Annotated in this window: 48 protein-coding genes and 3 pseudogenes (1 of these 51 running past the window's edge); 31 read left to right on the top strand and 20 right to left on the bottom strand. The window is 43.8% G+C overall.

Features of this window, described 5'->3' with window-relative positions; genetic code table 11:
• From C8R11_RS05985 to C8R11_RS05965, 5 genes and pseudogenes are all read left to right on the top strand, one after another.
• A protein-coding gene (locus C8R11_RS05985) for a PilW family protein (protein WP_181258179.1) crosses the window boundary here: on the top strand, positions 1-225 show its final stretch. 819 nt of this gene lie to the left of the window's left edge; the window shows 225 of its 1,044 coding nt (coding positions 820-1,044); its start codon lies beyond the left edge, outside the window; its stop codon occupies positions 223-225.
• Complete coding sequence (locus C8R11_RS05980) at positions 222-722, top strand: pilus assembly PilX family protein (RefSeq protein ID WP_107794911.1); 501 nt, start codon at positions 222-224, stop codon at positions 720-722. Before C8R11_RS05985 ends, C8R11_RS05980 begins: the two co-directional genes overlap by 4 nt.
• A gap of 50 nt (positions 723-772) precedes the next feature.
• Positions 773-3,862: a pilus assembly protein gene (locus tag C8R11_RS05975; protein ID WP_107795018.1), complete on the top strand. Its 3,090-nt coding sequence runs from the start codon at positions 773-775 to the stop codon at positions 3,860-3,862.
• Entirely contained in the window at positions 3,859-4,413 is a 555-nt protein-coding gene (locus tag C8R11_RS05970; protein WP_107794910.1) for a GspH/FimT family pseudopilin, read from the top strand. Before C8R11_RS05975 ends, C8R11_RS05970 begins: the two co-directional genes overlap by 4 nt.
• 340 nt (positions 4,414-4,753) lie before the next feature.
• A pseudogene (locus C8R11_RS05965) lies at positions 4,754-5,076 on the top strand (transposase); the annotation flags it as partial.
• A gap of 57 nt (positions 5,077-5,133) precedes the next feature.
• Here the strand turns inward: C8R11_RS05965 and C8R11_RS05960 are convergent.
• Entirely contained in the window at positions 5,134-6,018 is an 885-nt protein-coding gene (locus tag C8R11_RS05960; protein ID WP_107794908.1) for an HDOD domain-containing protein, read from the bottom strand.
• 604 nt (positions 6,019-6,622) lie between these two features.
• Here C8R11_RS05960 and C8R11_RS05955 point away from each other — a divergent pair.
• From C8R11_RS05955 to C8R11_RS05930, 6 genes are all read left to right on the top strand, one after another.
• Positions 6,623-7,153, top strand: coding sequence for a GspH/FimT family pseudopilin (locus C8R11_RS05955; RefSeq protein WP_107794907.1), 531 nt, complete (start codon positions 6,623-6,625; stop codon positions 7,151-7,153).
• Positions 7,144-7,656, top strand: a complete 513-nt coding sequence (gene pilV / locus C8R11_RS05950; protein WP_107794906.1) for a type IV pilus modification protein PilV — start codon at positions 7,144-7,146, stop codon at positions 7,654-7,656. Before C8R11_RS05955 ends, pilV begins: the two co-directional genes overlap by 10 nt.
• Positions 7,653-8,468, top strand: coding sequence for a PilW family protein (locus tag C8R11_RS05945; protein WP_244531950.1), 816 nt, complete (start codon positions 7,653-7,655; stop codon positions 8,466-8,468). The genes pilV and C8R11_RS05945 overlap by 4 nt, the downstream gene beginning before the upstream one ends.
• A gap of 2 nt (positions 8,469-8,470) precedes the next feature.
• Complete coding sequence (locus tag C8R11_RS05940; RefSeq protein WP_244907567.1) at positions 8,471-9,058, top strand: pilus assembly PilX family protein; 588 nt, start codon at positions 8,471-8,473, stop codon at positions 9,056-9,058.
• Positions 9,059-9,096: 38 nt separating this feature from the next.
• On the top strand, positions 9,097-12,606 hold the full coding sequence (locus C8R11_RS05935) for a pilus assembly protein (protein WP_244907566.1): 3,510 nt from the start codon (positions 9,097-9,099) through the stop codon (positions 12,604-12,606).
• 114 nt (positions 12,607-12,720) lie between these two features.
• Entirely contained in the window at positions 12,721-13,140 is a 420-nt protein-coding gene (locus C8R11_RS05930; protein WP_170841706.1) for a type IV pilin protein, read from the top strand.
• Positions 13,141-13,171: 31 nt separating this feature from the next.
• Here the strand turns inward: C8R11_RS05930 and phoU are convergent, their stop codons facing one another.
• Both phoU and rpiA read right to left on the bottom strand, forming a co-directional pair.
• Positions 13,172-13,879 (bottom strand): phosphate signaling complex protein PhoU, encoded by a 708-nt coding sequence (gene phoU / locus C8R11_RS05925; RefSeq protein ID WP_090702234.1) that lies wholly within the window; start codon positions 13,877-13,879, stop codon positions 13,172-13,174.
• 66 nt (positions 13,880-13,945) lie between these two features.
• Positions 13,946-14,605: a ribose-5-phosphate isomerase RpiA gene (gene rpiA, locus C8R11_RS05920; protein WP_107794903.1), complete on the bottom strand. Its 660-nt coding sequence runs from the start codon at positions 14,603-14,605 to the stop codon at positions 13,946-13,948.
• 79 nt (positions 14,606-14,684) lie between these two features.
• Here rpiA and mutL point away from each other — a divergent pair, with 79 nt between their 5' ends.
• The gene (gene mutL / locus C8R11_RS05915; RefSeq protein ID WP_107794902.1) at positions 14,685-16,487 is read left to right on the top strand and encodes a DNA mismatch repair endonuclease MutL; all 1,803 of its coding nucleotides are present in this window, start codon (positions 14,685-14,687) and stop codon (positions 16,485-16,487) included.
• Positions 16,488-16,493: 6 nt separating this feature from the next.
• Here mutL and C8R11_RS05910 read toward each other — a convergent pair whose 3' ends face one another.
• From C8R11_RS05910 to aat, 5 genes are all read right to left on the bottom strand, one after another.
• Positions 16,494-21,659 (bottom strand): hybrid sensor histidine kinase/response regulator, encoded by a 5,166-nt coding sequence (locus tag C8R11_RS05910; protein ID WP_107794901.1) that lies wholly within the window; start codon positions 21,657-21,659, stop codon positions 16,494-16,496.
• Between the two features lie 41 nt (positions 21,660-21,700).
• The gene (locus C8R11_RS05905) at positions 21,701-23,797 is read right to left on the bottom strand and encodes a methyl-accepting chemotaxis protein (RefSeq protein ID WP_181258176.1); all 2,097 of its coding nucleotides are present in this window, start codon (positions 23,795-23,797) and stop codon (positions 21,701-21,703) included.
• A gap of 180 nt (positions 23,798-23,977) precedes the next feature.
• Entirely contained in the window at positions 23,978-24,997 is a 1,020-nt protein-coding gene (locus tag C8R11_RS05900) for a quinone-dependent dihydroorotate dehydrogenase (protein ID WP_107794899.1), read from the bottom strand.
• Positions 24,998-25,048: 51 nt separating this feature from the next.
• A complete protein-coding gene (locus tag C8R11_RS05895; RefSeq protein WP_244907565.1) occupies positions 25,049-25,765 on the bottom strand; it encodes an arginyltransferase in 717 nt (238 codons plus the stop codon).
• Entirely contained in the window at positions 25,752-26,465 is a 714-nt protein-coding gene (gene aat / locus C8R11_RS05890; protein WP_107794897.1) for a leucyl/phenylalanyl-tRNA--protein transferase, read from the bottom strand. The genes C8R11_RS05895 and aat overlap by 14 nt, the downstream gene beginning before the upstream one ends.
• 322 nt (positions 26,466-26,787) lie before the next feature.
• Between aat and C8R11_RS05885 the strand changes: the two genes are divergently transcribed.
• Positions 26,788-27,699, top strand: coding sequence for a hypothetical protein (locus tag C8R11_RS05885; RefSeq protein ID WP_107794896.1), 912 nt, complete (start codon positions 26,788-26,790; stop codon positions 27,697-27,699).
• Between the two features lie 207 nt (positions 27,700-27,906).
• Here C8R11_RS05885 and C8R11_RS05880 read toward each other — a convergent pair whose 3' ends face one another.
• The gene (locus C8R11_RS05880; protein WP_107795017.1) at positions 27,907-28,743 is read right to left on the bottom strand and encodes an SDR family oxidoreductase; all 837 of its coding nucleotides are present in this window, start codon (positions 28,741-28,743) and stop codon (positions 27,907-27,909) included.
• A gap of 128 nt (positions 28,744-28,871) precedes the next feature.
• Here C8R11_RS05880 and C8R11_RS05875 point away from each other — a divergent pair, with 128 nt between their 5' ends.
• The 3 genes from C8R11_RS05875 to C8R11_RS05865 all read left to right on the top strand — a co-directional run bounded on the left by C8R11_RS05875 (position 28,872) and on the right by C8R11_RS05865 (position 30,403).
• A complete protein-coding gene (locus C8R11_RS05875) occupies positions 28,872-29,249 on the top strand; it encodes a DUF6164 family protein (protein ID WP_107794895.1) in 378 nt (125 codons plus the stop codon).
• A 70-nt stretch (positions 29,250-29,319) separates the two neighbouring features.
• Positions 29,320-29,844 (top strand): cytochrome P460 family protein, encoded by a 525-nt coding sequence (locus C8R11_RS05870; RefSeq protein WP_107794894.1) that lies wholly within the window; start codon positions 29,320-29,322, stop codon positions 29,842-29,844.
• Between the two features lie 241 nt (positions 29,845-30,085).
• A complete protein-coding gene (locus C8R11_RS05865) occupies positions 30,086-30,403 on the top strand; it encodes a cupin domain-containing protein (protein ID WP_107794893.1) in 318 nt (105 codons plus the stop codon).
• A 167-nt stretch (positions 30,404-30,570) separates the two neighbouring features.
• Here C8R11_RS05865 and rpmE read toward each other — a convergent pair whose 3' ends face one another.
• Positions 30,571-30,819: a 50S ribosomal protein L31 gene (gene rpmE / locus C8R11_RS05860; protein WP_090702544.1), complete on the bottom strand. Its 249-nt coding sequence runs from the start codon at positions 30,817-30,819 to the stop codon at positions 30,571-30,573.
• Between the two features lie 302 nt (positions 30,820-31,121).
• Here rpmE and dksA point away from each other — a divergent pair, with 302 nt between their 5' ends.
• Positions 31,122-31,547 (top strand): RNA polymerase-binding protein DksA, encoded by a 426-nt coding sequence (gene dksA, locus C8R11_RS05855; protein ID WP_090702542.1) that lies wholly within the window; start codon positions 31,122-31,124, stop codon positions 31,545-31,547.
• A 149-nt stretch (positions 31,548-31,696) separates the two neighbouring features.
• Here dksA and C8R11_RS05850 read toward each other — a convergent pair whose 3' ends face one another.
• The 5 genes from C8R11_RS05850 to C8R11_RS05830 form a co-directional block, all read right to left on the bottom strand.
• Positions 31,697-32,482: an HAD family hydrolase gene (locus tag C8R11_RS05850; RefSeq protein WP_107794892.1), complete on the bottom strand. Its 786-nt coding sequence runs from the start codon at positions 32,480-32,482 to the stop codon at positions 31,697-31,699.
• On the bottom strand, positions 32,479-33,504 hold the full coding sequence (locus C8R11_RS05845; RefSeq protein ID WP_244907564.1) for an L-threonylcarbamoyladenylate synthase: 1,026 nt from the start codon (positions 33,502-33,504) through the stop codon (positions 32,479-32,481). The genes C8R11_RS05850 and C8R11_RS05845 overlap by 4 nt, the downstream gene beginning before the upstream one ends.
• A 6-nt stretch (positions 33,505-33,510) precedes the next feature.
• Positions 33,511-34,698, bottom strand: a complete 1,188-nt coding sequence (gene clsB / locus C8R11_RS05840) for a cardiolipin synthase ClsB (protein ID WP_107794891.1) — start codon at positions 34,696-34,698, stop codon at positions 33,511-33,513.
• On the bottom strand, positions 34,695-35,447 hold the full coding sequence (locus tag C8R11_RS05835; protein WP_107794890.1) for an endonuclease/exonuclease/phosphatase family protein: 753 nt from the start codon (positions 35,445-35,447) through the stop codon (positions 34,695-34,697). Before C8R11_RS05835 ends, clsB begins: the two co-directional genes overlap by 4 nt.
• Before the next feature lie 368 nt (positions 35,448-35,815).
• A complete protein-coding gene (locus C8R11_RS05830) occupies positions 35,816-36,079 on the bottom strand; it encodes a DUF4156 domain-containing protein (protein WP_146159083.1) in 264 nt (87 codons plus the stop codon).
• Positions 36,080-36,669: 590 nt separating this feature from the next.
• Here C8R11_RS05830 and C8R11_RS05825 point away from each other — a divergent pair.
• Positions 36,670-36,912: a BolA family protein gene (locus tag C8R11_RS05825; RefSeq protein ID WP_090702527.1), complete on the top strand. Its 243-nt coding sequence runs from the start codon at positions 36,670-36,672 to the stop codon at positions 36,910-36,912.
• A gap of 115 nt (positions 36,913-37,027) precedes the next feature.
• Here the strand turns inward: C8R11_RS05825 and prsT are convergent, their stop codons facing one another.
• The gene (gene prsT, locus C8R11_RS05820; protein WP_107794888.1) at positions 37,028-39,829 is read right to left on the bottom strand and encodes an XrtA/PEP-CTERM system TPR-repeat protein PrsT; all 2,802 of its coding nucleotides are present in this window, start codon (positions 39,827-39,829) and stop codon (positions 37,028-37,030) included.
• 301 nt (positions 39,830-40,130) lie between these two features.
• Between prsT and C8R11_RS05815 the strand changes: the two genes are divergently transcribed.
• The 5 genes from C8R11_RS05815 (at position 40,131) to hrpA (ending at position 47,785) form a co-directional block, all read left to right on the top strand.
• On the top strand, positions 40,131-41,411 hold the full coding sequence (locus C8R11_RS05815) for a nucleotide sugar dehydrogenase (RefSeq protein ID WP_107794887.1): 1,281 nt from the start codon (positions 40,131-40,133) through the stop codon (positions 41,409-41,411).
• Between the two features lie 26 nt (positions 41,412-41,437).
• Positions 41,438-42,484, top strand: coding sequence for an NAD-dependent epimerase/dehydratase family protein (locus C8R11_RS05810; protein WP_107794886.1), 1,047 nt, complete (start codon positions 41,438-41,440; stop codon positions 42,482-42,484).
• Between the two features lie 103 nt (positions 42,485-42,587).
• A complete protein-coding gene (djlA, locus tag C8R11_RS05805) occupies positions 42,588-43,376 on the top strand; it encodes a co-chaperone DjlA (RefSeq protein ID WP_107794885.1) in 789 nt (262 codons plus the stop codon).
• A 20-nt stretch (positions 43,377-43,396) separates the two neighbouring features.
• Positions 43,397-43,996: a glutathione S-transferase gene (locus tag C8R11_RS05800; protein ID WP_107794884.1), complete on the top strand. Its 600-nt coding sequence runs from the start codon at positions 43,397-43,399 to the stop codon at positions 43,994-43,996.
• Between the two features lie 15 nt (positions 43,997-44,011).
• Positions 44,012-47,785, top strand: coding sequence for an ATP-dependent RNA helicase HrpA (gene hrpA / locus C8R11_RS05795; protein ID WP_107794883.1), 3,774 nt, complete (start codon positions 44,012-44,014; stop codon positions 47,783-47,785).
• 79 nt (positions 47,786-47,864) lie between these two features.
• Here the strand turns inward: hrpA and C8R11_RS05790 are convergent, their stop codons facing one another.
• Positions 47,865-48,119, bottom strand: a complete 255-nt coding sequence (locus tag C8R11_RS05790) for a replication endonuclease (protein ID WP_244907563.1) — start codon at positions 48,117-48,119, stop codon at positions 47,865-47,867.
• Positions 48,120-48,461: 342 nt separating this feature from the next.
• On the opposite strand from C8R11_RS05790, the gene C8R11_RS05785 reads away from it, so the two are divergent.
• From C8R11_RS05785 to C8R11_RS05770, 4 genes are all read left to right on the top strand, one after another.
• Complete coding sequence (locus C8R11_RS05785) at positions 48,462-48,890, top strand: tetratricopeptide repeat protein (RefSeq protein ID WP_107794881.1); 429 nt, start codon at positions 48,462-48,464, stop codon at positions 48,888-48,890.
• A gap of 81 nt (positions 48,891-48,971) precedes the next feature.
• On the top strand, positions 48,972-49,097 hold the full coding sequence (locus tag C8R11_RS16910) for a hypothetical protein (RefSeq protein WP_280523871.1): 126 nt from the start codon (positions 48,972-48,974) through the stop codon (positions 49,095-49,097).
• 645 nt (positions 49,098-49,742) lie between these two features.
• On the top strand, positions 49,743-50,105 hold the full coding sequence (locus C8R11_RS05775; RefSeq protein WP_107795015.1) for a Kazal-type serine protease inhibitor family protein: 363 nt from the start codon (positions 49,743-49,745) through the stop codon (positions 50,103-50,105).
• Positions 50,106-50,279: 174 nt separating this feature from the next.
• A complete protein-coding gene (locus C8R11_RS05770) occupies positions 50,280-53,213 on the top strand; it encodes a galactose oxidase-like domain-containing protein (protein ID WP_107794880.1) in 2,934 nt (977 codons plus the stop codon).
• Between the two features lie 15 nt (positions 53,214-53,228).
• On the opposite strand, the gene C8R11_RS05765 is transcribed toward C8R11_RS05770, so the two are convergent.
• Positions 53,229-54,161, bottom strand: coding sequence for a LysR family transcriptional regulator (locus C8R11_RS05765; protein WP_107794879.1), 933 nt, complete (start codon positions 54,159-54,161; stop codon positions 53,229-53,231).
• A gap of 118 nt (positions 54,162-54,279) precedes the next feature.
• On the opposite strand from C8R11_RS05765, the gene C8R11_RS05760 reads away from it, so the two are divergent.
• Genes C8R11_RS05760 through C8R11_RS05750 form a run of 3 tightly spaced genes read left to right on the top strand, consistent with a single transcriptional unit; the run spans position 54,280 to position 56,529 of the window.
• Complete coding sequence (locus C8R11_RS05760; RefSeq protein WP_107794878.1) at positions 54,280-54,669, top strand: DoxX family protein; 390 nt, start codon at positions 54,280-54,282, stop codon at positions 54,667-54,669.
• A gap of 35 nt (positions 54,670-54,704) precedes the next feature.
• Positions 54,705-55,556 (top strand): pirin family protein, encoded by an 852-nt coding sequence (locus C8R11_RS05755; RefSeq protein WP_107794877.1) that lies wholly within the window; start codon positions 54,705-54,707, stop codon positions 55,554-55,556.
• A gap of 1 nt (position 55,557) precedes the next feature.
• Positions 55,558-56,529 (top strand): glutathione S-transferase family protein, encoded by a 972-nt coding sequence (locus tag C8R11_RS05750; protein ID WP_107794876.1) that lies wholly within the window; start codon positions 55,558-55,560, stop codon positions 56,527-56,529.
• A gap of 2 nt (positions 56,530-56,531) precedes the next feature.
• On the opposite strand, the pseudogene C8R11_RS05745 reads toward C8R11_RS05750, so the two are convergent.
• Positions 56,532-56,732 (bottom strand): annotated as a pseudogene (locus C8R11_RS05745) (helix-turn-helix domain-containing protein); the annotation flags it as partial.
• A 218-nt stretch (positions 56,733-56,950) separates the two neighbouring features.
• On the opposite strand from C8R11_RS05745, the pseudogene C8R11_RS05740 reads away from it, so the two are divergent.
• Positions 56,951-57,158, top strand: a pseudogene (locus tag C8R11_RS05740) (integrase core domain-containing protein); the annotation flags it as partial.
• A gap of 144 nt (positions 57,159-57,302) precedes the next feature.
• On the opposite strand, the gene C8R11_RS05735 reads toward C8R11_RS05740, so the two are convergent.
• A partial coding sequence (locus C8R11_RS05735; RefSeq protein ID WP_146159082.1) for an efflux RND transporter permease subunit occupies positions 57,303-57,671 on the bottom strand: 369 nt, incomplete at its 5' end.

Raw genomic sequence — 57,671 nt, 5'->3', positions numbered from 1 at the left:
TACGATGATTGCACCGGGTGTACTGCGCTGGATTGGGCCAATGTCGTGTCGGTAAACATGTATGTATTGGCGCGGAACCTGGAAGTCACGAGTGGTTATACTGAGGATAAAACTTATGTTTTGGGGTCAACGACACTGGGCCCTTTTCACGATAGTTTTAAGCGGCATGTTTATAGCAGTTATGTGCGCTTGATTAATGTCTCGGGAAGAAGAGAGCAACCATGATGAATATGAAAATCTGTTCTAACCAAAAGGGTGCAACATTAGTTGTAGGACTTATTATGCTTGCCATGATTACTTTATTAACGGTTTCTGGTTTTACATTAAGTAGCAATAATCTAAAAGTTGTGGGAAACATGCAGTATAGAAATGAATCGATTGCTGCAGCAAATCTGGCAATAGAGCAGACTATTAATCTCAATTACTCCGCAATTGATCCAGCGAATTATCCGACTTTTGTTAACGTGGATATTGATCAGGATAATTTGATCGACTATATCGTCAGTATTCCGGCACCTGTTTGTATTAGTGCTAAACCCGCGCCAGCAGATCTATTATCACTAAGCGGAGTGAATTCCAATATTGAGAATTCTAATGATTTTATAGTGTTATGGGAAATCAGGGCTGATGCGACAAGTGTTTCAACCGGGGCATCTGCGATAGCCAGGCAAGGGATTAATAAGCGATTAACGTTAAGCGAATTTATTGCATCATCATGTTAACAAACACGTGCTGGAAATTCATGGATGGAGCAAATAAGATGTTGATTAAAATGAATAAAATAATTTTTTCTATTTGGTTGCTTACTGTAAGCTCAGTTGTCTGGTCAGAGGATATTGATTTGTTTACCGGATTAACTCTCCCCGGCGCAGCAAATATTCCGAATGTTTTGTTTGTAATTGACAATACGGCAAACTGGAATAGTGCATTTAATAACGAGATGAATGCGTTAAGAACCGTTCTAAATGATATTGAACCAAATAAATTCAAGTTTGGATTTATGATGTTTACTGAATCTGGGGGTGCTGATGGTAATCCTAACGGTGCTTATGTGCGTGCTGCACTCAGATTAATGGATAGCGCGAATAAACAACTTTATCTAAACCTTTTAAATAGTTTTGATAAAAACACAGATAAATCGAGTGGTGGAAAAATTGGCGTTTCAATGGCCGAAGCTTATTATTATTTATCAGGCGGTCAAGCTTACGCTGGTCACAATAAGGTTAAACGGGATCATGCCGGTAATATATCTGGTACAGTTGCATCTAATGCTGTTTATGCGTTGCCTGGTAACGCATTTAGTTCATCTTTAGATAGTAACTATACGAGCCCTTTAGATTTTGCATGTCAAAAGAATTTTATTATTTATATCAGTAACGGTCCAGCGCAAGACAATTCTTCAGATAAAGCGAGTGCTAATTCACAATTAGCTGCGCTGGGGGGTAACACATCAGAAATCAGCCTTTCTCCGAGCGGATCACAATCCAATCCGGGTGATGAATGGGCTCGTTATATGGCTAAGGATGCACCGATAACGGTTAGAACGTATACCATTGATGTTAATCCAGTCGCTACGGGTCAAGGTCCCGGATTTACTGCTTTATTAAAAAGTATGGCGGCATATGGCAAGGGAAAATATTTTTCAGTTAATTCCTCTATTGATAACGGTGCTCAAATAACAGATGCCATCAAGAGAATTCTATCTGAAATTCAGGCTGTAAATACTGTTTTTGCTTCAGCGAGCTTACCGGTGAGTGTCAATACGCAGGGTACTCATCTTAATCAGATTTTCGTGGGTATGTTCCGCCCGGATATTAGTGCGTTGCCACGTTGGCATGGTAATTTGAAACAATACCAGTTTAAAGCAAGTTTGACCGGCGAAGGCATTGCGCTAAATTTGGTGGATGCTGATGAAGCACTTGCGATCAATAAAAATACCGGGTTTATTGCTCAATGCTCACGTACCTTCTGGACACCGAATACAACAAATTTAGACACATACTGGTCCTTTAAACCGGATGGCTCATGTCTGGCTATTGCAAATTCCGATATCTCCAATACGCCGGATGGAGAGGTTGTAGAGAAGGGAGCAGCAGGTTATCAATTACGGTCGATTACACCAGATTCTCGCATTATTAAAACTTGCAACCCTGCAGGTTGTTCAGGTTTGGCAGATTTTAATGTTGCGAATAATGCAATTACGCAATCTTTATTGGGCGTTTCCGGCAGTGCTGCACGAACTAAGCTTATCAATTGGGCGCGTGGTCAGGATACTCTGGATGAAAATGGAAATAGTAATACCATCGAAATGAGGCCTTCTGCGCATGGGGATGTGGTTCATTCACGGCCTGTTGCAGTTGACTACGGCGGTAGCACAGGTGTAGTAGTTTTTTATGGTGCCAATGACGGATTCTTGCACGCAATTAATGGTAATCAAACATCTGGAATAGGCTCGTTTCACGCAGGCAGTGAACTATGGTCATTCATCGCGCCAGAGCATTATGGCAAATTAAAACGGTTGTATGATAATACACTTGGTATTACGTTGCCGACTGTTAATGATGGAACGCAAAAACCTTATTTTTTTGATGGACCGATTACAGCCCATAAAAGCGCCAGTGTAACATGGCTTTACGCGACTCAAAGGCGTGGTGGGCGCATGATTTATGCTTTTGATGTAACTTCGCCAACTAATCCCGCGCTGAAATGGCGGCAGGGCTGTCCAAATCAGAACAATGATACAGACTGTACCAACGCGGGTATTGTCGATATTGGGCAGACATGGTCGGCCGCTCAAGTGTTTAAATCGTCTGGTTACGAGGTGGCTGGTACGCCTCAACCCATGTTGATTATTGGTGGTGGTTATGATACCTGTGAAGATGGGACTATTTTAAGTGATCTGAATACTTGTACAGGAGCATTAAAAGGTAACAAGATATATATCTTGGATGCTGATAGCGGTGCGTTATTAAAAACTTTTACTACAGCGCGAAGTGTCGCAGCTACTGTAACTGTAGTGCCGAATAAAATAACTGGTTTGGCTGATTATGCTTATGCAGTGGACACCGGTGGCAATATTTATCGGGTTACTATGGGTGCAGATCTCCCGGCAAACTGGTCTATGGTGAAAATCGCTTCATTGGGATGTGATACGTCTATATGCCCCGGTGGTGTTGCCAATCGCAAACTTTTATTCGCGCCAGAGGTGGTTGTGACACCCAATTTTAATGCTATTTTGGTGGGTTCAGGCGACCGCGAACATCCTCTGCTTACCCATTTTACGACAACAAGTGTAGATAATGCATTTTTTATGATCAAAGATAATCCTGCAGATCCGACTTGGTGGTTGTCTGAAGTGCCAATTTGTAATGGTCAGGCACTGGCCTGTATGACTTCATTGTTACCAATTGATCCGGATGATATGAATATACCTTCCGAAACTGATTTGGCAGCAAAGAAGGGGTGGTATTTAGCATTTGGCAGTGGGGATCATGATAAAGAACAGGTGGTGACATCAGCGGTTGTGGCGATGGGTACTGTGACTTTTAGTACCAATGGGCCAATACTTCCTGACCCAAGCTTATGTGGAACAAATTTGGGAAAAGCGCGTGTTTACAATATGGGATTTCTGGATGCGAGGCCCATTGGCGGCACCCGGTATGGTGTAATTACTGGTGGTGGTTTGCCGCCGTCTCCAGTTGCGGGTATGGTCACTGTTGTCCACCCTGCGACGGGCGGTAATATAACTGTTCCATTTATTATTGGCGCGAATCCCGACTCGCCACTGGAGGGTGCCTCACCTAAAGCGGCTGCGACGCCAGCCAGTGTGAAAAGGCGCGCTTATTGGTATTTACAGCAATGATCTGGTTTTTTTTCAATAAAAATCGTGGTGTTACATTAATTGAATTATTGGTGGTATTGTCTGTTCTAGGGATCCTGCTATCGATTGGCGTGCCATCTTTTAGTCAATTTGCGACAAATAATCGTTTAAATAGTTACATCAATTCAATGTATTCAAATTTTGCATTGGCGCGATCAGAAGCAATAAAGCGGAACAGACGGGTTGTTATGTGCAAAAGTTCGGATGGTACAAATTGTAATAATTCCGGTGGTTGGGATCAAGGATGGATTGTTTTTGTTGATTTAGATAATAATGGCACTATTGGTGGTGGGGAAGAAATTGTATTGACCATGTTACCGTTGCAAGCTGGCTATAATTTTACCGGGAACGGGAATGTTGATAACTATATTTCGTTTGATGCACAGGGTAGGACAAAACTAACCAGCGGTGCTATACAAGCAGGTACATTTACCCTGTGTCCAGCGGCACCTGCTGTAGACGGACTGGGTCGACAATTGATACTGAGCGGGAGTGGTAGATCAAGAGTTGAGAAAATTACATCATGCTCATAGTTTCTTCACTTAAAAGTGATATGTAAAATTATAGGTTATTGATATGGATGGAGTAAGCTTGAATCTTGGAATTTTGGAAATTCTGTTCATTCCCTCGTGATTAAATCTCGAAGGAGTGACAGATGAGCAGGACTCAACCAGATTGAAGCAGCGCTGTCAGCGTTAAAGACTGGCCATGATCTGCATGGCAAGAATGGCATGTTAACACCGCTGATCAAACAGCTTACAGAAGCTGCATTGTCGGCAGAACTTGATCAGCATATTGAGTCTGGTCATGTATCGAACCGCAAGAATGGATAAACGCCCAAAACTGTGAAATCGACCTCTGGCTTGTTTCCAGCTGAATGCGTTGGAAGCCAAATGGGGAAAACAGTATCCCAGTGTGATCAAATCCTGGCGAAACAAATGGGAGAATTTATCGGCTTCTTTAAATACCCTGAGCCGATACGCCGTGTTATGTATACGACAAATACCATAGAGGCGATCCATCGTCAGTTTCGCAAACTTACAAAAACCAAAGGCGGATTTCCGAACCAGAACAGTTTGCTTAAGCTGCTGTATGTCGGCATTAAAAACGCCAGCAGAAAATGGACAATGACCTTCCCAGACTGGAATTTGACATTATCGCAGCTAATGCTTCGCAGTGTTATATTTGTGCGATGAACTTCTGAATAAGCGCTGGCTAAGACAACTGCGGTGGCCGCGGTGACTGAGTGTACCTTAAGCCGCCAGATCAGTAGCGAGTGTGTCAAAATCATCCAGACAGCTATCGATCATTTGCAGCGCGGCTTCAGCATCCGGGCCAGGTATCTGCAGACATTCCAGCAATGCTGCCGTTTCTATATGATCGCATGCATCGGAAATACCCTCATTTTGTAATAAGCGATTGGCAACTGCAACCAGCTTGACATAGTGAGCATGTTGTCCTTCATAATCCGGAAAGTGATGTTCGGCAACAGCCGTTACAATTTCACCAGGTAATTGCCACGCTTCGATTAAATAGGCCCCGGCAAAATCGTGGGTAATACCGAAAACCTGGAGTTCCAGGTGTCTTGTTTCTTTTGCCGGATAGTACAGGCACAGATCGTTCAAAAAAGTATATTGTTGCGGGAGCAGGTGGCCAAAGAGTAAATATCCAAAGTTATGGAACAAACCGCATAAATATGCAAGGCCGGAATCTACGGATTGCTTCTGTTCCATCGTTTTGGCTAACTCACGGCATAGCGCTGCGCACTTGAGGGCGTGATGCCAGATACGAATGCGTCCCAGCGGCCCACGATTGGTAATTTTGAGACATCCGGCTGAAGCGACGCCAGTGGCCATATTCAACGCACTATTGAAACCGAGTGCTAATGATATGGCGTGCCATACCGAAGTGATCCGCTCCCCATAACCAAAGATTGCCATGCGCGCGTATTTCATTATGAAACTGGCCAACCCGGGGTCTTTTTCGATGATGGTGACGAGCTCATCCAAATTTGCGTTAGGGTTGTTGCGCAACAGGATGAGTGCCTGTGCCGTTTCTGGCAATGGGGGGAGTTTTTCTGGGTGCAGAAGCATTTGTTGCAGATTAGTTTTCGCTGCTTCGTTATTTCTGTTTTCCACGAGGTATGTCTCTCTATGTTTCTGTAAACAGTTTTTCGGTAGGTTTTCGGTCGCAAAGCCTGAATCAATAACACATGAATAAGATGGTTCCGATAAATTGTGATGCAGCTGCGATCGTTACTGCCTTGTAATGTGACGTGATTAAAAGTAATACGGTTGTTCAGATAGCGACAAAATAGCGATATTCTTTAACAGATAGTCAAAGAAATCAAAAGTGCGTACTTACCTGATAAAAAAATGCCCAGTAGCAGGGCTCACACAGTCTCGGCTTTATGCTTCAAGGCTGCCAGTAAACGGAGTCTGTTGTAGAAAACGATGATTACATCGTAATCGACTGATTCAATTTCTGTAATACCAGCAGCGGATCTTTTGCCTGAGTAATCGGTCTGCCAATAATCAGATTAAAATACTGGGTAACTTATTGTATAAAAATCTGTTATTACCTTTATTTAAATGAATGCCTGTTTATCTGTTTGATCTGAAGGATGGAATATAGTCAAAAATGAAAATAATGAATCGATATTAATAATAAGTAAAGTAATTTTGATTATTGACCGTAATCACACAGATAGATATTTCTAATTGCTGTCGATAAAAAAGACAAATGGAGAAAGTAAAAGACTTCACGGTGAGTGCTGGCCTCACATTAATAGAATTGCTAGTTACGTTAAGTGTGGCAAGTATTTTGCTCGCTGTTGCTGCACCTGGTTATCGAGTATTTGTGCAAGACAGTCAATTGATTACACAGATCAATCATTTCTCATCAGCAATGATGCTTGCAAAAAACGAAGCTATCATAAGAAACGGTCCCACTAGTATTTGCCCGAGTACAAATGGGACAGGCTGTACCGGTGGAACTGTCTGGTCGAATGGCTGGATAGTTTTTGCGGATGCGGATGGTGATGGCATTGTAGGTGCTGGTGAGGAGATTATTCAGGTCGGTTCTGCATTAACGGGAGGTAATACGCTGGCATCTAATGGTGCGCGGGTCACGTTTTCGGCAAGTGGCTTTTCACTTGGTTTTAATGCTACTTTTTCTTTATGCGACAGTCGTGGTGTGGCCGCCTCAAAGGTATTGGTCCTGAGTAATCAAGGCCGTGTGCGCCATGAAACAGGAACAGGCGCATGTTCATAAATAATAGACTCAACCTTGTCGGACCGAATAAGCAGCAAGGTGTCAGCATGCTTGAGGTTCTCGTAACAATTTTGGTACTTTCTTTTGGGTTGCTGGGAATGGCTGGTCTCGTGACAACCGGTATGAAAAGTAATAACACGGCGCATTATCGTTCTATTGCTGTTCAGCAAACACATGATATTGCAGATCGTATGCGCGCGAATTTGGCCGGTGTGCGTATAGGATCATATGATGCGCTATCAACAGCTATTCCTGCGAGCAATGATTGTGTTGCCGCAGAATGTGATGCTGCTCAGGTAGCGGCATATGATCACGCGCAGTGGAACGCGGCCAATTCTGTACTCTTGCCTAACGGAGTTGGAACGGTAACAGGAAATTTGGTGAATGGTTTTGTAATTGCTGTAATGTGGGCCGAAAAGGAAATGGGCGGAGGAGCTGATCCAGGGTGCCCTGGTGGTGCGCCAGCAGGAACGCGATGCTTCTTAACGAGGGTTTCTCCATGAAGATGATTAATATGAAACCAGCTCTAGCTTCAAAAAAATGCATTATCAGAAATCTGGAAAAACAGCGTGGCTTTACTTTGGTTGAGCTAATGATCGCTTCGACAATAAGTTTAGTCTTGCTACTTGTCATAGGAACGGTTTTTGTTAGCAGTCGCCAGGCTTTCCGTGTGCAGGAGGACAATGCACGTATTCAAGAAAGTGGTCGTTTCGCCTTAGAAATTCTTGGTCGCAGTATTAAGCAAGCAGGGCATGCGTACATTCCATTTGGTGGCTTCAAGGTGGCTTTCTCTGGAATAGCCATCAATGGTACAGACGGAGGAGCAGGTGTTGCAGATACTTTAACGGTTCAGTACGACGGCGCGGTAAATGACAGAGATTGTGAAGGCACTGCGGTGACACTGGCTGATGTAACTGGCGACAATAACATCATTCAAAATTATTTTAATCTCGATGCCGCCAATGCGCAGTTACGATGTCAGGGCATAATCCAGGCCGCACCGGCCGTTCCAGGTGCACCACCCTCGGGTTCAGTTTTAGTAGAAAATATAGAGGATCTTCAGATTCTTTATGGGATTGATACAAGCAGCGACCAATCTGCAAACCAATATGTTGCTGTACCAGTCGATTGGAATCAGGTGGTGACCGCCCGTGTATGTGTTTTGATTCGCTCTGACAAAACTAATATAGTTTCTGCGGGAAATAATTATCTGGATTGTAATGGTGTTGCTGCAGCTGTTCCTGCTGATAGACGTTTGAGACGTGCTTTCTCTGCCACTTTCAATTTGCGTAATCGGGTCAATATATTGCCATGATCATGAAATTCTGTTCTCGACAAGAACAGTTGGGCGCGGCTTTTGTTACCGGTCTGATTTTTTTGGTCGTGTTGACTCTGTTCGGTATTTCAGCGTTAAAAACGGCTAATATGGAGGAGCGCATGTCTGGCAATTTGCGAGACCGTAATCTCGCACTGCAGGCTGCAGAAATGACGTTACGATATGCAGAACAGCATATTCGTGATAACGATCCTGCAACAAATACCCCTAACCCAATTGACGGCGTGATCGGTTTCGATGCGACTTGTACATCTGGGTTATGCTACTACGGCGCGGGCGTTCCGGCGCCCAGTGAGCCTGGTAATCCGGGTGATCCGGCTTGGGTAACCTATTGTACACCGAACTGCCCTATTAACTATGTGCCAGGGAATGTATTCAGCGTGGATGGTGTGATTTTTACTGCGCCAGCATTACCTGCAGGTTTACTGGCGGCACCAACTTACATTATCGAAGGGATAAGGAAAACACCGCCAGGCAGTGGTGAGCGTTATTACTACCGCATTACTGTACGTGCGCAGGGCGCAAGACAAGGAACAGAAGTTCAATTGCAGGAAATTTTCAGGCCGTAGTAAACGGTCTACGGGTAATTTAGAAGGATTTTGAAATTATGAAAGAAAGTTTGATTCGTCCGCTGGTGCTTGTTTGTTTTTTCTTTATCCCTGTTTTTTTTGCAAGCCAGGCCCGTGCTTTGTCACCACTATCAAACGGTCCTCTATTTTTAGGCGGGAATATTTCGCCGAATGTCATGTTTACGCTGGACGATTCAGGATCCATGCATTTTGAAATCATGCCGGATGAATTGATTCTTCAGTCTGTACGCTACATGTTTCCTCGCGCGGATGACGTTTATGGCCCTAGCGATTACTCTAATTATGTTGTTGATTTTGATCCGTCTAATAAATACGCGGCTACTTTACGTTCCAGTAATGTTAACAGGATTTACTATAATCCCACTATAAGGTACTTGCCTTGGAGTAATGCTGACGGGTCTTTGATGAGTAATGCCAGCCCTGCCTGTGCGCCACACAACCCCATGAATACAGGCGCGGGCTGCCGCAATCTTACTGTCAACAATACACAAAGTGCGCGTTGGCTAAATGATAATGGAAGCCGCTCTTCCACTCAATCAAGAACTTTTTACCCCGCAGTGTATTTCAAATATAACGGCGGTAATGTTAATTCTGCCAGCAGTTACACGCAGATTCAAATTAAATCTTCAACGTCTTCTTACGTGGGTGGGTCAGGTCGTCTGGATTGCGTTGCAGCACCCACCTGCACTTATAATGAAGAGATTCAGAATTTTGCGAATTGGTATACTTATTATCGTTCTCGCATATTATTGGCACGTGCGGGTATCGGCAGAGCATTCGCTACGCAGGGGAATACCATGCGTGTAGGCTTCGCAGCTATTAACAAAAATTCTTCAACGATTGATGGTGTGTCGACAGCAGTAATAAAAAGTGGAGTAAGGCAATTTACGGGTGCAGACAGAACGAATTTTTTTAATAATCTTTATGACCATGATATTCCTGCTGCTGGCACACCTTTGCGGGAGGCGATGATCAGCGTGGGGGAATATTTCAAAAGAACTGATGATAAAGGTCCCTGGGGACAATCGCCAGGTTCGAATGGAGGAACACAACACGCATGCCGTCAAAACTATAACATCCTTATGACGGACGGCTACTGGACCGAGGGCTCCGTATCAGGTCTTGATAATTCTGATAATCAGTCCGGTTCGAGTATCACAAATCATTCTTCACCGGCAGTTCCGGCAACTTATACTTATACGCCGTCTCTCCCTTATGCGGATGCTTATAGTGACACATTAGCGGATGCTGCAATGAAATATTGGAAGAATGATTTGCGCACAGATTTGCCCAACAATGTGCCGACTAATCCTTCAGACCCTGCATTCTGGCAGCATATGGTTACTTTTACAGTGGGATTAGGGGTTAGCGGATCGCTGAATGCGCTGCCATCAGGGTCGGAGTCATGGCCAAATCCAACTGCAAGTGATGCGGCTAAGATAGATGACCTGTGGCATGCTGCCGTTAATAGTCGCGGGGACTTTTTCAGCGCGGCTGATCCTAACACATTTGCAGATGCGTTATCTAATACGCTTTCTACTATAATTGCAAGGACAGGTTCAGCATCAGCGGTGGCAGCCAATTCCAATTCACTGATGACGAACGGACGTATTTACCAGGCAAAATTTAACAGTGGCGACTGGAGTGGGCAGTTATTGTCCGTTCCGATTGATGCTAATGGTACTCTGGGTGCTACCGAATGGGAAGCCGGTTCGGTTTCACTTGCGCCCGCTTCTGTTAATCCTGTAACGCGTGTTGTGCTTACCAAAGGTAATACTGATGGTGTTGCATTTGAATATGCCAATCTGACGACCGCTCAAAAAAACCTGCTTGATAAAAATGCTGCGGGTAGTGTCGATAATTGCGGCCCGGAAAGAATTGCTTTTTTACGTGGTGGCAGCACGCATGAGGGGGCGGGTGGAACATTCAGTTGTGCGAGCGCGTCTACCGTGAATAAATTCCGGACGCGTACTACGAGTAAGCTTGGAGATATTGTTAACTCAGGGCCTTTCTATGTGGGTAAACCCAGTGCTGGCTACTCCGATGTAGACCATCCTGGCTATGCTGCCTTCAGTGTTGCATTTAAAAATCGTCTTCCGATTGTTTATGTTGGTGCCAATGACGGCGTTTTGCATGGTTTTAATGCTTGTATTCCCGGTGTTACACCGGGTTGCAGTGCCGCGGATGCCGGCAAAGAATTGATAACGTATATTCCCAGTATGGTTTATGATAATTTAAGCCGATTGACTGACAAGGATTATCATTCTGGACACCGTTACTTTGTTGATGGCTCTCCCATGGTGGCTGATGCATATATCGGTGTTACAGCAAGTTGGAAAAGCGTGCTCATCGGCAGTCTAAACGGTGGTGGCAAGGGTTTTTATGCGCTAGATGTTACTAATCCGTCGGATGCATCGCAATCAGCGCCTACTTTTACTGCTGCTAATGCTGCTAATTTGGTTCTTTGGGAATTCTCAGATGCCGATGATGTTGACATGGGCTACAGCTACAACCAACCGCCTGTAAATCCATTTACAGGTCAGGCCAAACAAATTGTGAAAATGAAAAATGGTCAATGGGCAGCCGTTGTCGGGAATGGATATAACAGTAATAATGGTAAGGCGGTGCTTTATATTCTTTTCCTGACAGGCGGAGAAGACGGTAGCTGGACACTCGGCACAGATTATATCAAGCTTGTAGCCAGTACAGGCTCTGGTAATGGTCTTTCAACACCGATGCCATTCGACTCAGATGGGGACGGTTCAGTCGATGTCATTTATGCGGGTGACATCAAGGGTAATGTATGGAAATTTGATGTGAGTTCTGCTGCACCTTCGAGTTGGAATGTGGCGATCGGTGGTCTGCCGTTATTTACTTCAGGAACTGGTAAACCCATTATTGCGCCGCCAGTAATCAGTCTGCATCCAAATGGCGGCCAGTTGGTTTTATTTGGTACAGGTAAGTATTTAGAGACGGGCGACACTACAAGCACTGACGTCCAAACTATTTATGCAGTTTGGGATCATAATACTTCAACAACAGTCAATGTCGGAGAATTGGTGCAGCAAGTAATTACAGATGCTTCGGTCAGAACAGCTACACAGAATCCAGTATCTTATTCAGCAACGACAAAAGGTTGGTACTTTGATTTGCCTGTGAGTGGTGAGCGATTGACAGGGATTCCCGGTTTAGAAGATGGCCTTTTTACTTTCGCAACGATTATTCCTTCCACATCTCCATGCGACTTTGGTGGAAGAGGGTTTGTGAATACAGTTGATTTCTTAACTGGTGGAATGCTTCCCTTTCCTGCATTTGATATTAACAGAAATGGCATTATTGGATTTAATGATGGCTTATCAGCAGGTGTGGAGATAGGTTTTTCTGTAGGTGGTGTCACAAGGATTAGAGGGCACCTGGATGATGTTTTGATATCTTCAAGGGCCGATGGTACGTTAGTCAAGACACCTGCCACAAAAGGGCCTGCGGGACTTCGCGGACGAATTACCTGGCGAGAGCTCATACAATAGCAAGCGAAGGATACAGGATGTATCTGCAGTGCATTATCTATATCAAGTAACGCCGTTGGCAGAACAATCAATGGAAATTAGACAAAATTAAGGTGAATTGATATGAGATTGAGTATGAAATCAAACAGATTAACGGGTTTCTCCCTGATAGAGCTGATGATAGCTATAGCTATTATAGGCATTATTGCCGCTGTCGCTTTACCTTCTTACCAGAACTATGTAAGACAGTCGAACCGGGCTGTGGCCAAAACAATACTTCACGAAAACGCGCAGTTTATGGAGCAGTTTTATACAGAGAACAATCGGTACGATCAAAATTTGGCTGGTAATGCCGTGGCACTGCCAATTACCCAGTCACCCAGAACGGGCGCTGTTCAATACAACGTTACTCTTCAGGCCGTCGGTAACGCAACATTTACGCTACAGGCAGTGCCGGCCGGCACCATGGCAGGTGACGTCTGTGGAACGCTTACACTGACAAATACAGGGTTGCAGGGTGCCGGAGGTAATGTTGCGGATTGCTGGAATCGATAATTTTCTTATACATCTGAATGTGATAATTTGATTATTCCCGTATTTTTCGTTCAATTTCTTCTGCTGTGACATGGCGTACATCTTTTCCTTTTACCATATATACAACATATTCAGACATATTCTTTGCATGATCGCCAATTCTCTCAATTGCTTTGGCAACAAATAAAATTTCTATCGATGTGGATATTTTACGCGGATCTTCCATCATAAATGTAATCAGCTGACGCATAATTGAACGGAATTCTTCATCGACGAATTCATCCTGACGTACTATTTGGGCGGCTGAATTTGGGTCTAGTCGCGCGAAGGAATCAAGGGCTTTTTTTACCATATCCATGGCGATGCTGGCGACATGCTTGATCTCAGTAAAACGGGGTGTCTGCAATCGGTCTTTCGTATAAATCAGTCTTGCCATTCTTGCAATTTTTTGCGCCTCATCCCCGATACGTTCGAGATCTGTAATGGTTTTGATAATCATCACGATCATGCGTAAATCAATCGCGGTCGGTTGTCTGCGAACAATAATCTGGCTACAGATTTCATCAATTGCCACTTCCATTGCATTGACGCGGTGATCATATTCAATGACCTGGTCAATCAATTCGTCATTGCCGGTCGTAAGTGCTTCCATGGCGCGTTCTATCTGTTCTTCTACAAAACCACCCATCTGTAAAACACGTGTGCGTGCTTCTTCAAGGTCGGCGTCAAATTGTTTGGAAAAGTGTTCTTTGTTAACCATGGGTTGCCTTTCTTAGATATTAAGTATATCTAAAGTGTGATGTGTGAAATGTTCAAAACGTCATTTTTAGTAAGATATTGTTTTGACGCCTTCGACTGTCCCTAATAATAAAATATCAGCGGCGCGTTGTGCAAAAAGACCGTTTGTTACAATCCCGGTTATCTGGTTAAGTTTTGTTTCCAACTCAACAGGGTTTAGTATCTGTAAGTTGTGCACATCCAGAATGATATTGCCGTTGTCAGTAATAAAATTCTGTCGCAATGCAGGCTGACCACCTAATAACGTAATTTCGCGCGCCACATAGCTGCGTGCCATTGGAATTACCTCTATGGGTAGTGGAAAGTTGCCGAGTATATTCACGAGCTTGGTTTCATCGGTGATGCAGATAAACTTCTTAGCAACGGCCGCTACAATTTTTTCGCGAGTGAGTGCGCCACCGCCACCTTTAATCATATGTAAATGCTCCGTAATTTCATCTGCACCATCTACATAAACTGGCAGGTCGTCGACATTATTTAAGTCAATGACTTCAATGCCATGGGATTTAAGGCGTTTGGCCGTAGCATCTGAACTTGCCACAGCCCCATCTATTTTATGTTTTATTTTGGCTAGTTCATCTATAAAATAATTTGCGGTCGAACCGGTTCCTACACCAATAATGCATCCGATTGGGACATGCTTGATAGCAGCCTCAGCAGCTGCCCGTTTTTGTTCATCTTGTGTCATTGTTTATAATTATCAACTAAAAATTAATATAATGCGTGTAGATCATTATAATGTTTATGTTTTGTAATTGTACAATTTTATGGCGACTATTAAGCCCCTTCCGGAATTATTAATTAATCAAATCGCGGCTGGTGAGGTTGTTGAGCGTCCGGCTTCAGCACTCAAGGAAATTATAGAAAACAGCATTGATGCTGATGCAACCAGGATTGCTGTGCAACTTTTGCAAGGTGGCATCAAACAGATGCGTATTGCCGATAACGGTGTCGGGATTGCCAAAGATGAGTTAATGGCCGCATTAACGCGTCACAGTACAAGCAAGATCAGTACCTTAGAAGACCTGCAGAATATCACGAGCTTAGGGTTCCGGGGCGAAGCACTGGCCAGTATTTCAGCTATCTCAACTTTGACATTAACAAGTCAAAAAGCAGATCAGGTTCATGCATGGCAAGTACAGGTCGATGGCAGGTCAATTACGCAGCCTCAGCCAGCTTCTTTAACCAAAGGAACGGTGGTGGATGCATGTGATTTATATTCAAATATTCCCGCAAGACGAAAATTCCTGAAAACTGAAGCTACCGAATATGCGCACTGTGAAGAAGTAGTTAAGCGTATGGCTTTGGTACGGCCAGATATTGAATTTTCTTTACATCATAATGGGAAGCTTCGCTATCAATTTCGTGTCGCGGATATATTACAGCGCATTGAATCGGTGTTGGGCGATGAATTTGTACAGTCAGTTTCGTCCATAGATGAGCGGGCTGCTGATATACATATTCATGGCGTTGTTGCTTTACCAGCTTATTCACGCGCATCACGTGACAAACAATATTTCTTCGTAAATAATCGGTTTGTGCGCGATAAGCTGATATCGCATGCAATACGAGAAGCTTATCGGGATGTGCTGCATTTGGATCGTTATCCCAGTTTTGTCTTATTTCTGGAAATAAATCCTGCAGATGTGGATGTTAACGTGCATCCGACAAAAACCGAAATCAGGTTTCGCGATCCACGCGCTTTGCATCAATTCATTTTTCACTCCATCAATAAATCATTATCTGCGTCATCCAGAGAAGTGCAAGCTGGTTTGACTGATACCATTATCACTAAATCTATACCACATTATCCAAAGCATCATTCGATTAACACGGAGAAAATCGCGCAATCGACGGGATTCTATCAATCTTTATTGGGTGCTGCAGACAAGGATTTCAATATTTCTGGTGCAGACATAGAAACGGAAACGTCCCTTAAGCGTGAAACATCAGAACTGACTTCAATAGCCAATGAAAAACAGAATTTTCCACCACTTGGCTTCGCATTGGGGCAATTGCATGGTGTATATATACTGGCGCAAAACAATAATGGTTTAATTATTGTGGATATGCATGCTGCGCATGAACGCATTATGTATGAAAAACTGAAGACAGCGATGGATGGTCATGCTTGGGCATCGCAACCACTTTTGATCCCGGTTACCTTTGAAACGGATCGTACGGATGTTGTATTTGTTGAAGAAAATCTGGGGGTGTTTGAACAAATCGGATTTGAGCTCGCAGTGCTGTCTCCTACAACATTAGCAGTTCGCGCGGTGCCGGCAATATTGCAAAAAGCTGATGTCGTCAAACTAATCCATGACTTGCTGGGTGAAATGCGTGATTATGGCGCCAGTCAGGTTTTGACGGCCAAGCGTAATGAAATGCTTGCAACAATGGCTTGTCATGGTGCGGTTCGGGCTAACAGAGTGCTGACAATTGCTGAAATGAATGCATTGTTGCGCGAAATGGAGGCAACTGAGCGTGCTGATCAATGCAATCATGGGAGGCCAACCTGGTTTGAAATGAGTATGGCAGGTCTGGATAAAATGTTTATGCGTGGAAAGTGAATACTGTTATGTCTGTTTTGAGACATAGCGTAAGATGTGGCTCAAGAGATCACCTTCTTTATAAGGCTTGCCAAGGAATTCGTTAGCGCCCAGTTGCTTGGCCATTTGGCGGTGTTTATCCGCTGTACGCGAAGTAATAATGATGATGGGTATATGAGCTGTCTCAGGGTTGTTACGAATGTTTTGGATGAGCTCAAAACCGTTCATTTTGGGCATCTCAAGGTCCGATAAAATGATGTCTGGCTTGATTAGTGAGATTATTTCAACGGCCTCCTGACCTTGTTTTGCGGTAAAGACCTCATAACCCTCTTGTTCCAGTAATCGGCTGGTTACTTTGCGCACCGTTAATGAATCATCGACAACAAGAATCGTTGCCGTAGATTCTTGTTTTTCGGGTGATGTGGTGATGATTTCGGAAACAGGAGTTTTAAGAATTTGCTGTACATCGGGGCGTTGTAACAGTTTAAGTAAATTCAGAATAAGCACTGGTTTGCCTTCTCCGGTTACGGTTGCGCCTTCAACGCCTGGCGCATGCATAATCTGAGGGCCGGTGTTTTTGACGATGACTTCACGATTGCCTATTAATTCATCAACATGTACCGCAAGGCGCAAATCACCGTTATGCAGCAAAAGTGTATGATTATGTCTTTTTGTTTCTGGTCGTTGCTCCAATTGTCCGAGAAAAAATGATAAGTAAGTGAAGGGGTAAGTTTCGTCATCAAAATGTATCTGTTGATCCTGATATGCTGATTGAAGGGCATCGGGATTCAATTCCTGAACATGTGCAACAATTGGGGTGGGTATTGCAAAAATTTGATTGCCAGCAGACACAAGAAAAGATTGCGCAACTGCCAGCGTTAGCGGCAGTTGGATATGGAATACAGTTCCCTTGGTTTTTTTCGAGCTGACTGTTATTTGACCACCTAATCCGGATATGTCATTTTGTACGATATCCATACCAATACCACGACCGGCAGTATCAGTAACTTGACTATGTGTAGTCAAGCCTGGAGAAAAAATCAGTGCAGCTATCTGATCATCATCCAGATTTTCATTTTCGTTGATCAGGTTTAGCTTGATCGCTTCTTTGCGTATGTTTTCTAGGTCTAGGCCGCTGCCATCGTCACTGACTGTAATAATGATTTCGTTACCTTCCTGATAGAGATCTATTTTGATCTGACCAGTTTCCTGTTTGCCGGACCGGGTGCGCTGATCCGATTTTTCAATGCCATGAGCAATCGCATTACGTAGGATATGTTCAAGCGAAGCGCTCATTTTCTCCAGAACACTGCGATCTATTTCGATTTCTTCGCCCTGAATTGTCAGATTCACTTTTTTACCAAGATCATTGGCTGTTTTTCTGGTAACACGATAATACCGCTCTGAAATATTTCCAAATGGTACTGTACGAATACGTATCAGTTCCTGTTGTAATTGATGGTTGATGGCTGCCTGCTGCGCGACTGTTTCGGTTGCGGCGTTATGAGTCGAGCTCAGATTTTTTTGGACGGTCATGACGTCATCAATACTTTCCGCCATGAGCCGCGTCAGTTCCTGAAAACGCGTAAAGCGATCCAGCTCAAGTGGGTCAAAAAATTGTTCGCTGGTTTGTTGTTGAGCAATATGAGATTGTATTTGTGTGTCTGCCTGAATTTCAATTTCGCGTAATTGACCGTGCAGGCGGTCGATGCTTTCTGTCAAATCCTGAAGTGATTGTTTGAAACTATTCAGTTGTGTTTCGATTTTTGTACGGATAATGCTAGCCTCGCCGGATTCATTGACCAAACGATCTATGAGTTCTGCATTAACCCGCAGCACATTGCCGAATTGAGGTGTTTCTTCTGGTTTTGCTTCAGATAAGGCTGGAAGTGCAGGAGTAGAGGAACTATTGAGTTCAGGTGTTCCAGATGACGTTGCAATGGACGAATCAGCTATTGCAGTATCTGTTGCATCTGAAATGTCAACAATATTCACAGTAACAGCGGTTTCTGTATTCACTTCTTCAGCTTGCAATAGTTCTATTCTTTCGCATAATTGATCGAAATCATATTCGACCTTTTCTATGGAGGAAATCGGAACAACGGGGTTGTTAAATGCCTGTTCAACTTCTCCTTCCATTGTATGGATTAATTCTCCCAGTTGTTGGGCACCGACCATATGTGCACTGCCTTTTAGTGTATGCAGGAGTCTGAGCATGCTGATGTGGATTTCATCGTTTTGAGGCAGGATGCGCCAGGCACGTAATTTCGCGCTGATTTGAGGAATGGTGTCTTTCGCTTCCTCAAGAAAAACATGACGCAATTCAGTGCTGATATTGTCTAGCGTATCACTCGAAATTTCTTCTTGAGCGTTTCCAGATGTGATTTCGTTTTGTTGTATGAAAGGTGGTACTTTTTTAACTCTGTATTCGCTTAAGTTGATGGGCTCGGAAAGATGAATCGTTTCGATTTGCTTTCGATTCTGTTTCTGGTGTTTCGTTATTTCCTGCGATAAGAGTTGAGCAAGCTGTAAGTCAGTTTCATCAGGAAATTCTTGTTGATGTACTTTGTATAACAGCTCATCTAGTTGCAGTATGCAGTTTTGTATCAGCTGTGTGTCAGATTCTTTTATTTGTGTGTTTGTTTCTTTTAATTGGGATAGCCATTCTTCCAGTTTGCTGCTTAGATCGGCAATGAAACCCAGTTCTAAAGCACGTGAAGTACTGGCCAGTGTATGGGCTGCTAGCGTAAGTGGTTGGCTAATTCTGGCCGGATGTGCGGTCAGAAGTGTTTTTAGCTCTTGATTTAGCGTGGCCAAATGCTGCCTTGACTCAATTACAAATATTTCAAATAGATCGGCGGGTATGGAAATGCTGCCAATAGCAATGGCGATTTTAGGCGGAGCAGTATCGTCTGACTGATCGGTTGGTATGGATCCAGGCGATGCACTTTGTTCTTTTTTATCGTATTCGGTTAATTGACTAATTCGCTCACGCAGCTTCTCCAATTGAATTTCTGCTTTACCTGAAGTCTTAAGACTGTTGCACCATCCGATAAAAGCTTGATGTGCATATGCCATCAAATCAATTAATTCACCGGATGCCTGTTTTTTTTCATTGAGCCAGTTGCTCAGTGTTCTTTCCATTATCCACGCTGCTTCACTGAGAAATTCCAGTTTAACCATACGGCCGCTACCTTTGAGCGTGTGAAATCCCCGTCGGATATCAGTTAATGATTCCAAGTCTGAGGTATTTGATTGGCAATTCTGGATATACCCAGCAATTTCAACCAGGATTTCGTCTGCTTCTTCCAGAAAAATACTCAGTAATTCCGAGTCAACTCCAGAATCAATTTTAGTCTTGGGTTCCGCAAATTCGTCCGGACTGACTGCAGTTTCGATAGTATCTTTTTCTCTAAAATCGGATTCGATGTCTAATGAATCGATAGTGGTTGATGTGGGTCGGACACTTTGTTTAGCAGCATTTTCAAGGATCGCGATCGCGGATTCTATAACTCGATTGCTTGTCGACTGATCAATTTTAAAAGCTTCCAAGAAGAAACTCAGGCTGCTCAATCCATCGACAAACAGCTTCTGCTCATCCTGAAGTAAGCCATAGTCTGGATCAGAAAATTTTTTTAGCAGATTGTGACAGAGATTTAGCAAATGATTGGCGCGATGCAAATCCAGCATGCTGAGAACACCGGAAGTTTGTTTGAATAGAGACGTTAGTTCAGATAGTGAAGTACGCTCAGCAGGGGTTTGTAAAAATTGTTCCACTGTTTCTTCGATTTGTCGAAGATTAATGAGAATTTCCTGCACAGTCTGTATTTGCGTTATATTTTTGAGTGCCGGGTTCTTGATTTCACCTAACGAAGTTGCAGTCTGTGGCTCATCAAGCATTCCATCGGCTTTAGCAATTTTTGATAGTCGTGTGGAAATGGCCTCAATCTGTTTTGATAGATCATCCGGAAGTCTGTTGAAATTCTCCGTGATACTTTCTAAATGCAGCAGTGCAGTGGCGATCTCCATTGTTGCAGCTTCGTTAATTTCCGATGGGTCTGCATGAAGCGCCTGCAGCGATCTGGCCGCATTATTGATGGATTCTATTAACTGCTGCAAGGGCATGCACGGGATTGGGATACACATTGATTGATCACGCAATTGAGCCATGCTGTCTACAAATGGCGCAAAATCATCATGCTCGCCGGAACAAAATGCTTGCCAGTTCTCATTGGTTTGCTTTAGCGTTTCGCGCATTGTCTGCAGACTGAATTGCTGTGATTCTGCGGAGGGTAAATCAGTCGAGCTGGATTCTGTTATTCGCGGCAAGATATATGCATCGCGGATCGCAGCAATTTGTTCGCTTGTGGAGGATGGATAATGCATTGCGATCTGGTAAAGTAACTCGCGTGTGAGTTGCGATAGATCCTGAAGTGAGTCTGCTGAAAAATGACGTAATACCTGTTCAATTTTTCCGCATAATCTGCGGCTTGATAGTTCGATATTCGATTCTTCCTGAGATAACAGGCCTTCCAGAAAACCGGTAGCTACCCACCAGAAAGCGCGTTGTTCAGTCGGGCCTGGAAATTGTTCAATTTGATTGATCGCATTATGCATTTTTTTTAGGTTGTTATTGCTGTCTGTTTTTTTTAGCCATTGAACCAAACCAGTCTGATATTCGGCGCGTGCCTGTTTGGCCAGCGTTTTGAGTTGCGAAGCATCGGTGTTGACTAATTCGGGCTTGAGGGGCGGGTTTGCGGTCAAACTGGGATAAAATAGATCAACCTCGGATACCTGTTGATGCCCGAGTAACTGCATCAAATCTCGGTAAGCTGGAAACAGACGCAGTGGATTTTCCTCGGCACCGTTAACCAGTTCGTCCAAGTAGTTAAGCAAGGCACGCATGGTGCGTTTAATTACAGCTATGCTTTCCGTACCGAAATCATTTTGTTTGTCGGCCGTTGCGATAAGCTGCTCAGCTTTCTCAGTTATTACAGTAATATTGTTTAATTCGAGCATCTTAAACAATCCGTTTAACTGGTGGATGTAGATGCCGCATGAATCAATCTGCTTGGAGTCGTTTAGATTCTGGCTATAGGTATCCAGGTTTTGTTCAATTAATGAAAAAATTTCATGAATTCCTTCAATCATTCCTGCGATGGATGAGATATTAAGCTTTTTTGGAGTATGCATTGATCGATCGAATAGGACTATGAATTTTAGAATTAATAAAATTAAATTTTGAAGCTAGATACGGATGCCTTAAGTTCTGAAGCAAAACCTGAAATTTGTTTGACCGAGGCAGTTGTCTGTTGGGTTCCATGTGTTGTTTGCCGAGTAATATGTAGTATTTCTTCCATATTCTTGATGACTTTATTGGCTTCCTCTGTCTGAACATGGGTGGTGTCATAAATATTGGTAACATGATTCGCGAGGCGTCTGGATACTGTTTCGATTTCTTCCAGTGCGCGTCCTGCTATGTTTGATCTTTGGGTGCCTTTGGTGACTTCCAGTGTGCTTCTTTCCATGGCGGCGATGGCGTCGTATGTATCGCTCTGAATCATTTTGATTAATCGACTGATTTGTTTGCCGGCTTCTGCTGAACGTTCTGCGAGCCGTTGAACTTCCCGTGCAATCTTGCTGAAACCACGTCCTGCTTCGCCGGCTGCCGTTGCCTGGAGTGCGGCATTTAACGCAAGAATATTGGTTTGTTCAGTAATATCTGAAACCAGTGAGACAATCTCGCCGATTTCTTGTGAGCTTTCCCCCAGTCGTTTGATACGCTTTGATGTTTCTTGAATATGTGTGCGAATTTTATCCATGCCGGCAATGGATTCGCGTACTGCGGTGTTGCCTTTTTCGGCAGTGATGAGTGATTGTTTGGCAACTTCTGTAGATTCTGTTGCGGTGTCGGAGACTACGCCGATGGATTCAGCCATGTTTAATACAGCGACGGTTGTTTCTTCAATTTTTAATGATTGCTGTTGTGCAGCAGCTAATAGTTCGGTGGAAACACGCTGTGCTTGACTGGATGCGTTAACCACTTGAGCGCTGGCTTTGTTGACCTGTTCAACCAATGAATGCAGCTCTTCAATGGTATAATTAACAGCGTCAGCGATTGCTCCCGTAATATCTCCTGTTACTACTGTGCGTACCGTGAGATCTCCATCAGCCATTTTTTTCATGTCATCTAGTAGTTGTAACATGGCTTTCTGTGTGCCGTCCATTGAGTATGAATTGATTTGCGGTTCACTGTACTTCTTTTTACGCAATGTATATATAAATGCAAGCAACGATAGCGCAGCACCGACAAGGAGTCCGTAATGTATTTTTACCATTAAATCAGTGTTGTCAGCGTCATATGTCTGCAAGGCCTGGTCTAGCGCTGCGACACCGTTCCATATTATTTCGCTCTTGTGAATGGTTTCGTTAGCGGCGGCTTTGGCCGTCATAACATCTGAAATTTCAGTCTGAATTGTATTGATATTATTGTCAATTTTTATGAACAACGATTTAATCTTAGGCAAAACTTCCTGTATATCTTGATCACTGACTGCTGAAAGATTCAGTAGATTGTGCTCTTGATTGAATGCCTGCAAAATGGCAGAAAACTGTTTGCGATCATGCGCCAATTGTTTTTTTATTTCCGATACTGGAAGCTTGCTCGACAGGCTGACATTGACGCTGCGCGTAACATTTTGTATGAGTGTTCGCATGGCTGTTGCTGTACCTAATTCATCAGACAAATTGCCGATTTGCGTGAAGCGATCGATCAACTGCTCTATTTTTTGATGTAATTCTCTGCTAGTTGAATTAACTTCACTAACCGCTTCGCCAAGGCTGATGAGCTTCTGTTGGTTACTGAGAAACAATTGAATTTTTACTTCTACAGATTGCCAGTTCTTAATTATTTCTTCTAGAAATACGACCAGATTTTCATGGGTAATGGGCGCAACATAATTTTGACGCAAGTAGCCGCCTTGTGATAACAGCTTAATATATTGATTGATTCTGTTATGACTGTCCTGTATCTGTATATAAGCGGCTTTATGGCCTGAGAATGCAAGCTGAAGGGCCGTGGGCAACCGCTGATTATGTGTTTGCATGCGTGCGGTGATTTCAAGTCTTGTTGCGTTTTGCCGGGTCTGTTTCAAGTGAAATGAAAGAATCGAGCTAAAGAGTAATAGCATTAGAATCAACAGACTGCCGGAGATCCATTTTTTCGTTGAAGAATCTGAATTATTTTTGTTCTTATTCGGTGCAGTAATGGGGGAATGTATTTTTTTTTCGGATTTAGAGATTGTTTTAAATTTTGAAAAAAATTCCGTCATTGGTATCTCCATTTTCCAGAATCTGTTTTGGAAACTAAATGATTTTTAGTTTGGAACCTAATTGTAACTGTATTACGCAAAAAACAGGATAATAACCTGTAGCAGGCTGTCTCAAAGTCTGTTACAACTACCGATAGCCTGATCGCCTTGTTCAAATTTCGATGTTTTTTTGTGCCGGGTCTAGTGGCGAGGGTTGCAAATCACTTTCGCGATATCAAGTATTAAATCGGGTCCCTGATAAATCAAGCCGGTATAGATTTGTATCAGGCTTGCACCGGCATCCATTTTTTCCTTCGCATCTTTTGCTGACATAATGCCGCCGACACCTATGATTGGGATACTGTCCTGCAGAAAATGATGGAGTTGTTGTATGATCGCAGTTGCCTGATTTGTCAGTGGTGCGCCGCTCAGGCCACCGGCTTCTTTTGAGGCTGCAAGGTGTTCTGTTCCGTTGCGAGACAGTGTGGTGTTGGTTGCGATGACGCCGTCAATCTGGTGTGCCATGAGCAAAGTGGCGATTGATTCGATCTGTGGTGCATCAAGATCAGGTGCTATTTTTACAGCCAATGGCGTGTATTGGCCATGTATCTGGGCCAGATTGCGTTGCTCAGATTTTAATTCGGACAACAGTGTATTCAGTGCTTTTGTAGATTGTAATTGCCGTAAGTTTTGTGTATTGGGTGAGGAAATGTTTATGGTGATATAGCTGGCGTAACGATAAACCTTGCGCAAGCAAATCCGGTAGTCTTCAACCGCATTTTCAATAGCAGTGTCGAAGTTTTTACCAATGTTGATGCCGAGTATTCCTTTATAACCTGAAGTTTTTACATTCTCGATTAATTGGTCGACGCCCTGATTGTTAAAGCCCAGGCGATTAATGATTGCGCGTGCTTGTGGGATACGAAAAATGCGCGGTGCAGGGTTGCCTGGCTGGGGGCGTGGTGTGACGGTGCCAATCTCAATAAAACCAAAACCTAGTGCCGATATGGCATCCAGGTGCTCTCCATTTTTATCCAGTCCTGCCGCGAGTCCGATAGGATTTGGAAACTTTATTCCCATGACTTGATATGTTGGGCAAATAAGCGCCTGGCGTTTGACTAGCCTGAGTTTAAGCGTTGTTTCGATTGCCTTGAAAGTAATGTGATGAGCTGTTTCAGGATCGAGCTTGAAAAGTAAAGGGCGCAGCATTGAGTAGAGCATGTTTTTATCGATAGCTTTTATGCAAAAATTGTTCGCAAGCAATATGCTGAATTATAGTTTGTCCATAATCTGTTGAAATGGCAACCATTGATTGCCCCTCAAAATTTCCAGTGGTTGAAAATTGGTTTTATAACTCATTTTATTATGCGCTTTGATCCAATAGCCCAAATAAAGATAATTCAACCCAAGTGTTCGGCATAGTTGAATCTGCCATAAAATATTGTAAGTACCGAAACTGGCCTGTTTGATATCTGGGTCATAAAAGGTGTAGACGGACGATAATCCATCGGGCAGTTCATCGATAAAACTGACCATGCATAATTGTTTTTTCTCATAAAAAGCGACTAACTTGGAACTTACATTGCTTTGCAGTAGAAAATTTTCGTATTGCTGACTGCTGTCATGATCCATACTGCCACCTGCGTGCCGCGCAGTCTGATAGCGCTGATAAAGCATAAAGTGTTCTTTTTCGAAGTGCAGCGCTTGTTGCCGGGCATTTAAATGCTGGTGTTTTTTCCAGCTTCTGCGTTGTGAGCGATTAGGTACAAACGCATCAACTTTAACACGAACCGATAAGCAGGCGTGACATTGTTCGCATTGTGGACGGTAGATAAAATGGCCGCTGCGGCGATATCCTTTTTTCATCAATTTCCCATAGGTTGCAGTGTCCATTGGATAATCTGGTGCAATCACTTCCGATCGCGCCATTCGTTCGGGCAGATAGCCGCAAGGATATGGATGGGTTGTGTGATATTTAAGCGTTTTCATTGAGTCGTCCATTCATGTTGCTGAAATTCCATTTCTTGTCCTGGTCTGTCTGGGGAGTCCACTTGTTCAGTAACTGGCTGAATTCTGTTCTGGGAATTTCTCGTGCACCCAGAGAGGCAAGATGTGCCGTTTTAACCTGACAATCGATTAAAACGAATTGCCATTGTGTTAACTGCTTGACCAAATGTACAAATGCAATTTTAGATGCATCCGGCACGTATGAAAACATGGATTCACCAAAAAATATTTTCCCCATTGCAACACCATAAAGTCCGCCTACCAATTCATTATTTATCCAGGTTTCAACAGAGTGCGCCAGTCCCATTTCATGAAGTGCTGTGTAGGCAGTAATTATTTCTGGATGAATCCATGTACCGGGTTGGCTTCTGCGCGGCGCGGCGCACGCTTGCAAGACTTGTGTGAACTGATGGTCAGTTCGAATAATGTAGTTATTTTTTTTTATCGATTTCTGTAAAGAACGGGACACTTTTAGCTCGTCTGGAAAAAGCACCATGCGTGGGTTCGGACTCCACCACAGTATGGGATCTTCTTCGTTGAACCATGGAAAAATACCTTTCTGATATGCATTGATCAGACGCTTCGGCGAGAGATCGCCACCAACGGCGAGTAAGCCATTAGGTTCAAGTAAGGCTTTTTCCAATGGTGGGAATGGAGATCCGACTGAAAGTATATGAATCATAAATTTACTCTTAAGGGATTATTTCAAAGCAATCCTTGATTAAGGTCAAAGTTGTTGTAGCTAATAACCAATATTATTCGTAAATATTAATCGCGCATTGGAAAAATCGAGAGAAAAAATAAAACTGACTCTCTCGCATAGAGTGGCGGGGAGCAGGCAGGCTTTAAGCATATTATTGATTATGTGATTATGTGATTATGTGGTTAGCAAAAAGTCATTTGTCATCAGAGCCCCTGAAAATTCAGCAGCTAACCGATGCGTAGCATAATTATCTATTGAATTCATCGACATCAGCAAATGCAACAACAAACGGAGGGGTTGAATGAAAAAAAATTTTAACAAAAAATATTTGTCCGCCATTATTGTAGCAAGTACCTTTTTGTTGGTTACAGTGACGGTTGCACCGCACGCTTTGGCCCATGATGCAGCTGCGCAGCGAATTAAGCAATTAGAGCAAAGTCTGCAGGCTATTCAGGCTGAATTGGAAAAAATAAAATCTGAAACTGCTCAGTCTGCGCAAAAGGTAAAAAGCATAGAACAAACAACAAACCAAACTGCACAGAAAGTAGACACTATCGAACATACGAACGCTGCTTTGGAAGAACGTATAGACCCCCTTATTAGCCGTGTGGACCAAAAAGATCGTATGCTGTTTTTTCGAGGCGGTTTTACACATATGATGAATCACCGTAACGGCGTAACCATCCAAAACCAGGTGCTGCCTATTGGCGCGCAGGATCGAGCTGATCGAAATGGCTGGTATATTGGAGCAGGGCTTGACTGGAGTTTAACTGACGATGTGTGGGGTATTGTTCCAAATACTTCTATTTTTGCAGAGCTGATGTTTGAGTATAAAGAGTTTGGCCATAATGTTGAGGGCAACGGGGCAGTTGGTAATGTGCCCAGCATGCTGGCAGGCGGTGAATTAAATCCGATTCACGTTACCGTCAATCAGTTTACTCTGGCAGCGTCACCCAAAGTCAAATTCTTTAAAGGTTCAAAATTGCGGCCTTGGATTATTCCTGCAGGCTTGGCAGTCCATGTGCTGAGCCCGCCATCTGAATCCATTACCTATATAGTACCAGGCGTTCAGTTTGGCGCCGGCCTTGATTATCACATTTGGAAAAACTTTTATGTCGGTATTGACGGCCGTTATCAATTGACTGCTGGCAAAATAGACGGTATTAATCTGAGCGGTATGACAGTAGGTGGTTATCTCGGCATTGGTTTCTGAAGAAGAGCATAATAAACAAAACTGTACGAATAATTATTTAAAGACACAGATAAATTCTTTGTATTTTGCGCCTTGAAAAGTAATAGCAAATCGTTAAGTTCGTGACGAAGCCATTGCACCTCGCTGTTTCAGTGAGGTGTTTTTTTGTCTGGAAGATGTAGTATGAGGAGCGGATATATCCAGATGCTTTAATTTAATATTTTCCATTCAATTATTGTTGCCGGATTTTGCGAGCAGCGCGTCGAGCGCGCGCGTACTGAGTATGCGTTTAAGGATGCCAAATAAATAAGTTGGGAAGGTGACATAATAGCGTGGGTGCGGTTTCTCGGATTCTAATGCGTGTATGACGCGTTTGAGCACAGCCTCCGGTGGTAACGTAAAGGGCACGGCAGGTCCTTCTTTGTTAAGACGTTTGAGCACGTTTTGATATCGCTCCTGATGAATGCTTTTTTCTATATCGACATATTTTGCCAGCATTTTGATTGCATTCTGTCGGAATTGGCTGCTGATTGGGCCGGGTTCAATTAAACTGATGTGAATATTGCTGCCTTTTAATTCGAGACGCATGGTATCGCTTAGTCCTTCGACAGCGTATTTTGTTGCATTGTATGCGCCGCGGAAAGGGAGAGATACAAAACCTAATACAGAGCTGTTTTGAATAATGCGTCCATACCCTTGTTTGCGCATTATCGGCAGCACGAGGTTGGTTAGCTCCTGCCAGCCAAAAACATTGGTTTCGAATTGATCACGCAATGCATTTCGACTCAAATCTTCAATTGCACCCGGCAAACCGTAGGCGCCGTTATTAAATAACGCATATAACTGACCATCCGTGCGGCGCATGACTTCTTCAACAGCAAGTTTAATAGAATTCGAATCCATAAGATCCAGGTGAAAGCTTTGCAAACCTTCGCTTAGTAGCATTTGTACGCTTTCTGGCCTACGCGCTGTGGCAAAAACATGGTAACCTTTCTCATGCAATGCCTTGGCAACACAATAGCCAATGCCGGTCGAACAGCCTGTAATTAAAATTGATTTTTTCATAAACACAGTTCGATCATTTGGAAATGGTTTTTTATCACTTATGCTTGACAATCTAACGATTGCACAGATAGCATCAATTGAACAGAAAATCTCTGCTTGGTACGAATAGCTTAACAGCGGGTTCATCAATGTCAAAAATTTTATTCAAGCTCAACGGTGTTTCGAATGATGAAGCGAATGAAGTGCGTACACTGTTGGATGACAATGATATTGATTATTATGAAACTTCAGCAGGGAATTGGGGTATTTCCCTGCCGGCCATCTGGTTAAAAGATGTGACGCAATTCAAGCGAGCTAGAGCGCTTGTAGATGAATATCAGAAAGCGCGTACAATCAAAATGCGCGCGGAATATGCCCTCATGAAGAAAGAAGGAAAAAATAAAACGCTATTTGATGCAATAAAGGAGAAACCTGCTCAATTTGTGCTTCATTTAGCTGTATCTGCGTTGGTGGTGTATCTGTCAATACGATTAGTGATCGATATCGGCGAGATAGGTGCCAAATAATGCGTAAAGGTTTGCTCGCAAATATAAGTTTTGTTGACTTTATTATTGACTATACAAAAAGGAGTAGATGATGAAAGTTACTTTGAAAATAGTGGCTGCAATTCTGATAATGACACCGTTATATGCTTATAGTGGGGGCAATCCAGAGCATGTTAAATTTCCGGAAGGCTATGAAAAATCTTTTACAAAATACAGTACAGCTAATCGTGCAAATCAAACTCAGGTTGCTAAATTGTATGCGAATGAAACAACAATAAACAGCTATAAGCAGGGCCAGGAAAGTGCATCCGGCTCAGTTGTTGTGATGGAAATTTATACACCGAAAAAGAGTGCAGACGGTAAACCCGTTGCAGGTAAGGATGGTGTTTTTGAAATTGATTCGCTGGCAGCCGTTGCTGTGATGGAAAAACGTGAGGACTGGGATGCGAGTTTCTCAGCTGAAGACCGAACCGGTAACTGGGGATTTGCAGTTTATAACCCTGATGGAACCGAAAAAAGTAATGATTTGAATTGTGTACAATGCCACACTCCCCTCTCCGGGCAAGATTATCTATTTACCTATCAAAGATTAGTTGATTTTGTGAAAAATCATTAATTTTGATTATTCATGGACAGCGTTAGAGCAGGTAATCCAATATTTGTATGCAAAGAATTTTGGTTGCCTGTTCTATATAATGTGACGAAACGTTAGATTCTGTTCTTTGGACTTCGATTGGCTTGATGAATCATCGTTTACTGAGTATCCAGGATATCGAAGTGATTGCATATCGATCCTGTGTATTCATCGGACTCTAGTTTTTATTGCCGATTGGTTTGTTGTGGGTTGAGTAAACACAGTGAAACCAGAAAATATTTTCGCAGCGATTCCCGTTAAACTCGAAAAGGAAGCTTTTGAGACGCTGGTAAGTAGTTCGGTTGTAACCATTGAGAAAATCATCTCTAAAGGTCATCGCTCTCCGGAGGGCGAGTGGTATGACCAGGAAAAAAACGAATGGGTGTTAGTATTAAAGGGGAGTGCAGAACTGACATTCGCTGATAAAACACTTGTTCGTTTGGAAGAAGGAGATTTTATTCATATACCGCCACATAAAAAACATAGGGTGAGTTGGACGGATCCAGATAGAGAAACTTTCTGGTTAGCGGTGCATTACTGATTCATTGAAAAGGGAATGCATATGCATTCCCTTTTTATTATTTTCATATATTGGCGTCACTCGCCAGATAAAAACCGGAATTATTCAAATAGCCTGTTGTTCCCAGCATATAATAAAATCACAGGGAGCATGAGATTGATAAGGCGGTCTTATTTTTTAATAAAATCCTAAGAAGAGGCGTTGGTTCCGGTTCCTGATGTGCTGCGTTTCGGAATCTGTGTGCCATATTTCTGGCGGAATTTCTCCACACGACCCGCTGTATCAACAATTTTTTGTTTGCCGGTATAGAAGGGATGGCAAACGGAACATACTTCAACGCTCAAAGGCTTGTTCATTGTAGATCGCGTTTTAAATTCATTGCCGCAACTGCATGTGACGGTTATTTCCTGATAATCGGGGTGTATCTCTGCTTTCATTGTATTTTATCCTTAGTTGCCAAAGCATTTAGTGCGCGTATAACGTAACGTTGCATTATCCTTTAATATTCATGTCGGTGCAACTTTTAACTGGTATTCTATCCTATAAAAATCACTATGATCGGCAATAGTCAGAACGCTTTCATTTGTTGATAAAGATAATAGGTAGATGCATCTCGGGGGCATCATGTTGACATTAAGTGAGTGTTGTAACGCAGAAAAAAAATTGTTGTATAATGCCTTGTTTATTTGAAGCGTGTATTTTATTTTACCCACCAAAAAATTGCACAGGAGCACTCAAGATGCCGCAAGAGCTACAGAGAAAAAATGCTACTCCCTATGAACCGAAAGCGGATGAAGACTATATGAGTCCTGCACAACTTGCACATTTTCGTAAGATACTGGAGGGTATGAAAATTGAATTGAGTCAGGATATTGATCGGGCTGTGCATACGATGCAGGACGACGCCACAGTTTTTGCGGATCCCAATGACCGCGCCAGCCAGGAATCCGACATGACGCTTGAATTGCGCAATCGGGATCGCGAGCGCAAACTGATCAAGAAAATTGATGAAATCATTGCCAAGATTGAATCGAAAGATTATGGTTATTGTGAAAGTTGTGGTATCGAAATAGGATTGAAGCGACTTGAGGCACGTCCAACTGCAACGTTGTGTATTGATTGTAAAACGCTGGATGAGATTCGTGAAAAACAGATGGCGAAATAAATAATAATGCCGAATTTCTGACAATCTCTTTGTAGATTAGGTCACAATAAAAAACCGGCTGTGTGAGCCGGTTTTTTATTGTGACCTAATCGATCGGTGCATATGTCTTTCAACGGTTCGTGACGTATAAGATAGATGACACTACTTTGTCAAGTGTCAGTTAGCTTTCGTAATGCATCAACATCTATCCATTGATTATCAAAATGAACGGAGTTGTTTGAAAGTTGTGTAAAAATTTTATCCGGTTCGCCAAGATCAGACAATATGGCAACTGCACCTGCAAAATTTTGCTGGCATGTATAGTTGTTGACGGTAATTAATGTTGGTAAATTGGCCGCACGTGCAGCTAATAATCCATTTTCAGAATCTTCGATCGCGATACACTGTGATGCTTCTAAGTTCAGTTTATTCAAAACCCAGAAATAAATATCCGGTGCCGGTTTTTTTTGCGGCACAATATCACCGGCACCAATCACATCAAACAAATTGTTAGCATTCTCGCCTAAAGTGGATTGCAACAGGTAAGTGACATTTTCTGGTGTAGTGGTTGTTGCAATGGCCAATTTAATATTCTGATCCCGTAAGTCATGAATTAAACGTTTAACACCTGGTCTTAATGGAATCTCGCCTTGCTCCATGAGTTTTTTGAAATGGAGTGTCTTGGTTTTGTGCAAACATGCTATCCACTCATCCAGATTATTTCTGGCAAGTTCTTCGGGCATGTATTTTTCAATATAGTATCGAATTCTTTCTTTTCCGCCCGTTACTTGCAATAATTCACCATACAAAGGGATATCCCATTCCCAGGATAAGCCGAATTCTTGGAATGCTGCATTAAACGCGGGGCGATGACCATCTTGTTCGGTATCGGCCAAAGTGCCATCAACATCAAAAAGGACAGCTTTTAATTGATTGTGAGTTTTTTCTTTATTCATATTGTAGATGATATATGTGAGAAACTTGCTCTTTGCAAGCGATCAGTTATGGCTAGCCAGGACGGTAGTTCTGGCGGGGTTTCCATTAAAATATAATCAAATGCTGCATGGTCATACTGATGCAGTGTTGCGTAGAGATGTTTGCCATAACTGGTCGGCTTATTAGGCAAGCGTACGTGGTGAATATTTGAACCGTTTAGCTCGGGTAGATCAATGTCAGACCAGGTAATAACGACCGACCGCAAATTGCGTGCCGACAGTCTGCGTGCTGTCTGAAATATCATTTCAGTTGGATAAAGCCTAAGCGGCGTTGTGGGCGCATAGTGGGCGGGGAGCGAACCTGAAACGCGTGTCGCAGATTTTGTATTCTGGCATAGAACAACAGTTTTATTCAAGACAGATTCAATCGCAGATACAGAAATTCCACCTGGCCTGAGTACAGAGACAGTGTCGCGATTAAATCCGACAATTGTACTTTCCAGTCCAATTGTGCAAGCACCCCCATCCAGAATCATATCTATTTTTTTGTCTAAAGCAGCGCGTACATGTGCGGCTGATGTGGGGCTGATCTTGCCATAAAGATTCGCTGATGGGGCTGCAATTGCCTTGTCAGGGCCAAGGGCGTGGAGTAACGCAAGTGCAACAGAATGCGCGGGTACACGAATTCCAACAGTATCCTGGCCGCCGGTGACGTAATCCGGAATATGTTGGCTGCGTTTGAGGATGAGTGTTAACGGACCAGGCCAGAAATGATTGGCCAGAATCCATGCCGACTCGGGTATTGCCTGTGCCCAAGATTTTAATAAGGCAATCTCTCCAATATGGACGATTAAAGGGTGATTTGCCGGGCGCTGTTTTATTTCATAGACTTTTCGAATGGCGGTTGCATTGGTCACGTCTGCTCCCAGTCCATAAACTGTTTCAGTTGGAAAAGCAACAACACCTCCGGTTTTCATTAACCGGGCAGCTGTGATTATTTGATCAAGCTTTTCCTGACTCAGTTTGTCTTTATCCAGCATCATTTCCAATTATGCGTTACTGTTATGATTCGTTTTCTTTTGGCCGTAACCCAGTATACTCTGGGCATAATAAATCACATAATAACTGAGCCAATTGGTAGCATGATATAGCCATGATTTTGATTGCCAGCCAGTGCGGGCCACTAAGGTGGATTCATTGATAATAGCTTGTTTCAAGCTCGCTCTTAATTGATTGGCAAGAATTTTATCCTGAATCACAACATTGGCTTCCCTTGCAAGCATCAAACTGAAAGGATCGATATTTGAAGAACCGACGGTTACCCAGTACCGATCAATGACGGCGACTTTGGCATGTAGATAACCTTTGCTGTATTCGTAAATCTTAATACCCGCATCTAGGAGGTTTCCATAAAGTGCATGGGTTGCGTAATGCTGCAATCGATACTCAACTCTGCCTTGCAATAACAGTATTACATTGACACCGCGGCGGGCTGCTTTGTTCAATGCATTACAGAAGTAGATACCGGGCAGAAAGTAGGCGTTTGCAATGATAATTTCATTTTGTGCATTATGGATGGCTTCTAGATAGGCTTGTTCAATATCATGGCGATGGCGGATGTTATCTCGTATCAAAAAACCGGCGAACTGATTGCCTTTATGTTCACCGGTAGGCTGCAACTTTATATTATTTGCCCAGCGTTTTTTAAAATGCGCCCAGGCGACAATCAGCCACAAACGTTGCGTTGCTGCATAAATTTTTTTTAGAAGCGGTCCTTCGATTAAAACAGCGTAATCAAAGCGCGGTATTTGCTCATCTCGGAGTTGCTCAAAATCATCGATAATATTAATGCCGCCTACAAAAGCAATACACGCATCAATAACGACAAGTTTCCGATGCATGCGTCGCAATCGATAGCGGCGCAACTTGAAGAAAAGTACTTCACGTCTATAAACCAGTACCTTAACATTAGCATCAAGCATACGTTGAATAAAAGAATCCGGCAGCATATAAGAGCCGAACCCATCAATGAGTAAGTAGACTGATACGCCTCTTTTCGCAGCACGTATAAGGGCCGCAGCAATTTTGTGTCCAATCAGGTCATTTTTGAAAATATAAGTTTCAAAATGGATTTCAAGTTCTGCAGTATCAATAGCTTGTTCTAATGCCGTGAAATATTCGCTGCCATTATGCAAAAGTCGGATTTTATTTCCATCTGCATAACCCGTTTGAATCATCTGCGAATGACGTTCGTGGATAGTGCTGCGTGATCTGAGGTTTTTGACCAGGGATGACCGTGGTGAACACAAGTATTTTCTATATGGAATCCGCGCACGTAAATGCGGTCAAGCCGTAATATTGGTAATGCAGACGGAAAACTGCGCGCAGCTCTGCCGTGCGTAAACTCAAAGACTTCAGTTAAGTCAAGCGCATTCGCCAGCATAGGGCCTGTCATTTCCCTCCAGTCATTAAAGTCACCGGCAATTACCAGCGGTGCATGCGGAGGAACTAGTTTTTTTATGCGTTTCTTTAGGGCCTTCAATTGCGTGTGCCGACCTTTCTTGAATAACCCTAAATGCACGCAGATACAATGCAGATTTTCCTGCCATTCGGGTATGCGGATTTCACAATGCAACAGACCGCGGCTTTCAAAGCGATGGGCAGAGATATCTTCATTCTCCCAGGAAACGATTGGGTATCGACTTAGGATGGCATTACCATGATGGCCGGATTCGTAAATCGCATTTTTTCCATATATTGATTGTGGCCATACTGAATCAGCAAGAAACTCATGTTGACTACTGTCTGGCCAGTCATTAAAGCGTGCGGCATGCTTTGCGTGATGTCCAACCACTTCCTGGAGAAACACAATATCGGCGTTAAGATCGCGCAGACAGTCCCGCTGCTCATGAACAATCAAGCGCTGATTAAAACTGGAAAATCCTTTATGGATATTGTAGGTGGCAATATGTAGTTTATTAAGCACGTTAATATCTGGGTAAAAAGAAATAATCTTAAATTCTATATAAACGCAGTCCTCATCATCTAAAAAAATCTGGCCTTGATAAGATATGCTGTGGTCTGTTTTATAGTATGTGTTACGGATATCACACCGATTAATTTAAATCGACAACAAAATATTAGAATAGTGATTTTGTTTAAACCCATGTATAAAGATCGAATATCTCAGAATATGTTCATTATAGAAATAAGCGCGAAAATAATATATTCAAGCATAGCCGGATCAAATTTGAATTTTTGAACAATAAATATCCAGACGGTGCACAAAGAGGCAAGTCAAATAGAAACATGAATCATGAAAGTTGATTTTTTATTAAGCGTAAGCAATTATGTCTACTTGCAACTATAAGCATGTCCGGTAAAAATTATCATTTTATCAATTTCAGGAACTTCATAGCGACCATAGCGAGCTGTATTACTTGCATGTTTTATCATTACAGTGTTGCCTCCTAGCCTGGATGTTTCATCTCTTAAATTATTTCTGGCGGCCATCAGCCGTTCAGGATAGGATGCATCATCATCCAAATCTTGTGATGTGCCCCTGACTTCACCTAACAATCGGCATCCTGTAAGGTTTTGTTCGTCCAGTATTATCATAATTGACCCTGTCTTTGGCTTTTCAGATATTGCTGGGCTGCTGATGAGAATCAATGCGAGGGGTATCAATCTGATTAACAATTTGAGCTTTGATAAAACGTTCACATTTAGTGCTCCCTTTAGTATTTCTGTTTATGTCTTCAACAAACCTATATTCTACTTAAAAAATCTATCTCTGGAGATAATGCGGTAATCCCCTCTACTAGTAACTGAAGCTAAAAGTATAGGTTAATGCGTTATTTGAGCAGGTTTTTGGGGCGGTTTAAGTTGATGCGCCTTGTTGCGCAAGCTAGCATTTCGGCTGTGTATAATTTTTCTTCTTACTATACTATTTTTATGTGGAAATCATAATTTGTACGTGCTGTGCTTGTTTGTACATTTCGTCCATTATGCTACTTAAAGATTGCCGGAATTCAACTACGCTTGCGATGTCGGTGTTAATATTGGTCTAAAATGCGGACTATATATTTCATATAAGCGTTATGTTTTTCCGCATAATGCCTTTATATTAATAGCTCTTTTTACTATGGGCATGTTTTGTGAAAGGCATATAATCTAGTATGCAACATTGATTTTATTGAAGAGAAAAAATGATTACTGCAGATAATATTAAGCATTATATCGAGGCTTCGCTGCCTTGTGAGTTGGTGCAGGTTGAAGGTAATGATGGACATCATTTTCAGGCTGTTATTGTCAGTGCCGAATTCAGAGGCAAGCGCATGATTCAGCAGCATCAACTTGTTTATCGGGCGTTAGGTGACAAAATGAAACAGGAAATACATGCATTATCAATGAAAACTTTTACGCCTGAAGAATGGGCGGCGATTAGCTGACTTTTTTTAAGTGATTTTTGTGGGAGAACCGAATAAACATGTCTCGCCATAGAGTTGTGTTTATTCGGTGTGCTGTTGTATGCGTCCGTTTTCCGGCGAGTTTGCTTTTATTGAATTATTGTTGTAATTGTTTTAACAACTCTTGAGCTTCCTTGGCTTCGGGAAATTTTTTGTCTGATGTAGAAAGCTCACCAAGAATTTGACGTGCGCGTGTTTGATTGCCGGCTTTTGTCAAGGCATATGCGTAGTGATATTGAATTGTGGCATTTTCGGATTGGCTCGCAGCAGCTTTTTCAAGCAAAGGCAATGCGCGATCAATTTCCCCGTTTTCTGCAAGAATCCAGCCGAGTGTATCTTGAATAGCTGAAGCTTCGGGAGCTATTTTATAAGCTTTCTCGGCAAATTCCAGCGCACGTGGGTTTTTGTTTTGTTGATAAAGCCACGCCAGGTTATTCAGTGTGATTAAATGCTGCGGATTCTTTTCCAGAATTACTTCATATTCCTTGGTAGCGTGTGCATATTGCTTCTTGGATAGATGATCGTTGGCAAGAAGCAGACGCGTAGTCGCATCATCCGGATTATTTGACAGCCATTGTGTAATATGGGCATGAGCTTTATTATCACTGCCTGCCTGATTCAGGGCCGTGTATATTTTGATTGTTAAGGGCGTGGTCTGTGAAATCGAGAATGCTTTTTCATATGCCTTGGCTGCCATTTCAAATTTTTGTTGATGCATTAATAAATCGCCTTCCAATTCATAACCGATGGGGGAGCCAGCATGCTCTTTTTGTATTTTCTGAGCAATTGCAATAGCTTCATTCTCTTTATTTTCAATATTGGCTAATCGGGCCATGGCCACTTTTGCTTCTACGTAATCGGGATTGATAAATAGCGCTTTTCTTAATGCTGCCGATGTAGCAGGATAATCCTTCATAATAGAATGAATTTCGGCTATTTTTAATTGTGCAGCGGCGGAATCAGGCAATTCGGCAGCCAGTTTTTCATAGCTGTCAAGCGCTGCTGCATGATTATTGTGCGCCAGTTGCACCTGTCCGAGCAGTTCGATTACACGTGGTTCATTCGGATGCATTCCATAGAGTTTGCGTGAGAGTAAAAGCGCTTTTTCTTTGTCACCCTGGCGTGCATAATGAGTGGCCAGGCGAATTGCAGGATCCACAGCATTCGGGTTTTTATTACTGGACAGTTCCAGCCATTTTGTGGCTTCATCGGGTTTGCCCTGGGACAGTGCAAGGCCTGCCAGTGCATTCATAGCTTGAATGTTTCTGTCATCATTTTTAAGTATGTCTTCGAAACGTTTTTTTGCTACACCGGGTTTTTGATCTTGTAAATCAAGTCGCGCCAGGTTGGAAATTGCAGGAAAAAAGTCCGGTTGAAGTGTAAGTGCCTTGTTAAAGCTGGCGCGTGCTTTATCGAAATCTTTTTGCCCAATGTAAACACCACCTTTCAAATTATGAAAAAGTGGATTCTGGGGGTCTGCTTTTTCCAAATCTTCTATCGTGGACAGCGCTTTGCCAAACTCGTTTGCGTTAATGTGAGTAAGTGCGAGTAAAACACCTGCTCTGGGAGAGCTTTTGTCTAAGTCGGCTGCGAGTTCGAGTTCGGCGACAGCAAGTGCCCGGTCTCCCAATGCCAGTTTGCTCATCCCAAGCGCAGTATGCAATGCGGCATTGTTAGGTGCAAGTTCATTCGCTTTTTCATAAAACTCAGTCGCTTTTGTGAAGTCCCCGGACTGCATGTAAACTTCACCTGCTAAAGCAAATAATTGCGGGTCATGCTGCACTGCTGTTAATGTTGGCTCCAGAACATCCATGGCTTGTTTGGTTTTTCTGCCGCTCAATAAAGTGCTGATCATGAGCTTGCGTGCATAAATATTGCCTGGTATGTTTTTTAGATATTGTTCCAGATATTGTTCTGCTTGTGTAAATGAACCAAGCGAGAACTGAATGGCGCCGGCCAGTAAAACGCTGGGTAAATGTTCGGGAGCGGCGCCAAGTAAAGTCTGAATGGAAGTCAGTGCCTCAGCATACCTTCCTTGGTTAAAGTCCAATAATGCCTGTGAATGGTTGAGAATTAAACTGTCCGGCGCAATTTCACGAACACGTGCAATACTATTTTTTGCGGCGTCATATTTGCCGAGAGCGATTTCCAAGTCAGCCTTGTTGCTATACGCATTTGCATCGTCAGGCGCTAACTCGACGACTTGCTCGAAAGCGGTTAAAGCTTGTTCAGATTTGCCTTGTGCACGTAACATATTTGCTTTAAAAACCCATGCGCTCAAATTTTGCGGATTTTTGGCGATTGCCTGATCGGAGTACTCAGTTGCCAGGACTAAATCATTTTGGAGCAGGGCGTATTGTGCCAATCCTGTTAAGGCTTCCGGATGATCGGGTTTTTTGGCTAGAAGCTGGTCAAAAATAATTTTAGCTTCTTCAGCCTTGTGCACTGCAAGAAGTGCTTTGGCACGAAGAAGTTGGACTTCGTCGGAACCGTTTTCAGTATGTTGTTCAGTCGTGTCCAGTAATTGCTGAAACTTACCTAAATCAAAAAGTACCTGGCTTAAAACAGGCAATACAGTACCGGTGTCCATGCCCAGATCCAATGCTCGGTTCAGTTCTTTTTCCGCCGATAATGGGTTATGATTTTGCTGGTAAAGTGAACCCAATAAAAAGCGTGCTTTGACATTGTTTGGTTCTTGCTGCAGGGCGTTTCTCAGTTGAATAATGGCGGCATTGTCATTACCTTTTTTCTGGTAATCAACAGCTTCTGAGATAAGCGTTGCTGCATCTTTGGTCTCACCGCATGCCGTCAGGCTGAGTATAATCAACGCACTCACTAAAGCTGGTTTAATGCATGTTAACCAGAGTTTCTTTGGAATGCGTGTAAAGAAGTTATGCATGTCGGTTCTCCCATTGGTAAATGTTACAGTTGTAATTGTTACAGAAACTGATTGATTATACAAAGAATAGATTACGCTTTTTCTTGTTAACATGCATTTATAGCATATAACAGGCTGGTTTATTCAGGCATAAAAGGGGGCAAAAAAGGCCTTGTTTAAAAATTAATCGCCAGAGTGTGTCGAATGCTCAATTAAAGCTAAAAATATTACGCTATAGTACAGTTTCTATTTGTCATAAAATCTTTATAGTAGCTGAGCTGGTTATTTGACATTAAAGGGCGTTAAATTGGAGAATGAACTTATGGGTATTGTTGCTGTAGTTGGGCTGGGTTATGTAGGGTTACCGCTTGCGGTTGAATTTGGAAAGAAACGGCGAACAATTGGTTATGACCTTTCCGACAGTAAAATTCAGAGTTATCGACAATATGTTGATCCAACAGGCGAAGTTTCAACTGCAGATCTGCAACAGGCCACTCAGCTTGTTTTTACGGCCGATGTTGCTGACTTGTCGCAAGCTGATTATATTGTGGTTGCTGTGCCGACACCGGTTGATCAGGCGCATCAACCGGATTTCAGGCCCTTGATCGGCGCGAGTGAAACAGTGGGCAAAAACATGAAGCAAGGTGCGATTGTCATTTATGAATCTACTGTTTATCCAGGCGCAACCGAAGAAGTGTGCATTCCTGTATTGGAAAAATTTTCCGGTATGAAATGGAAACAGGATTTTCATGTCGGTTATTCTCCTGAGCGTATCAATCCAGGTGATAAAGAGCATACGCTTACGACGATTATCAAAGTTGTGTCGGGCGATGATGCCGATTCTCTGGAAGAAATTGCACAGTTATATGAAAGTGTTGTGACTGCAGGTGTTTATCGCGCTGCCAGTATTAAGGTGGCTGAAGCGGCCAAAGTGATTGAAAATACTCAGCGCGATTTGAACATTGCGCTGATGAATGAACTGGCAATGATCTTCGATCGACTCAACATCGATACGCTGGACATTCTGGATGCGGCGGGTACCAAGTGGAACTTTTTACCATTCCGGCCGGGTCTGGTCGGAGGGCATTGCATTGGTGTTGATCCATACTATCTGACGCATAAAGCCGAGATGATCGGTTATATGCCGCAGGTGATTCTGGCAGGCCGCCGTATCAATGACAATATGGCCAAGTATGTGGCGGAACAGACAATCAAACAAATCATTAAAGCCGGTTTTAATGTAAGGGGTGCCAGGGTGAATGTGCTTGGTTTAACATTTAAGGAGAATTGCCCAGATTTGAGAAATTCAAAGGTAATTGATGTCATTCGCGAGTTAGCGGACTATGGTGTTGAAATACATGTTTGTGACCCGGTTACCGATCCGGAAGAAGCATTCAATGAATATGGTATAACACTTGAGTCATGGGAAAATTTACCGTGTGCGGAAGCGATGATTGTTGCGGTTTCGCATGTGAGTTTTTTGACAAAAACAATTCCCGATATTCAAGCCAAAATCGTGGAGAATGGATGTTTTATTGATGTTAAATCAAAATTCAGTCAATCTGTTCTGCAAGAGGCGGGGCTTCATGTTTGGCGACTCTAATACGATTTTGCAAGGAATCATCTGAAATGATGCGTTATCAGGAAATTCAACAACATTTATCCAATAAACAGTATTGCTGGCTCATTACAGGTGTTGCCGGATTTATTGGTTCCAACTTACTGGAAGCCTTATTGAAATTGAATCAGAAAGTGGTCGGGCTGGATAATTTTTCAACGGGTTATCAGCATAATCTGGACCAGACCAGGGATGCGGTAGGATCAGATATGTGGCGCAATTTTCAATTCTCTCAGGGAGATATTCGCGATTTTGATGAATGCGGAGCTGCCTGTAAGGATATTGACTTTGTGCTGCATCAGGCGGCTTTAGGGTCAGTGCCGCGTTCCATCAATGATCCTATTTTAACCAATGAAAATAATGTGTCCGGTTTTCTGAACATGCTGGTTGCGGCGCGCGACGCTAAAGTCAAACGCTTTGTTTATGCAGCATCGAGTTCCACCTATGGCGATCATCCCGGCTTGCCCAAGGTGGAATCTACTATTGGACAGCCACTTTCACCCTATGCGGTGACCAAGTACGTGAATGAGCTTTACGCCGATGTTTTTGCCCGTTGCTATGCAACACAATCAGTCGGATTGCGCTATTTTAATGTTTTTGGTCCCCGGCAGGATCCTGACGGAGCGTACGCTGCGGTGATACCGCTCTGGATTTCCGCATTGATCAAGAACAAACCGCTTTATATCAATGGTGATGGTGAGACCAGCAGGGATTTTTGTTATATAGATAATGTTGTGCAAGCCAACATATTGTCCGCGCTGATTTCAAATGAAGCTGCAATCAATCAAGTCTATAACGTTGCCCTCAATGAACGTACGAGCTTAAATCAACTCTATCAAATGATGCGTGCACTGTTGCTGGAGAAATTTCCGCATTTGGAAGCGCACCGGCCTGAGTATGTTGATTTTCGAGAAGGAGATGTGCGTCACTCGCAGGCGGACATTACCAAAGCCAGAAGTTTGCTGGGTTTTGATCCGACTCATGCTATTCAGGAAGGACTGGAGTCTGCCATGAACTGGTATGTTGCCAATCTTTCTGAAAAAACAGAAGCCGATTAATTTTTTTTCTATTCTTAAGATTTGAGCCGTATTGATACTTTCACAGATTTTTCATCCAAGTTAATTCGCTATAATACCTGTTTGTTTTTTTCTGGGAGCAAGTTTGTTTAGAATTCTGGGTGTTCTGGCAGGTTTCTTGATCCTGGGTATTCTGGGCAGTATTCTGGGGTTTTTGCTGGGCAGTTTCATCGACCGGTTCAGAACACCAGGCTCAGGTCGAATGAATGCCTTTTCAGCCGCTCGCCGCCAATCAGTATTTCTGGAAACCGTTTTTACCCTGATGGGAAAACTCGCCAAAGTTGACGGGCGTGTTTCTGAAACCGAAATCGCGCATGTAGAGCAATTCATGCGCAAACTCGGTATGACACATGACCACAGACTCAAAGCAATTGCGCTTTTTAAACGTGGTGCGTCACCCATGTTCGATATAAAACCCAAAGTGGCCGAATTCATGACTGTATGTGGTTACTCGGGAAATCTCAGGCAAATGTTGCTGGTGTATCTGATTATCATGGGGATGTCTGATGGCCGGTTGAATGCCTCCGAAGTGCAATTGCTGAAGGAAATTGCCGGGTATCTTGGGTATAGCAGGACTGCCTTTGATCGATTGCTGGATATGGTCCTTAACCAAACGCACTTTGCCGGCGGACAGGCAACATCAGCTAATGCACTGGAAGATGCCTATAAGGCTCTCGGTGTGAGCGAACGGAGTTCCGACCGTGAAATCAAACATGCATACCGCAAGCTCATGAGTCAATACCATCCGGACAAACTCATGGGACAGGGGCTTCCCGAAGAGATGATTTCTGTCGCTACGGAACAGGCGAAGGAAGTCCAGGCAGCCTATGATTTAATCAAGAAACATCGTGAACAGAGCCGTGCAACTGCATAAATAACGATTCAAGCATTCAAATGAAACCCTTATTGTATACATTTCGCCGCTGTCCTTATGCCATCCGCGCCCGGATGGCGATCAGGATCAGCGGCATTGCGGTTGATATGCAGGAAGTCAAACTGCGGGACAAACCCGATGCATTACTGGCGTGTTCACCTAAAGGGACCGTTCCCGTGTTGCAGCTGACTGATGGCCAGGTGATTGATGAAAGCCTGGATATCATGCTGTGGGCGTTGTCTGTCAATGATCCACAACAGTGGCTGGGTCACCCAAACGGATTGTCCGATGAGGCAATGGGTTTGATTACCCAAAACGACGAGCCGTTTAAAAAGGCACTCGACTATTACAAATACTCGGTACGATTTCCTGAACATTCAGAGCAATATTACCGTGAGCAGGCCGAATTTCATCTGGCGGATCTGGATATGCGTTTGCGTAAAAATAATTATCTGATGGGCAATCGATTGACGTTGCCCGACATGGCCATTTTTCCTTTTATCCGACAATGTGCCAATGTAGATAAAAACTGGTTTTACGCGTCGCAGTATACCCGTTTAATTCAATGGCTGGATGCAAGGGTTTCGTCCGATTTGTTCACTGCCGTCATGCAGAAGTAGGTCTTCTGTCAGTCAATGAAAAATGTATTGCCGGACATTATAGCGCGTCGTCTTGCGCAACTGCCAAAGCCCTGTTACGCCGATGAATTACCAGTTACCGCCAGACGAGAAGAAATCAAGCGCGCGATAGCTGGCCATCAGGTTGTCATTGTTTGCGGCGAAACGGGGTCGGGGAAAACAACACAGTTACCCAAAATATGTTTGGAACTGGAGCGTGGCGTACGGGGCATGATTGGTCATACCCAGCCAAGGCGCATCGCCGCACGATCAGTCGCCACGCGGATTGCTACAGAACTGGGGTCGTCGTTGGGGCAGGCTGTCGGTTACAAAGTGCGGTTCTCGGATAAGGTCAGTCCCGATAGCTATATTAAGCTCATGACCGACGGTATTCTGCTTGCGGAATCACAAAATGACCCCGAACTGCGCGCATATGACACCATTATCATTGATGAGGCGCATGAGCGCAGTCTGAATATTGATTTTCTGCTGGGCTATATCAGTCGGTTATTGCCGTCAAGACCTGATCTTAAATTGCTTGTTACTTCCGCCACTATTGATGCTGCGCGATTTTCCCGACACTTCAACCATGCACCCGTGGTTGAAGTGTCGGGACGAACCTATCCGGTAGAAATACGCTATCAGCCTGTTGTGGCCGATGAAGAAGACCTGGATATGCAACAGAAGATTCTTAATGCCGTCGATGACATTATGCAAATGGGCAGGACAGGGGATATTCTGGTTTTTTTGCCGGGTGAACGCGAGATCCGGGAAACAGCTGAATCGCTGCGCAAGCATCATTTTGACTCTGAACAGAACGGATTTGCCGGTGTGGAAATATTGCCGTTATTTGCACGCCTGTCATTTAGCGATCAGGATCGTGTATTCAAAGCCGGTCAGGCGCGCCGTATTATTTTGGCGACCAATGTCGCGGAAACTTCATTGACCGTTCCTGGAATACGGTATGTTATCGACACCGGCTGGGCGCGCATTAATCGATACAGTTATCGCAATAAAGTTGAACAGCTGCAGACGGAAAGAATTTCCCGTGCATCCGCGAATCAGCGTGCCGGCCGTTGCGGACGTATCGCCAGCGGTATTTGTTTCAGGCTGTATTCGGAAGAAGATTTTCATGCACGGCCGGAATATACCGATCCAGAAATTTTACGTTCGTCATTGGCAGCGGTGATTTTGCGCATGAAATCACTAAAAATAGGAGATGTGGAGAGTTTTCCTTTTCTTGAGCCCCCATCTGCGCGCATGATATCCGACGGATATCAATTGCTGACGGAACTGGGCGGGGTTGATGAAGATAAACAGCTGACACGGTTAGGCTGGCAACTGGCCAGGTTTCCGATTGATCCCCGCATCGCACGCATGGTACTGGCGGCCAGACAAGAAAACTGCCTGCATGAAGTGCTCATTATTGCGTCGGCACTCAGTTTGCAAGACCCGCGTGATCGTCCGTTCGAGCACCAGGATGCAGCCGACCAGGCGCATCGGCGCTTCTTGGATGAGCGTTCTGATTTTATGGGATTTCTGAAACTATGGGATTTTTTTGATACATTACTAAAACATAAAAAATCAAACCGCAAAATGATTGCGCAATGCCGTGATTATTTTTTGTCCTACCGCCGCTTGCGTGAATGGCGAGAAATCCATAATCAGCTCCATGTGCTGGTGAAAGAATTTGGGTTCAGGCCGAATGAGGTGCCGGCGACATATGATGAAATACACCGCGCACTGCTTGCCGGTTTACTCGGTAATATCGGTTTCAAGATAGAAAAGGAAGGCGAGTATCTGGGTGCCAGGGGCATCAAGTTCTCAATTTTTCCAGGTTCCGCGTTAAAAAAAGGTAAGGCCAAGGCTAAATGGGCAGTCTGTGCCGAACTGGTTGAAACCAGTAAGCTTTATGGGCGCTGCGTGGCCCGGATTGACCCGGTATGGTTGGAAAAAATAGCGGGTAGTTTGTGCAAACGGCAATATTTCGATCCGCACTGGCAGAAAAAGCGTTCCGAAGTGATCGCCTATGAACGTGTCACGTTGTATGGGCTTCCTATCGTGACCAAACGGTCTGTACACTATGGCAGGATTAATCCAGAAGCATCACGTGAAATTTTTATCCGAAGCGCGTTAGTTACAGGTGAATATGTCACCAAGGCGAAGTTTTTCTCCCATAACCAGCAGCTTGTCAAGGAAATCGAAGAACTTGAACATAAAACACGGCGTCAGGACGTGCTGGTCGACGATCAGGAGATTTTTGCTTTCTATGATGCGCGTATCCCACAGAATATCTTTAATGGTGCCGGTTTCGAAAAATGGCGCAAACAGGCCGAACAGGAAAATCCAGAACTGCTTTATCTCGACCGCGCGCTTCTCAGGCGTCATCAGGAGGATGCGACTGAGGCGCAGTTTCCCGAACAATTTGTATTGTCTGACGGTAGTATTTTTCCATTGCGCTACCGTTTCGATCCGGGGCATGTGCTGGATGGTGTGACTGTCACCGTACCATTGCCGGTGCTTAATCGCCTGGATGCGCGGCAGTTTGATTATCTCGTACCTGGTCTGATCCGTGAGAAAGTGACCTGGTATTTTAAAGCGCTGCCTAAGCAAATACGCCGCATGCTGGTGCCATTACCCGGTTCAGTGACCGAATTTTTGCAATGGCAATCTGTTTCTGCGAGAGATGTTGCGCTACAGGACGCCATGGCCAGATTTATCCTGCGTAAAACCACGCTCGTAATCCCAGTCGATACCTGGGAATCGAAAGACGTGCCGCTGCATCTGTTGATGAATTTCAGAATCGTCGAGGCGGCTGGTGAGGAACTCGCCATGAGCCGTGATCTTTCGGCTTTGCAGGAAAAGTTCGGTAGTGCAGCGCAATCCACATTCCGTCAATTGAGCCTCGATGATAAAAAAGCGGATATTGAGCGGGACGATATTAAATGTTGGGATTTTGGCGATCTGCCTGCCGAGATGACTTTTACGCGTAATGGACGTCAACTGATCGGTTACCCTGCATTGGTCGATGAAAAAGATCATGTTGCAATCCGTTTATTCGATACCCGTGCAGCTGCCGATTATGCCATGCGCGCCGGTATCTGCCGCCTGATGTATTTTGAATTCAGGGAGCACATGAAACAGTTCGATAAAAGCATTCCAGGATTCCGGCAGGCTGCGTTACAATTGACCACCTGTATTAATCCCGGTGATCTGAAGCAGGATCTGCTTAATACAATCATCGACCGGGCTTTTGTCAGTGAGGACCCGCTGCCGCGCACCGAAGCCGCCTTTGCAGCGCAGATACTCAAAGCGCGGGAGCGGTTGCCACAGGTGATTGAAAATTACACGCAGGTGTTAGGTGAAATAGGTGCGGCTTATCATGCAGTGATGCAGTATCAGTCATCAATGAAACAGATTAGCCAAAGATTAAAAGTTGAACTCGGCGAGCAACTCAAAAATTTAATCTATCCCGGTTTTATCAGCGATACCTTTTGGGAGCGATTAAGACATTTTCCACGTTATCTCAAAGGCATGCGTGTTCGCCTGGAAAAATGTTCCGGCAACCTGCTGCGTGATGAACAGCATGCTGCGGAAATCAAAATACTCTGGTTGCGCTATGAACAATGTCGCGAGAAACACCAGAAACTGGGTATTAATGACCCGAATCTGACTGAATTTCGCTGGCAGATTGAGGAATTGAGAATCTCGCTGTTTTCGCAGGAACTCAAAACACCGCAGCCGGTTTCGGTGAAGCGGCTGGAGAAGGTGTGGGAGAAAGTCAGGAAGTAGCCTGATTGTTCACGACAGCAGATGTTTGTCATACCCTTACGCAGGTGTTGGAATTATGCTTGATACTGTTCTTTTAACATCATGTAAGAAAGGAACAAGGCCTTGCACGACAGAATCGCTTGGTAATTAAGATACGACAAAGTCGCTTGGTGTTAACACGGATCGCCGGATTGGAAACGGAACGATCGGACAATTCCTGCAAGGAAAACTGTTCGCCGACTTCATTACTGATGAAAATTGATTCCAGATACTGGCGGTTTTTCTCTTTCTGCTTTCGTTTGATGTAAATCAGCTTCCAATATTTTCCAGTATCAGCATCAGTTTTTTCAGTCACTAGGCCATATAAAGCAATAAGATATAAAGCTCATCTGGTAAATATACACGCTGTTTCTTCAAAAAAACTGGCAAATTTTCAGCGCTGATTGACAACATCCATGCTAACGTTTCCAACAATACTCATATCCAGCATCAAATCATAAATATTGGCATAACCCCTGAACAACATGAACAAAGGCTGAAACGCCGCGAGGCAGAAATCGGTGCCGATCTGGAGCAGGCGCATGCAGCAGACCGGCAATTACTTGAAGTTGAACTAAGAGATATTGAGCTGCGGCTACAGGACACGGAAGCGAGTTATGAAGCGCATATTGCCGATCTAAAAGAACGCATTGCGCAATTGGAACAACTGCGCGGTGAATTTCCCGATGGATTGCTGGATCAGGCGATTGAAGCCTTACAACAGGGCGAAACCGATCAAGCGGATAGTCTATTTCAACAAATCGAAAATGAAGGGGAAGGCCATATCAAGCGGGTTGCCGAAGCAGCCTTTCAGCGCGGCAAGATTGCACAAGACGCTATTCGATATACAGATGCACTTGAGCATTATGAAAATGCGGTTCGGCTGCAACCTTATAATACGCTGCACTTAAATGAAGCGGGCTTATTACATCACACGCTCGCCAATTACAAGAAAGCCATTGCGTATTTTGAGCTGGTACTGGCTACACTTGAAAAATTCCTAGGCAAAGACCACCCCAATACCCGGACTGTGCAAACCAATCTGGATGCTGCACAGACTGCATTAAGTCAGTCTCAACGAGATTAGCAGCAAAGCATTTTTTTCTAATAAAGAGAGTATTAGAAATTCTGTGTCATCCCCTTATGATTAAATTTTAGAGGGTGGTAGATGAGCAAGACTAAACCAGAAATGAATTTTGAAGAAGCACTGTCAGCTGATATTAACCGGCTTGAGTTATTATTAATAATCGGCAAGCTGATGATTTATGAGAATCATTTTAAAAAAGCAAGATGAATTACTGACTAAAAAGAATAGTCACTCATATGATTCAGAAATTGGCAAAACTTCAACGTTGATTGATGCCAGTGAGATACACCCCACCATTTATGCTCTCCAAATACGAAAACCATCCATACAATGACAGAGTATACGTGTTAGTACCTATTCTATTGTTTGTAAAATATTGGTAGTCTAATTGACAAACATAGTCTATTTATACACTGGTTATTGCAGCATAGACCTTGTTCAGATCAGATAATAGCGGGAAAGATCTGTTCATGCATATTTCTGAAATCAGGACTTCAGATGAGTACGCCACGTTTAATAATGGCCAGAAAGCAGAGAGTATGACGTCGGGCAGGGACAAAAGAGACCGTGCACAAAGAACGTTACACCAATCTGGTGTAACTGTATTATAAAAATTAAAACTGATTATTTAGGCTTTATTAGAAATAAAAGATGTAGCGTTAGATCACGATATTAGGTAATGGTGTTGGGATTTCTACTCACTAGAGACTCTTTTCAACAGTATATCTGTTAAGGAGGTATTACCATGAACATACGTATCACTTGGTTAATCGGTTTCTGTGCGATCCTCTTGTTAATAGCTTGTAATGCAAATCTACGCAACCATTCCCATCTCCTACACCCCAAGAAGCTATTTGCGGCACTATCCAGGGACTGATCTGTCCTGATGAAGATCAATATTGTGATTTCGGTATCGGCCAATGCAAGGTAGCTGACGCACAAGGTATCTGTAAAACCAAGCCCACCATTTGCACAGGAGAATTCAATCCGGTCTGTGGTTGTGATGGAAAAACCTATGGTAATGCATGTACTGCTGCCACAGAGGGAATTTCCATAGATCACCCTGGTGAATGTGCGCCGCCGGAACCTCAAGCTTGCGGAGGCATTGCGGCTATACCATGCCCAGATGAAGAAATATGTATTGACGATCCCTCTGATGACTGCGACCCAAAGCATGGTGGCGCAGATTGCTCAGGAATATGTATAGCTAAGTAGACCACCAGGGAATTGGGAGAAAAACATATGCTAAAGAGTAATTGCTTGAATTTGATTTGATGCATCAGATATAAGTTGCAACAGCAACAGGATGAATTAAGGTTAAGGTTACTGCAACTGACCAAATATACTTTTTATGTTTATGAATTGTCTCCAGAAGAGGGGGTGTAGGTCATGAAAACAAGGCATATTTATCTCAAAATAGAACAGGTATCAAACTATAGTCCTGTTGCTCCCGATGACGCTGAGCATCACAAACACCGTCTTGACTGCATGAGGAACATGGATCATGCAGATTCCAGCATTCCACAATCGGAAGTTGATCGACGTTCACTGGATGCGCTGATCTACCGCGAATACCTCGATGCTACCTACACAACAATAAAAAATACCCCACTCATTGCTACGGATATTAATGAACCTCGCATCGAGCGGCGTATTCCCGGCACAGTTATTTACACCCGCCCAGGCGAGCGATTGTATGTTCATGTATTGAATGGCGACACCAAACCTCACAGCTTCCATGTACACGGTTTGCACTACGGCATCGACTCGGATGGCTCATGGCCCTTTGGTGTGCAGGAATACGATGGGCCGAATCGTAGTGATGCGATTTGTCCTGAAGGCCAATGGTGTTACATTTTCGATGTGCATGAGGATTCTATCGGTGCGTGGCCATTTCACGATCATCATATGCATATTGAAGAAGTCGTAAAGCGTGGACTCTTCGGTGGCATTGTGGTTCGTGATCCCCGCTGCGAAAAAGCAGACCTTGAAGTACCTATTTTTTTTCATCGCCTCACGGCAAATGTCGGTAATGCACTTTTTGATAGTGGTTCATTTAATGCGGGAGATTTATTTACTTTTACGTTTAATCAGGAAGGTACCTTCGAATACTATTGCCGTTTCCATCCGATGCAAGGGCGCGTTCGTGTCACGACAGCTGGCCCTCTTACAGCTACCATTAATATTCTGGATACTCCAGCACGTTTCGAAAGCGATGATATAACAGTGGGAGTCGGTGCGGAGGTCACTTGGAACCATGCAGGGAATCAGCCTCATACCGTAACCGAGCGCAGCGGTGCCGGTCTGGAATCATTTGCCATCAACGGACGTACATTCGTCGGGAATACCCCCACTATTGTAGCTGAATGCGGAACTCGTGTGCGATGGTATGTCTTCAATCTGGATCTGAGCATGGTATGGCACAATTTCCATTTACATGGACAACGGTGGCGATGGGGCAATGAATGGATCGACACACGTTCTTTTGGGCCAGCCGAGTCTTTTGTTGCCGATACGATCGTGCCGCCGGTTATTCTCCAACCTTTGCCACTTGAGTGTGAGTGCAAACCTCACGAGTACACAGAAGCTCATCCTCTTCCTATGTCTGACGGTGAACATGAACATCCATCGCACTCTTCCCAGTCCCGTGGGAAACATAAATATTCTTCGCAAGATGCTTGCCCCGATCAATATTTAGAAAAGCGCAAAAAATATCGATTACAAGGTGATTTTCTGATCCATTGCCATGTGGAGATGCACATGATGGAAGGCATGGCGGCATTGCTTCGCGTCATGCAGGAAGTCGAGTTGAGCGAAAAGGAACTTGACCGAATCTGTTACCAGTTGCCAACCGTGCGTGTACATGAGTGTCCAGATGTAGAGCATCACCCTTGCGGTGGAGACGGCGAAGATGGCTGGGAACTGCTGGAGCCATCACCGATTTTCGTGGTTCATGGGGCGCTGTTGAACACGGGACATGTATTGCTTTTTTCCGGTGCGGCTGAAAGGAATTATCCACTTGAAGCTCGTATCTATGAACCTGTAACCAGACAGATTATGCCAGGCGTCATTAATTTGCCGGAAGATTTTTTCTGTTGTGGGCATACCTTCCTGCCTGATGGTCGTTTGATCATCATCGGTGGTGACACAAATGGCGCGGGACACACCAATAATCGTTGTTTTATTTTTACGCCTAATGCGACGAATCCAGACAGCGGTACGTTTGGCCCGGCCGCCAGCATGGCGCACGCGCGCTGGTACCCGACGGCGCTTAGTCTGGCTGACGGGCGTGTACTTGCTTTCTCTGGCGGACATCCTGTTGCGGCAGAAGTCGAGGTGTTCGGCGGCGGAACATGGGCGTCAATCGTCGGTGCAAGTCGCTCATTCGATGAATTATATCCCGGTATGCATCTCCTTCCGTCGGGAGAGATTTTCTATACTCGTGCTGGCTGGGCCGGCGCAGCCGGAACCCAGACCGCTTATCTGACCCTGACTGGACCGAACAATGGTAACTGGACCGATTACGGACAACAACAGTTTTACGATCGCCAGGAAGGAATGAGTCTTCTTATGATAGATACGACCGTAAACCCGGAGCGTACGCGCCTGTATGTCTTCGGCGGAGGTGTATCTGGTCCTGCCGCTGCGCGCAATAACGCAACTGCCGAAATGATTGAATTTAATGGCGGAATTGTCGATTCGGCGTGGGCACGTACCGCAGATATGAATTTCGGCCGCACGAATGTGAATGCCGTTGTATTGCCCACCGGCAAGATACTCATCATAGGCGGCCACAGTAACGGCCAGAAATGGTCACCGACCCCCGTGTTGGAAACAGAAATCTATGATCCGACGACGGATACATGGGCACTGGGCGCACCATTGAATTTCCCGCGCCAGTATCACTCGATTTGTATTCTACTACCGGAAGGAAGAGTTCTAGCGACAGGCGGAGTTGCGCCGGGTACGGCAGATCCGGATCAGCATTCGATGGAACTTTATTCACCGGGTTATCTTAGCTTGGGCGCACGACCGGTCATGTCGAATGCGCCGCCAGCTGTTACCTATGCGAGTAATTTTATGATTGAAACGTCACAGGCTCCAGATATCAATGCAGTAGTGTTGATAGCACCGATTGCGGTGACGCACCATACCGACGCCGGACAGCGTTATATCAAATTGCCAATTCATTCGCGTACCGCCACTACCATAGGAACAGAAGCCCCTGCCCACGGAAATATCGCCCCACCGGGATTCTATATGCTTTTTGTGGTCAACAATCAGGATGTGCCATCAGAGGCGAGGTTTGTGTTGATATCTTAGTTCTGTAGTTGATTCTCAATCAGCAATGCCTTGGTAGACTTTAATCGCCTCATCCCAATATGGGTTGTCGCCAAATCGTTCTGCTAAAAAATCAATCAGTATTTTTGTTCTATGTGATAAGTATCGTTTTTGCGGATAAACTGCATAGGCATTAAACGAAGGAGATTGATAATCCGGCATGATTGGCACAAGTTTTCCGTCCACGATAGTTTTCCATGTGATAAAAGTTGGCATCATTATGATGCCGTGTCCGGCGATAGCCATATCTTTTAGAAAATCACCGTTGTTGGCGACTATTTTGGCGGAAACAGGAATGCTATGCTGTGCGCCTTGTTTATCAACGAATTTCCAAGAAGAAGTGTTTGATAAATTGTAATGCAGTAACCTATGCTGCTTTAATTCGTAGACCGTTTTTGGTGTGCCATATTCTTGTAAATAATGAGGGCTGGCACATAATAGTGTTCTAATGGGCGAAAGTTTGCGCGCCACCAGACTTGAGTCTTTTAAATCAGCAATGCGTAACGCGAGATCCATGCCTTCTTCAACCAAATCCACTTGCCGATCGGAAAAATTGATATTGATGGTCAGTTCAGGATGTAGTTTGATAAATGAATCGATTGCAGGTGCTAAATGGGATAAGCCAAACGATAATGGCGCTGCCAGATTAATGGTGCCTTCAAGCGTGGCTTGGGATGCTTTCGTCAACGTATTGAGTTCTGCGATATCGTCAACAATTTTAATGGAACGTTCATAAAACGTCCGGCCTGCTTCAGTCAGGCTTGATGTGCGTGTGGTTCGATTTAATAAACGCACACCCAAACGGGTCTCCAAATCAGCAAGTTTCCGGCTGACTGCTGACTTTGCCAGACCGAGCTGCTCAGCCGCACGGCCAATTCCTCCAGCATCAACCACGCGTATAAAAACATGCATATCTTCAAATTGACCCATTCAGTTCTCCTTTGGTGAACAATCAATTGTCATTCTTGATGTTTATCACTTTTGTGTCAACTATTACACTGTCTCCATAGGCTAATGATTAATTCACACTAAATTTGGAGGAAAAGAAATGAATTTATTACGCGTAATTTCAGCACCAATAGGCCGTATTTTCATCGCATTAATTTTTGTGATATCGGGATGGAATAAATTATTTGCCTATATCGATATTCAGGGCTATATGGCATCAATGGGTGTTTCAGGCGAATTGTTGCCATTTGTGATTGGTATTGAATTGCTGGCAGGATTGGCTGTAATTATAGGCTGGCAAACCAGACTGGCGGCTTTAGCGTTGGCAGGATTTAGCATATTGTCGGCAGTAATTTTTCATATGGATTTCACGGATCAAATACAGTTCATTATGTTCATGAAAAATCTTGCGATAGCAGGAGGATTGTTGCTACTGGTCGCAAATGGTCCGGGTGCCTATGCATTCGATAACCGCCATAGGACAGAATAACAATAGCTTCACTTTTGATATGAGGAGAAATTGATATGACGATACAAGTTCGCGAATTACGCGCTGTCACTTCAGGTCTGCCAGTAACTGACGGTGACGGGGTAAAAATGACTCGTATTATTGGCACGCCGGAGTTGAATATGCTGGATCCATTTTTATTGTTTGATGCTTTTGAAAGTAATCAAGCTCAGGATTATATTGGTGATTTCCCAGATCATCCTCATCGGGGCTTTGAAACCGTCACTTATTTATTGGCGGGCCGCATGCGGCATAAAGACAGCGCAGGTCATGAAGGTGTTATTGAGACCGGCGGTGTGCAATGGATGACCGCCGGTAAGGGGATTATTCATTCTGAAATGCCTGAGCAGGAAGATGGCCTGTTGCAGGGTTTCCAGCTCTGGGTTAATTTGCCTGCCAGTGAAAAGATGCGGCCACCTGCTTATCAGGAATTTCCGAAAAATAAAATCGCAGTGGAATATCTGGATAATGACGGAAAGGTACGAGTGATTGCCGGGTCGACGGATAAAGGTACAACCGGACCGGTAATCAATCGTTTTGTTAATCCGGCTTATATGGATATTTCTTTGCTCGAAGGAAAGCAGTTTAAACAGGCTGTTGACGCCGGTGACAATGTTTTTATTTTTGTCATTTCCGGGCAATTATCAGTTGGCGATTCAATGCGGGGGATAAGCAATCATCAAATGGGCGTGCTAGACAAAGGCGATCAGATTGTTGTAACCGCTCAGAAGAAAACCCGTTTCCTATTAGTGGCGGCACAACCGTTAAATGAACCGGTTGCTCTTGGCGGCCCGTTTGTTATGAATACCAAGGCAGAGATTTTGCAGGCATTTGATGATTTTAAACACAATAAATTTATAGGAGATTGAGATGGGTATATTGATTGATGGAAAATGGCAAGATATTTGGTATCCGACTCATGAAACAAGGGGGCGCTTTATACGCTCGGCGGCACAGTTCAGAAACTGGATTACCGCTGACGGGTCTGCCGGGCCTACGGGGCAAGCCGGGTTTAAAGCAGAAGTAGATCGGTATCACTTATATGTATCCTACGCGTGCCCCTGGGCTAATCGCACATTGATCTTTCGCAAGCTCAAAGGACTGGAAAAAATGATTTCCCTATCCGTAGTACATTGGTATATGGCAGGAGAAGGTTGGGCTTTTAACGATGGTGAAGGTGTCATACCCGATCCTATTTTTAACGCAAACTATTTACGTGAGATTTATCTTAGGGCAGACAGTCGCTACTCAGGTCGCGTTACAGTTCCAGTCCTTTGGGATAAAAAAACTAATACAATTGTCTCCAACGAATCATCAGAAATCATACGTATGTTTAATAGTGCTTTTGATACGTTGGGGACTGTTGTCGGTGATTATTATCCTGAAAACCTGCGCGAAGAGATTGATACACTGAATACGCGCATTTACGATACTGTGAATAATGGCGTATATAAAGCCGGCTTTGCCACGACACAGGACGCGTATGAAGAGGCAGTGAACCCATTATTTGAAACGCTGGATTGGCTCGAGCAAAGACTAACAAAACAGCGTTACCTGACCGGCGATCTGATCACCGAAGCCGACTGGCGCTTGTTTACTACACTGGTTCGTTTCGATCCCGTATATGTGGGACATTTTAAATGTAATTTGAAACGTTTGGTTGATTACCCCAATCTTTGGGCATATACACGCGATCTTTACCAGCAGCCAGGTATCGCGGAAACCATTAATATGCGGCATATAAAAAACCATTACTATCGAAGCCATAGCAGTATCAACCCGAGTGGCGTTGTACCATCAGGGCCAATACTGGACTTTAACGAGCCACATTTGCGTACTTAGTGCTGATAAACACGGCCAACACCCTTGAGATTTCCGACATAAAACGTATCTTGCGAACCCAAATAGCCTGGGTGTGTTGTTTCAATCTCACCACAGGTTTCATCAACACGATTCTTGATATTTGAAATTCTTCGATTCTTGCCAATCAATGCATCGAGACCGCCTTGTTCGGCCAGATCTTGATAGTGATAAAACGTATCGCGTCAATTACTCAGTTCTTCTGCTAACTTAGGGTTCATCTGCATAAAGGTACCAAAAGTCCCACAGGATTTGTTTATTCTTGGGAGTTATGAGCATACTCGTTTCTGAGTTGTTTTGTGCGGTCTGTCGAAAAATATCGGTAGAAAGCGGTGCATCCAATATGGAGCTGATCGATCACATCGCCAACGAAAGGGTAGAGCAAGAGATCGCCGAGGCCTGCAAGGGCGCCTGGAGAGACAATGTGTTTGTCGAACGCTTATGGCGCAGCGTCAAATGTTTATCTCAATGCTTATGAATCAGCACCTGAAGCGAGTCAATCGCTGACAAAATACTTTCGCTTCTACAACGAAAAGCGGAAGCATCAAACCTTGAAAGCAACACCCGATCTGGCTTATTATGAGTCCAGTAAGTTGCCGAAGGCGAGTTAATGGTTTAAGAAAATAACTCCTAAGACACCTGTCGAAAAAATGGGGTCCACTTCTTAATTCTGTAGTTGATTCTCAATTAGCGTTGAAGTTTTGCCAGTTTTGTTCAAAAAACAGCATGTATATTTACCAAATGAATTTTATGTCTTATTGCTTTCTTTTTTCTTGAAATTGTAGAACCAAACTGTAGATAACTGGGAAAACCAGTAGAGTCAACAATAATACTGTGAACATACCACCTAATACCGGTGCCGCAATGCGGTGGGTGACGTCTGCACCACTGCCAGTTGCCATCATGATGGGAATTAAACCGATCATGGTAGAGAATGCAGTAATCGATACAGGCCGTACACGCATTGCAGTCGCAGACTCAACCGCTTCTTTGATTTCTGTGGAAGATAGCAGTGATTGTTTTTGTTTACGCAATCTGGAAATTTCAATGTCAATAAAATTTAATACCATGACGCCAGTTTCAGCAGCCGTTCCAGCCAACGCTATAAAACCTACATAAACCGC

This window comes from Nitrosomonas aestuarii, from assembly GCF_003046585.1.
GTDB classification, from domain to species: Bacteria; Pseudomonadota; Gammaproteobacteria; order Burkholderiales; family Nitrosomonadaceae; genus Nitrosomonas; species Nitrosomonas aestuarii.
This window is presented reverse-complemented; position numbering and strand designations above follow the sequence as displayed.

What these genes read in the sequence shown, in the direction of transcription:
- C8R11_RS05845 (WP_244907564.1), bottom strand. Translation starts at nt 33,504, where the DNA reads ATGATGCTGGATAAAGACAAACTGAGTCAGGAAAAGCTTGATCAAATA.
- prsT (WP_107794888.1), bottom strand. Translation starts at nt 39,829, where the DNA reads ATGCATAACTTCTTTACACGCATTCCAAAGAAACTCTGGTTAACATGC.
- C8R11_RS05870 (WP_107794894.1), top strand. Translation starts at nt 29,320, where the DNA reads ATGAAAGTTACTTTGAAAATAGTGGCTGCAATTCTGATAATGACACCG.
- C8R11_RS05910 (WP_107794901.1), bottom strand. Translation starts at nt 21,659, where the DNA reads ATGCATACTCCAAAAAAGCTTAATATCTCATCCATCGCAGGAATGATT.
- C8R11_RS05975 (WP_107795018.1), top strand. Translation starts at nt 773, where the DNA reads ATGAATAAAATAATTTTTTCTATTTGGTTGCTTACTGTAAGCTCAGTT.
- rpiA (WP_107794903.1), bottom strand. Translation starts at nt 14,605, where the DNA reads ATGACACAAGATGAACAAAAACGGGCAGCTGCTGAGGCTGCTATCAAG.
- pilV (WP_107794906.1), top strand. Translation starts at nt 7,144, where the DNA reads ATGTTCATAAATAATAGACTCAACCTTGTCGGACCGAATAAGCAGCAA.
- C8R11_RS05850 (WP_107794892.1), bottom strand. Translation starts at nt 32,482, where the DNA reads ATGAATAAAGAAAAAACTCACAATCAATTAAAAGCTGTCCTTTTTGAT.
- C8R11_RS05875 (WP_107794895.1), top strand. Translation starts at nt 28,872, where the DNA reads ATGTCAAAAATTTTATTCAAGCTCAACGGTGTTTCGAATGATGAAGCG.
- C8R11_RS05830 (WP_146159083.1), bottom strand. Translation starts at nt 36,079, where the DNA reads ATGATAATACTGGACGAACAAAACCTTACAGGATGCCGATTGTTAGGT.
- C8R11_RS05945 (WP_244531950.1), top strand. Translation starts at nt 7,653, where the DNA reads ATGAAGATGATTAATATGAAACCAGCTCTAGCTTCAAAAAAATGCATT.
- hrpA (WP_107794883.1), top strand. Translation starts at nt 44,012, where the DNA reads ATGAAAAATGTATTGCCGGACATTATAGCGCGTCGTCTTGCGCAACTG.
- C8R11_RS05825 (WP_090702527.1), top strand. Translation starts at nt 36,670, where the DNA reads ATGATTACTGCAGATAATATTAAGCATTATATCGAGGCTTCGCTGCCT.
- C8R11_RS05800 (WP_107794884.1), top strand. Translation starts at nt 43,397, where the DNA reads ATGAAACCCTTATTGTATACATTTCGCCGCTGTCCTTATGCCATCCGC.
- C8R11_RS05755 (WP_107794877.1), top strand. Translation starts at nt 54,705, where the DNA reads ATGACGATACAAGTTCGCGAATTACGCGCTGTCACTTCAGGTCTGCCA.
- C8R11_RS05770 (WP_107794880.1), top strand. Translation starts at nt 50,280, where the DNA reads ATGAAAACAAGGCATATTTATCTCAAAATAGAACAGGTATCAAACTAT.
- C8R11_RS05970 (WP_107794910.1), top strand. Translation starts at nt 3,859, where the DNA reads ATGATCTGGTTTTTTTTCAATAAAAATCGTGGTGTTACATTAATTGAA.
- C8R11_RS05880 (WP_107795017.1), bottom strand. Translation starts at nt 28,743, where the DNA reads ATGAAAAAATCAATTTTAATTACAGGCTGTTCGACCGGCATTGGCTAT.
- C8R11_RS05765 (WP_107794879.1), bottom strand. Translation starts at nt 54,161, where the DNA reads ATGGGTCAATTTGAAGATATGCATGTTTTTATACGCGTGGTTGATGCT.
- C8R11_RS05810 (WP_107794886.1), top strand. Translation starts at nt 41,438, where the DNA reads ATGATGCGTTATCAGGAAATTCAACAACATTTATCCAATAAACAGTAT.
- C8R11_RS05930 (WP_170841706.1), top strand. Translation starts at nt 12,721, where the DNA reads ATGAAATCAAACAGATTAACGGGTTTCTCCCTGATAGAGCTGATGATA.
- C8R11_RS05900 (WP_107794899.1), bottom strand. Translation starts at nt 24,997, where the DNA reads ATGCTCTACTCAATGCTGCGCCCTTTACTTTTCAAGCTCGATCCTGAA.
- rpmE (WP_090702544.1), bottom strand. Translation starts at nt 30,819, where the DNA reads ATGAAAGCAGAGATACACCCCGATTATCAGGAAATAACCGTCACATGC.
- C8R11_RS05760 (WP_107794878.1), top strand. Translation starts at nt 54,280, where the DNA reads ATGAATTTATTACGCGTAATTTCAGCACCAATAGGCCGTATTTTCATC.
- aat (WP_107794897.1), bottom strand. Translation starts at nt 26,465, where the DNA reads ATGATTCATATACTTTCAGTCGGATCTCCATTCCCACCATTGGAAAAA.
- C8R11_RS05935 (WP_244907566.1), top strand. Translation starts at nt 9,097, where the DNA reads ATGAAAGAAAGTTTGATTCGTCCGCTGGTGCTTGTTTGTTTTTTCTTT.
- phoU (WP_090702234.1), bottom strand. Translation starts at nt 13,879, where the DNA reads ATGGTTAACAAAGAACACTTTTCCAAACAATTTGACGCCGACCTTGAA.
- C8R11_RS05885 (WP_107794896.1), top strand. Translation starts at nt 26,788, where the DNA reads ATGAAAAAAAATTTTAACAAAAAATATTTGTCCGCCATTATTGTAGCA.
- C8R11_RS05940 (WP_244907567.1), top strand. Translation starts at nt 8,471, where the DNA reads ATGAAATTCTGTTCTCGACAAGAACAGTTGGGCGCGGCTTTTGTTACC.
- mutL (WP_107794902.1), top strand. Translation starts at nt 14,685, where the DNA reads ATGGCGACTATTAAGCCCCTTCCGGAATTATTAATTAATCAAATCGCG.
- dksA (WP_090702542.1), top strand. Translation starts at nt 31,122, where the DNA reads ATGCCGCAAGAGCTACAGAGAAAAAATGCTACTCCCTATGAACCGAAA.
- C8R11_RS05750 (WP_107794876.1), top strand. Translation starts at nt 55,558, where the DNA reads ATGGGTATATTGATTGATGGAAAATGGCAAGATATTTGGTATCCGACT.
- C8R11_RS05980 (WP_107794911.1), top strand. Translation starts at nt 222, where the DNA reads ATGATGAATATGAAAATCTGTTCTAACCAAAAGGGTGCAACATTAGTT.
- C8R11_RS05895 (WP_244907565.1), bottom strand. Translation starts at nt 25,765, where the DNA reads ATGAAAACGCTTAAATATCACACAACCCATCCATATCCTTGCGGCTAT.
- C8R11_RS16910 (WP_280523871.1), top strand. Translation starts at nt 48,972, where the DNA reads ATGAGCAAGACTAAACCAGAAATGAATTTTGAAGAAGCACTGTCAGCT.
- C8R11_RS05815 (WP_107794887.1), top strand. Translation starts at nt 40,131, where the DNA reads ATGGGTATTGTTGCTGTAGTTGGGCTGGGTTATGTAGGGTTACCGCTT.
- clsB (WP_107794891.1), bottom strand. Translation starts at nt 34,698, where the DNA reads ATGATTCAAACGGGTTATGCAGATGGAAATAAAATCCGACTTTTGCAT.
- C8R11_RS05955 (WP_107794907.1), top strand. Translation starts at nt 6,623, where the DNA reads ATGGAGAAAGTAAAAGACTTCACGGTGAGTGCTGGCCTCACATTAATA.
- C8R11_RS05905 (WP_181258176.1), bottom strand. Translation starts at nt 23,797, where the DNA reads ATGACGGAATTTTTTTCAAAATTTAAAACAATCTCTAAATCCGAAAAA.